This window comes from Parabacteroides sp. (genome assembly GCF_977054455.1).
Window position 1 is genome coordinate 1 of record NZ_CDRTCT010000024.1, and the last position, 57,671, is coordinate 57,671.

The following is a 57,671-nucleotide window of genomic DNA, read 5'->3' on the forward strand; positions in this document are numbered from 1 at the left end:
AAATACAGGATAAGTTTTATCCGCATCTGAGTACTTTGGCGATTTTCCCCTTGATAAAAAGGCACATAACTCTTTTAGTCTACATAAGCACCAATTTTGAGGTAACTTCTTATCATGTCCGTTATCAGTTGTTATTTCCGCCTCCGGGTTAATGCGTTTGAGCAGTTCAGACACCGGTTCATCATTCGGGTCTTGTGGTACGAGTTTACCGTGAATGGCAAGGTCAAGGATTTTGCTCTTGGTTTGCTTGATGATAGTTTGCAGGTCAGCTTTGCTTTGTTCGATTTGGTCAATTAAGGTAAACCAATACTTAACTTCTTTGATGATACGATGTTGTTCGGAAAATGGAGGAAGTGGAAACATAATATTTCCCAAGACTCCTTGATTTAAATTATCCATAGTTGCACCGATACACTCCGTTTTTAGAATATTCTGAAGATAATTCGAAGAATACACTATCTTAAAATATTCTGCATTAACCCTAATCAGATGCAGAAAAAAAGAACCGGTACCACATAGAGCGTTTGATGCTTTATCATCAACAATGGCGCACTTTGTCAAATCTCCTCTTCGAGCAAGAATGATATCGTTTTTTGCCAAACTATATCTGAATAGTTCTTTTGATTTTTCGATGGAAACAAACATTAAATTGTTTTCTGTGATTTTACCATCTACAATACATGCAGGATTTACTAGAGGAATACCATTTTTATCTACATAATCAGCCTTATGCACCATAGAACCGAAAGGTCCTGTAGAGAACTTAGAACATAATATTTCAATAGTCGTCCACACCCATGAGCTCGGTATTTCAAACGGCACGTTCTCATAATGGGACGTATCGGAAGTCTTTGCAGACTTCTTACTCCGCTTGATTTTGCCTTCTTTTATCAGTCGTTCTTTTTCAGCCTTGATTCGTTCAAGCAGAACTGATGCAGGTTCATCGTTTGGGTCTTGCGGTACAAGTTTTCCATGTATCGCAAGGTCGAGTATCTTTTGACGTAAAGCTTTTGTATCCATCGCTGTATTTCTATTTGTAATTATGCAGTTAAAAACTGCACAACTACTATTCATTTTCTTTCAGTTTCTCTAATTCCTCATTTTCTTCAAACTCTTCAATCCATTCCTTCACCTTGGCTTGCAATAAAGCCTTGTTGGGGAGATAGAGCTGATAAGCAGAAGCATAGATATTAGCATCCTTAGGCAGTGTAAGTTCCACAAGTGCATCGTTCTTCTCCTTACACAGTAGAATGCCAATTGTCGACTTTTCAAAGTCCTGTTTGACATAGCGGTCATAATAATTGACATACATCTGCATCTGTCCAAGGTCTTGGTGAGTAAGTTTGTCTATCTTCAAATCTATAAGCACATAGCATTGCAGTAAACGATTGTAAAACACCAAGTCTACAAAGAAATGCTGCTCATCAAATGTGAACCGTTTCTGCCTTGCTTCAAAGAGGAATCCTTTACCAAGTTCTAACAAGAATTGCTGCATCTTGTTGATAATGGCATTCTCTAATTTAGACTCCGAGTAGGCTGCATCGGGTTTTAGACCAAGAAACTCTAATGTGATGGGATTCTTGATGATGTCCAATGGTTTCCCAATAGTTTGCCCTTCCTTAGCCAACCGCATTACTTCATCTTTGTTACGGCTCAATGCCAATCTCTCATAAAGACAGCTTCCTACTTGACGGCTGAGTTGTCTTTTAGACCATTGCTGTTGGGTACATTCTATTTCATAGAAACTGCGAGCGTCCGGATTTTCCACCCTCATCAGTATAAGATAATGAGACCATGAGAGAGCGAATGTCGGCTCAAAGATACGTTCTTCTGCCTCCGGATAATTGGCTAACCATTGGTTAGCCTTTTGGCTCGACTTTGGACAACCACTGGTTAGCCCTTTAGAAAAAACAATATAAAACTGCCGTATATTCTTAAGCGTTGAATATGACCATCCATCACCCAACCTATCAGTCAGACGTTTGGAGAGTTCTTTCAGCACCGCCTTTCCGTATTCGGCTCTTGTCTCTCCCTTTTGCTCATATTCTACTATATATTGTCCGATATGGAACTTAGTATAGACCTCAGCAATATTGACGGCTGTTGCCACACGTTCCCTTGCCTGCGTGACAAGGTCAACAACCTTTAGGAACAGGTCGTTTATATCTTTATCATTTGTGATAATGTCTTTTCCCATAATTCAATTTTCTTCAATATTCGCAAGTAGCTTTTCAAGTTCAACCACAGCAGCACTTATCGTTTGGCTTTTGTCCTTTATATCAACCATCAGTTCTGCCAATGAACGGTCGTCCACCTCACCACCTTGTTTTATCCAAGTAATGTCAAGACTTGTTTTGTCTCGGGCAATAATTTCATCTACAGGGTATTTACGCCAACGACCTTGCGGATTATTTTCTGCATCGTAGGTCTCTACCCGATTATTGTAGCAGGAAACAAAATCATCTAAATGATGGCGTTCCAGTTTATTGGTGGCAAGCGTGTGCTTTACGTCAGTACGGTAATCGTAAAACCATATTTCTTTGGTAGATTGTCCTTTGGTAAAGAACAGTACGTTGGCTTTTACACCTTGGGCATAGAAGATACCTGTGGGCAAACGTAATATCGTATGCAAATTGAAATCTTGCAATAAGCGTTTACGGATGGTTTCACCTGCTCCAGCTTCAAAGAGCACATTGTCGGGTAACACCACAGCGGCACGACCACCCGTTTTAAGCATCAGCATCATGTGCTGGAGAAAGTTCAGCTGATTATTTTTTGTCTCCACATAAAAATCCTGACGGTTGATGTCCACAGAACCTGCCGGACGTGTCCCGAAAGGAGGATTTGCAAGTATCACATCCACAAGCGTTGATGGCTCTTTCTCCAACGAATCTTCACAAACAATCGGACTTCGATCTGTACCTACGCCATGCAAATAGAGATTCATAGAGGCAAGTGTTACCACCAATGGAGTATTATCCACGCCATGCAAAGCACTGTTACGCAAGAAGTCACGCTTTTCTTTACTTGCCGACTGGCCTTTCATGTAGTCGTAAGCTGTAAGTAAGAATCCACCCGTTCCACAAGCCGGGTCACAAACGGTTTCACCCATTTGCGGATTAATACAATCTACCATTGCTTGAATTAATGGACGAGGTGTAAAATATTGTCCAGCACCGCTTTTCTTGTCTTGTCCATTCTTTTCAAGAATACTTTCATAAATAGCACCTTTCACATCGCCGTCCATGATGAGCCATTGTTCTTCATCTATCATAGTAATGACCTTCCGTAGATGAACGGGAGCTTCTATTTTGTTTGATGCTTTAGTAAATATCGTGCCTATCAAGTTGGGCTGTTCCCTCAATACTCCAAGCGTTTCTTCATACTGTTTGATTAGTTCATGTCCATCAACAGCATTTAAATCTTTCCATTGATATCCCTTAGGGATGGCAGATTCACCAAATAACTCTTCGTTTTCTGCATCCATTTTCAAAAATAGAAGATAAGTTAACTGAGTGATGTAATCAGTGAAACCTACACCTGCTGCCGCAAGGACACCTGCCATGTTCCATACTTTTTTAGTGAGCGATTGCTCTGTTGTATTATTTGTTGCCATATATTTATGCTGCTTTTCTTAGAACTACAAATGTGTAAAGTGAATGAAGTGCTTCGTCTGCTTTTTGCATATTACCAAACGCCCGGATCATTTGGGCTGCATGGGTTGCATCATCTTCACGAATATCTCTGACAGTACAAGCTCCGTTAGAAGCAATGTAATCCACTATGCGACCGATAACTTCACGCTGTTTGTCGGTTATTCCACGCTGGGTTTGTCCTAACCACAAGTTAAAATACTGTTTGGATGTAGTGACCACACTGTCCAATCTCTCGATTTGGCGGAAAGCAAAGCGTACCAGTTGTATGATGTTTGTTAAAGCATTGCTTTCCTCTTTAGTTGTAGAACGTTTTACTTTGCTTGGAGAAAGAATGGCATACGAGTTCCAGATTTGTTTGGGGGTAAAATGGTTGTTTGCCATTTTAAGTTTATGTTCTAAATCTTTCAACATTGAATAAGTTATCGGTTCACCAGCGTTACTGTAAATAATGCGCAGTGCCTCTATCTCATCGTAGTATTCTTTACAAAAATCCTCGAATGCTTCTGTTGTATTTTTAGCGTCCTCAATGGAGAATCCTTTTGAGATAAGCGTATCTTCTCCGGGCATCAACGTATTGACAAATCCGGCTGCAAGAATAAGCAAATATCTTCGTGCACCAGCATGATTAGCAAGAGGAGATACCAATCCTTTGCGCTCCAGATTAGGTTCTTTTGTGCTGACAAACGGTGGAAGAATACCTTTTTCAAGCACATCGTATATTCTGGCGGAAAGTTCCTTCATGTCATCATGGCACAAACGAGCAAACTCTTTCCGTTGCGAATTATCCGCCTTGTTGTGTATTCGAGCAAGTGTAGCTGCAAGCCGTTTGAGATATTCATCAGGAATATAACCATGACTGATACGTTCTAACAACTCCTTTAGAGTAATCGTCTCTGTTGTAGGACCGTCATCTATAGGTTTCACCGTTTGCGCATGTTCCGTCACACCTACCGCATCAACCAAATAGAAACAATCTTTACTGAATGCATTCGGAGTGACATTACGCAATTGCTCATCGCCAATAGTACGCACTCCACGCCCTTTCATTTGGATATAAAGGGGCAAAGACTCTACATCACGCATAAACATAACTACTTCCAGCGGCTTAACGTCTGTACCTGTTGCAACCAACGTACAAGTTACAGCTATGCGGAAATCTTTGTCATTTCGGAATTGTCGTATCAATTCGTTACTATCGCCTGCCGAATAGGTGATTTTCTGAACGAATCGGTGATCCGTTCTTCCAAACACCTCTTTGGCTATTTGTACAATATTTGTGGCGTGAGCCTCATTGAGAGCAAAAATCAATGTCTTAGGTAAATAATCCATATTCGGCTCACGCTGCGGATCATTGAACAATTCAGTGTAAACCACATCCCGATAAGTTGAAAGGATTAGCTTTATCTGTGCAGGATTGATAACACTCCGATTAAGCTCCTTGTTTGTGTAAGTTTTGGTTTCCTTGCTGCTCACAGTCTTAACCTCACCTGTATATTTCGTTTCTTCTTTGAATTTCTCGCCTTCCAATATAGCTCCGCCTGTTTCTGTAACCTGCGTTTTTATTCTATACACCCTGCAATCCACATTTACACCATCAACAATACTCTTTTCCAAAGTATAGTTGACAATGATATTGTAGTTGAAGAATTTCTTTGTCTCTTCAATCGGGGTTGCCGTCAAACCAACCAATCTTGCCGTGTCGAAGTATTCCAACACTTTACGCCAGTTTCCATAAATAGAACGGTGGCACTCGTCTATGATAATCATATCAAAGTAGTCACGTGGCAAATAAGGATTAGGTGGCAATGTTATTTCTTCTGCAGGTTCGTTCTCGTCATCATCCTCACTATCCTCAATATCTTCTCCTTTCAAAAATGAGAACAGACGTTGTATTGTCGAAATAACCACGTTACTATCAGAAGGAATATGAGAAGAGCGAAGTCGATTGACCGTAAAAATAGTATTGAAAGCATCTCCGTTTTCGGTCAGGCGAAAAGTACCGAACTCCCCCTCAGCTTGCTTGCCCAGATTATTTCGGTCAACAAGGAATAACACTCTGCGCATTGAAGTATAAGAAAGCATTCGGTAGGCAGTAAGACAAGCTGTATATGTCTTACCGGCTCCGGTGGCAAGAACCATCAATGCCCGATTTTGCCCATTACGGAAACTCTTTTCAAGTTCTGTTACCGCCTCATATTGACAATCACGCAATCCTTTCTTTTTCAGTGCCGGTAGTCCTGCAAATGTATCTTCAATTCCCAACTTCTTAACCAACTCATGTGGCGTCGGGATAGACATTATCTGCTTGAAATATGAATCTTGTTCACGGAAATCACAAAAATATAAATCCTTGCCATTTGAAGTAAAAATGAAAGGCAATGGTTTCTGATATGTCTGATAGATATTAGGAACACTCCTTGCATATAAAGCAGCCTGTTCACATACTTTATTGGAAAAGGCGTCTATATCTTCCCTTTTAGCTTCAAGTACACCTACAGCCTTTCCGTTAATGAAAAGAAAATAATCTGCTTCAAGATTACCCTTTAACAGCCCTTCTCTTATAGCAACAGCCGTACAAGCAGGTTCGTAGTCTTCTCTATCAACCACCTTCCAGCCTGCATCGGTAAGCCACTGATCTATTTTTCGCCTCGCTTTTTCTTCTGGTGTCATATATTTCTATATTATCGGAAGTTGCACTCTAAAAAATGGATATTCACAAACGCTATTGACGTTCGATCTTGTCGGTTATCAACTCTTTCAAGTCCACTTGAAAAATCTCTGCAATCTGCTATAGTGCCTCCAGATTAGGCTGAATTCTGTTACAAGCATAAGCATTAACCATGTTGAAACTCTTATCAAGTTGTTTGGTCAACCACGTTTGAGAGATACCTTTGTCTGACAAGACTATCTTTATGCCATTTATCGTTGAGTGAGCAACCTCAATCCATTGCAAAAATAACTAAAAGTAACGATAATCGTTTATTTCACAACGTTTTTTATTCCTGAAAATCATAATAGTCCAACTACGGATGGCGATTGTTCCCTGCAATATGTTGCGAGTAACCCGCAGCCTTTTGAGTAACAGATAAACACAAAAAGCGTAGGAATTAGACTTCTCTATTGGCAGGCTTACAATGGCCTCAAACTAACAAAATCATTCCTACGCCCTTTTACTATACAAATATATCTTATATTATTTAAGACATAACCGTAAATCCACTCCGCACAAAATACAATTTAAAATATTGGTTTTAATCCTTCCCATTTAACATTCCACTTTCCATTTTTAGGGAATCCGGGATTCTTAATATTACACCCATCCCATCCGGCACACATTAAAGCAACAGCAGATAACAAGCCGCCATTACCTGGCAGATATAAGGGAAGATCTGGTGTCTGATAATTATGCCCATTAGGCAAATATGTATTTTTGGGAACATCCATAAGCAACGCATCGATAGCCAATTCTGGTTCATTTAAGCGTACTGCTGTCATCGCCATCAAAGGATAATCCCATCCCCACGTATCTTTCCAATTCCAATTCTTCATTACATAAATTAATGTTTTACGCATTGCTTCTTTATCCAAAAACGGACTCTCAGGCAAAAAACCATAGGCTGCCAATTGTGTTGGATGCCCTCCATCTTTCTCTAATACGGACTCTGCTTCTACATAAACATTATCTACAATAGGCCAAGGAGCCATTTGTTCAGCCATCCGATCCCAATCAGAGTTCCGTTTCCGTCCCATCCGCTCCCTCCAATCATTCGCTTTCCTCAATCCCCAACTCCAATATGCCAACTCAAAAGTCGGATTAATATTATTCCGAAACGTTCCACTGTTTCCTTCACGAGCAGAAATAATAGGAGGGCCTAACACATAACATTTCTTCACACTATCCCAATTGGCATAATCAAACATGAAATCGGCAGTTGCTTCAATCAACTTACTATATTTATTCACAAAATCCAAACTCTGATTCTCCCGATAAAGCAATTCACAATAAAAAATCAGATGAGGTTGTTGCCAAACTAACAAAGGACCAACTTTTGACGGAGACTCTATTCCATCCGGTCCTATCATTTTAGGCCAACGAACCCCATTATAACCTTGCTGAACCGTATATAACTTCGCCACATTATATATATCCTCATACCAATCCAACGTTTTTTCCAAATAAGTCGCTCTATTCCACAATGCAAAATGGACAGAGTGCCACCAATGCATCTCCAAATGAAATTTTCCATGCCAACTATTACATGTCAATCCTGTCTCCTGAGGCGGATATTTTTGACGAGATTGAATGGCTGTCAAATATTGAGATAAGACAATTCTCCGTTCCAATTCTTTCCACCGAAGATCTTTACTTTCAGACAAATCAACAACTCCACCACTCATCCAAAAATTAAGCCAAGCTGTTCTATTAACATTCAATGTGGCATAAAAATCATCCAGAAAATCAGATTCCGGATCTTCTTGCAAAAAATCAATCAATAAGGTAAATTCATCTTCATTCAAACTTTTCAACAAAAAATCATGATTATCTACTTCTTGCAATGTAACCTTCGCTGATGTCTGTATACGGCAATAATACACAAAATCATTCACTTGATGTTTAATTACCCAAGATTGCTCACTGCTTCTTACAATCTCAGATAGATGAAGTTCATCATTTTCTAAAGAGGCTGGATCTTTACTAAATGCCGCACTCGGGAAAGGAAATCGAATCCGTACTCCCAATTTATTTTTTTCAAATAAATTGGACTTTAACTTATAAGCCAAGCGATCCATATATGGATGACAAAGCGTTGTCACCTCAACAATTTCGCCAGATATCTTGAATCGGCTATCCAGTAAACCTTCCCACAAATTCAATGTTTGAACAGTTTCTTCCAAGTCATCAAGAGACAATTTACCTCCGACTTTTTCCAGCCCAATCAAAGCTAACCCCGTTTGATGGGGGTTAGCACGAAGGAACTCATATCCAGAAGTATTTTTCATCGGATAAGGAACACGCTTATCCGATGTCTGTAAAAAATCAAATGTATCAAATAACTTATAATTATTCACATTAGGGAAACTATGCCATCCCCATTCTGACATAATCGACAGCGGAATACCTTGTTGATAAAACTCCGGAAAAGTCTGCATTCCTGTAACATCGACGGTACTACAAAAATGACCATTCCCCACAGACAACGGAGATAAAGCCTCTGCCTTTGTCAATACTATATTATGTCGTAAAACAAGAGCCTTTCTATCTATTTTATTATTCCCAAACAGATTGAAAATACAAGAAATAATAAAAGTAAATATTACTACTGCTTTTTCCATATATCAATCTTTTTAATTAGTATAACCTGGATTTTGTTCTAATACCGCATAAACGTTCGACTCTATCTCTGAAAATGGAATCGGCCATAAATTATGGTAATCTTTTATTGTTTTACCAGACAATGGATTATATTTCCTATTGCGATCTGCTAATTTCCCCATCCTACATAATGTACACATACGCAATTCTTCAAATGATAATTCTCTTAATCGCTCATCCAATAAATAATCAATATCGATTTCAGAAGATTTTGCTAATTCTGCATGCGCACGAGCACGTACTACATTTATATCTGAGGTAGCCTTCTCTATATCAGATTTTGCAAGATAAGCTTCAGCTCTCAACAAATAAGTTTCAGCCAAACGGAACACATAGGTTTCTCGATAAGAAGAAGTTGTATTATTTATAACCATATGCTCACCAAATTTGGTAAGTTTAGGATTCCCATTACTATCCTTTTCCCACAGTTCTTCCGGCACATCTCCTGTCACTTTCATGAAGAAAGGATACCACATTCGGATCGTATCCGTTTGAGAAACAAAACCATCCGCAACAAACCACTTTCCAAATGCAGGAGATTTTTCATTATCAATCCTCATGTCTCGAACAATATTATACGAAGAATTCCTCAAATCTGTACCATCCGTCCACACACCATGAGCCATATGATAAGTAGGCTGAGCCCAACCAATTCCTCGACCTCCTTTTTCTGCTGTTAAATGAAAAGCAGGTGTTGTCACCTTCTTACCTGTTTCATCCTCCACTGTGATATTTATAGCATTGTAGTATGGTAAAATCATTCGAGGTCTTTCGTCACCAGCTGTAGATGCAAAATTTAAATAATCCCATTGAAGAGCCCATAAAGTTTCCTTATTTTCGGAAGTACTTCTATTTTGATTACCGGTCTTGTGCAAATCAGAGTAAACATCTCCAGGTTCATTAATTTTAGTTCCAAAACGTTTCGTCATCAATGCCATAGCCGGATGATTAATTACTAAAGAAAGAACAGATACAGCATCATCATACTCTTCCAAAGAAATAAGAATTTCTCCCAATAAATGTTGAGCTACTTGTTTGGAAATTTTACCATCCTTCACATTATCAATATCTGCTAACAAAGAGATAGATTCTATTAAATCTTTTTTTGCTTGTTGATATATTTCCGTTCGTGTAGCTCTAACAAAATCTCTTCGAGGGCTCGTTATCTCTTCTAAGATAAGAGGGACTCCTCCAAACAAATTTGCCAGAATTCGATATCCAAAAGCTCTAAAAAATAAAGCTTCCCCTCTTATTGCCGTTGTTTCACTGTTCGATAATCCTGAACTTTCTAAACGAGACAAAATCAAATTTGATTGATTAACTATTGCATAAGTATACCTCCAAAAATTTAAAACTCCCGGTTCTGTTGGAATCATTGTTGCTTCATAATTATTCAATCTGGAGTTTGCATAATAATCGGCTGCTCCAAAACACAAATCTGTTCCATACCAAAACATATATCTTTCATGAGCTGTTTGCTCATGAAATAAAAAACGAGTTTTATTATACAGAGTATTAACTGCACCTTGAAAATCTTGCAATGTCACCAATGAATTTTCAGGTGTATAAATAGAAAGAGGTTTCTCTTTAAGAAAATCACTTTCATTACATGATGAAGCAATCACCATAAACAGTATAAAACCAAATAAATATTTCATATCAAAACCATTTAAAAATCAAAATTAACACCAATTGAGTAAGTTCTTAACAGAGGATATCCACCTTGAATACCCGTCCCGGTCTCCGGATCCATTCCATCCCATTTAGTAATGGTAAACAGATTCTTTCCACTAAGATAAATCTTAAAGTTATTTATCCCCACCTTATTCAATGCTTTCTTTGGTATTCTATAAGAGAAAGTCAAATCTTGTAATCTGACAAAACTTCTCTGTGTATAAGGATGAAAAGCATAGCCTACCGAAGGTGAAAAATATCCTAATTGCCTATATTTTGCATTTGGATTTTCAGGAGTCCAATAATCAAATTTAAATATATTATTCTGATATGCAGCATCAGGTTCAGGAATAGCGGAACCTGAATTTGCCCAATAATAGTTTTTACCTCCTTGAATAGAATTAAGTAAGAATTTCAATTCAAAATCTTTATATCTAAACGTATTCTGAATACTGAAACGAAAAGAAGGATCTGAATAGCCTAATATTTTACGGTCATTAGCAGCCGTAATATTACCATCTTTATCTACATCTTCTATTTTATATGTTCCATACATAAATCCGTTAGGTATAATACCAGCATTATAATCTTCAATTTGCCACATTCCAATAGCATTGAAGTCATAACAAACACCATAAGGCTTATCTATAAAGATTTTGCTTGAAATCAGATCATCTTCTTTTCCATCTCCATCTGCATCGATTCCTAAAATGCTTTTTACTTTGTTTCTATTTAATGAAAAATTAAACGTAACATCCCAACTAAAATCTTTATTACTAATCGGAACTCCTGTCACTTTCAATTCTGTACCCCAATTGGATAATTCTCCTATATTAGTTGCAATCGAATTAATATTATTATTCATATAAGGAATATTTACGTTATATAGCAAATCTTCCGTCTTCGACTTATAGAATTCCAAAAATCCGAATATTCTATTACCCCAAAATGAGAAATCGCTTCCTATGTTAAAAGTCTTCGTTGTTTCCCATTTTAAATCATCATTTGCCATTGTATTTATAAAAGAGCCTTTCTCCGCAGGAGCTCCGTCTCCATACAAATAAGAATCAACAAATTTCATTGTCGCCATAGTTTGGTAACGTGAAAGAGTCCGATTTCCATTCACTCCATAAGAAAAGCGCAATTTCAAATCATCAATCCAACCTTCTTTATCTTTGAGAAACTCTTCTTCACTAAGACGCCAAGCTACTGCAGCAGAGGGAAAAATCGCAAATTTATTAGATGAACTAAATCCAGAAAAACCATCCCTTCTGACTGTCCCGGTAAAAGTATAACGATCCTTATAAGTATATCCTAAACGGAACATCGTATATAAACTCGTTTCTTGCCATGCTGAAGAAGCTATTTTTTGTAATGCAGCATCTGCCGCTCCCAAGTTATTGAAGCCTAAAACATCATTACTAAAATTGCTCCCAGAAGCAGACGTTGATTCATACACACGTTTTTCAGCACCATATACAAATGTTGCGTTTACATCATGCTCATCAAAACTACGTTTATACGTAACAATATTATCGATTGTCCAACTATATTGGCTATCATTTGCCTTTGATCCGCTTCCTGTTAAATCGCTACCCCAGGGATTAAATTGAAAATCCTTATTGTTTATCAAATTTTGCGAAAAATTCAATCGATAATTCAATCCTTTTACAAACGGGATATCAACGTCTGCATAAAAATTTCCCCATAGATTATATCTCTTATCAACGTTATCTTGCTGAAGGTCTAATAAAGGATTTAGCTGAGTCTTATATACATAAACTATATTTTCTCCATCTTCATCCGTAACCGGGCTCAAAGGAGGCAACTGTCTTATTTTGTCGTAAGACAAATTCGTCCCAGAGTAATCACTAAATGTAAAGAATGTTTGAGCTCCGATCTTCAACCAACTCGTCACTTTCGTATCTAAATTCACACGAATATTATATCGCTGATATTCATCTCCTTTCATCAAATTTTCCTGATCTGTATATCCGATTGAAAAGAAATAGCTACTCAATTCGTTCTTTCCTCTTATACTCAAGTTCTGAGTATTGATATACGGAAGATTGTTTGTACCCAAGTCCCACCAATCCGTATTTCTTCCATTAAGAAAGCCTTCGGTTTCAAAGTTATCTTGAAAATATTTAGTCACATCCCAATCCGGATTCGGAGTAAGCAAATCTTTTCCCATTCTACTCTCTGATATTTTAACATCTGCAATTTGTTGCAAATAACCTTCTCGGTCATTCAAATTTATTTTATTTGCAGACTGTTGAATAGAAAATGAGCCGCTATACTCAATGACAGGTTTACTCATTGCTTTTACTGTTTTTGAAGTAATAAGCATTACTCCATTACTGGCTTGAGAACCATAAATAGCGGCAGAACTTGCATCTTTTAGAATATCTATAGATTCGATATCATTCATATTCAAATCCACCAAATTTCCTCTATAAATAATTCCATCTAAGACAATCAAAGGAGAGTTTGCCCCTGAAATAGAGGTACGACCACGAATTGTCATTTCAGGATCTGTACCAGCTTGTGTCACTGCTCCGACATTCATCCCAGGAACTGTCCCTTGCAAAGCAGATGCAAAACTTACATTCGGAGATTCTTTCAATACATCCAAATCTGCACGAACAACAGAACCTGAAATATCTTTTTTTAACGCTGTACCATATCCGACAACAACAACTTCATCCAAAGCCTCGACATCATCTTTAAGTACAACATTATATAAAAGACGATTATCAATTTTAATTTCTTGTGATTTATAACCTATATAAGAAAAGACCAATGTTGCGTTAGACGCAACATTGAGGGAGAAACTCCCTCCTAAATCAGATATAACTCCATTAGTCGTTCCCTTTTCAACAACGTTTACTCCTATAATAGGTTCACCATTTTGATCTACGACTTTTCCTGATATATTCTTATCTTGTTGTTGGACTACCAATATATTCCCATCCTTTCGAGTAAGAATAATATTCACTCCCTCTATAGTAAAAGTTAGCCCTGTATTTTTTAATATTTCATTTAGAACATCCTGAACTAACTTATCTGATGCTGATACTGATACTTTTTGTTTCAGATTAACATCCCGATTAGAAATAAACAAATAATCTGTCTGATTTTCAATCTCATTAAGAATATCTTCCAATTGTACTTGATTTTTATTCAAACTGACTTTCGCATTTTGAGAATTTGCCTGGCTGGCAAAAGCGAAACATGAACATAATAGCAAAGAACAAGTAGTTAATTTCATAACTCTGCGTATTTGATTCCTTCCTGAATCTTTTTTAGGAAAAGACCCAGGTAAAAAATAATTTTTCATACCTTTGTGATTGATTTTAAATTAATAAGTATATTATAAATGTACTGGAGAGCCGGTGGTTGTTGGCGCAACTGCCGGTTCTTTTTTACGTGTTTCTCATGTGTCCTTCCTCATAGGCAAATCGATTTTATCAGTTAATATAGATGATGTTTCTCTCTTCATCCCGCTTGTACTTGAATGGGAAGTCGTTTTGCAGGACACGCAAGGCATGGTCCACGCCATCGGATATCCGGAGCTTCCCGCGATAACCCAAATCTTGTACAGCTTTGTTGTTGACTACGATCCGCACATCGTAGAACTTTTCAAACAGTCCCATGATCGCGTTAAAAGACTTGTCTTCGATATAGATCAGGCCGTCTTTCCAGCGATAGCTGTTAGGCTCCGTCGTGGGGACGACTCGCAACGATTCACCCATCAACTCCGCTGTCTGTCCCGGAGAGAGGTAGATCGCTTTCGGGTCATTCGTATTATAGAGTTTGACTTTACCTTCATAGAGCATTGTCCGAAAACCCGACTTGTCTTTATAGGCCTCGACATTGAAAGTTGTCCCCAGCACCTCCACGTCATATTTGCTCGTTTTGACGATAAAAGGCTTTTTATCTTTCGCCACTTCAAAATAGCCTTCGCCGTCCAATTGTATTTCACGGTTCTTGTCAGAAAAGGCCATCGGGTAGCGGAGGGACGTGTTGGCATTCAGCCAGACATTCGTGCCGTCCGGAAGCCGGACGTTCGTGCGGTTGCCCGCTGGGACATATACGCACTGGAAAGTCTCCGCCAATCGGGCGATCCGGTAATGATCATACAGATAAAAACTTCCCAACAAAATCAAAATCGAAGCGGCCACTTTCAAAGACCAACCCAATGCTGGATGAAGGCGATAACGCTTGCCGGAAGCTATTTTAGCGGAAGGCTCAACCGCAGCTTCATCTACCAAAATGGAAACATCGAAGCGAATCCGTTCGCGGATAAAACGCCGGCGGTTGTCTTCGCTGTCTTCAATCCACTGCCGTATCACCTCCTTTTCTTCTTCCGAAGCCTGCTTCAGAAAGTATCGGATAAGTATATGTTGATCTATTTGCATCGTTGCTCTTTTTCCTGTTTCTATAAATAGAGCAACTCATCCGGGAAAAATCCCAACCGTAACCGGACTTTTTTTTACGTAACGCAAGCATTTTTTGCCGGCAGCCCTATACTACGAACTATTCGTTTGTTTTTCCCACCAATTCCCGACACCGTGAGAATAAATTCTCACCAGCATGAGAATTTATTCTCATCGTATTGGGAAAAGTTTCTCACAGGCATGGGAAAAAGTTCCCATAGCCATGAGAAAAACAAAACATATGCTTAATTCAGGAATAACAATACGAGGGGAATGTAATCTTTCAGTTTCATGAGAAGATGGTCGTTGGCTTTATTGATATGGTAGTCCACCTTTTGTTGGGAAACGCCTAAGATCGCTGCTATTTCTTTCCTTGATTTATAGTCCAGGCGGTTCAACACGAATATCCGGCGAGTCTGCTCCGGCAATTCGGACAAAGACTCCATGACGATTTTCATTATATCTTTGGAAAAGATCGTGCCGTAGCTTTCGTCTTCCAATGTCTGGATGCGGGTGGTGATTTCCCAATCATGCAGTTCCGTACGGTTCTTGCTGTATTCGATTTCTACCTGGACATGCTTCAGGTAATTCAGGCATTTGTTCTTGACGGACTGTAGTATATATCCTAAGACATCCGTATCGGCAGGCAACTTCTGCTTATTCTCCCAATAGTACAACAAAGCATCATGCGTCAGATCCTCGGCCGCCTGCAAATCATTTACATAATAGAAGGCATATCTTACAAAACGCTGGTAGTACGTATTGTAAAAGATGCCGAAATTCATTTCCGAATTAATTTCAAAAGGATTTATTATGTCTCTCCGATTCTCCAAGTGCATGTGTTGTTAGCATTGCAAAAATAGCTTCTACGAATGAGATTACCCAAATTCCAACGGATTAATTTCGCCTGTTAACAACAAATGCACTTTTTCCGGGACAAACCGGAAACCGGATACTCCTTTATTATAACTATCGTTTCAGCCAACGGTTTAAATGGTTATTGGGCGTGACCAATACGAATTTATAGAAATCCGATCGGGGAAGGGATGTCAAATCGACCCGATACTTCCGGGCTGCGGCTGGCACGACAGCCACCTTTATCCACTCGTCCGGCTGGCCGTTCTTGAACTTGTTGCCGCACGCGGCATAAACAGTCACCCCGGCCTTTTCCGAGAAGCAATCCCAGGAGAGCTCGACCGACTGATCGTATGGGGAAGTCTGCAACCCGCAAATATCGACATCCCCGATGAAAGGCATTCCATCCTGTTCCCACAAAACGTCCCGTGGAACTTCGAATCCCATAAAGCGGCAAATAGAAGGAGCGATATCCGTAATGGCAAGCCGGCCGCTGTTAAAATAGTCGTTCACGGGAAGATTCGTTGAAATCCAGGTGGTCCGCTCGCGCAAAGACTGTCCGCCGTGACCGTGTCCGTTTTCCGTCCGGCCGTGGTCTGTAGTCACCACCACCATCCATTCTTCGTCGAAATTGGCTTCCCGGTATTTCACGGCTTCCCAGATACGGGCGACTTGCGCATCCGCTTTCCTTACATATTCGTCGAAGTAAACGCCATTTCCGGCGATGTGTCCGGCATCGTCCGTGTACCACAGATACACCCAACTCAAATCAGGAGCATCCTCACGGATGCTTTTGGAGGCTTCGAGCGATACTTTCTCGTCATAGTCAAAGACATGCAAGTCTTTCTCCTTATGAGGGAAACGGATGGTATCCAGGTCATAACCGTCTTTTACGATGTCTATCTTCAGACGGTTCGTCTCCTCTTTTCCCTCTCCTAACAACACGGTACGGTTGTCCGTCCAGCTTGAATAGACCGCTGTTTTGCAGGGTTGCGGTTGTTCTTTGGCTATGCGGAACAGCGTCCAGTAATTGTAGTTCGGCTTCAGGTTCGAATTGCCTCCCACATTATGCTTGTTGAACCAAGTCGATGTGAGCAGATTGGTATATCCGATAGCGGAGATGGTCGGAGTCTGGGAATAACCGCCAATCTCACCACCCGTATACGCCCGGCCATAAGCTCCTTTCGAAGCGATATCGAAAACGGCCGGAGTATGCAAACGCTCGATCTGGTCCGCAGGCACTCCGTCCACTATGACAAATACCGCTTTCCGGCTCTTTGCCGCCAAATGGATGCAGCAAAAGCAAAATAAGAAAAAGTAACACAATGTTTTCATGATGGTCATATATAAAGACGATGCAAATTTAGAAAAAAAAACGATCCTGCCCAGATTTTCAAGAAAGGTCAAAACCCTATGCTTTACGGTTCAGAACCCATAGGGTTAGGAGGCGTAAAGCATAGGGTTACGGTGGAACCCATAAGGTTGGTAAAAACAAAGATCGTATCTTTGCAACCGGTGACCTGCAACAAACGCCAGGACGAATACGTTAAATAATCAAGAAACAAAAAACAGATATGACACGGAAACTATTTTTTACAATCTTATCACTGCTCTTCATTTCTGCCATCTCCGCTCAATACGTTCCGGACGTACTGGGCGACAATTACCTGCACCGGACGATTCAGATGCCGGACGATTACGAGGGCAAGGTGGTCTGCACGCTTGTCAAGAAACCGCAACTGCCGGAGACTAAACAGGCTATCCTGTATATACATGGCTACAACGATTATTTCTTTCAGAAACAACTGGGCGATAGCGCCAATGCCCACGGCTACAATTTTTATGCGATGGACCTCCGCAAGTACGGACGATCGATATTGCCGAACCAGAATCCTTTCTTCTGCAAAAGCCTGAAAGAGTATTTTGCAGACCTCGATACGGCCCTGGCTATTATCAGGGAAGAAGGGAATGACAAAATATTGCTGATGGCACATTCTACCGGTGGGTTGATCACGCCGTATTATCTGAACAGCAAAAAAGGTACACTTCCCGTCGACGGATTGATATTGAACAGCCCTTTCCTGGACTGGAATTTCGGATGGATGATGGAAAAGATCGTGATCCCCGTAGTTTCCTGCATCGGGAAACTATTTCCTAACCTGACCGTACAGGGATACGGGGATGCTTCGTACGCCCACAGCCTGCTCAAACAGTTCAAAGGGGAATGGGAATATAATACGGACTGGAAAATGATTAACGGCCATCCGAAAAAAGCCGGATGGATAAATGCCATACAGGAGGCGCAGAAAACGGTGCAGAAAGGGATCGACCTGGACTGCCCGGTACTGGTGATGTCGTCAAACAAGTCGTTCCCGGAGACAAAGGAATGGAATAACGAATATCTGTCTTCCGACATCGTGCTGGACGTGCACGATATTCAAAAATACGGACAGAAACTGGGCAATTATGTTACGCGCGACACGATACAAAACGGAATTCATGACCTGATACTTTCAGAAAAGGACTCGCGCGACCATGCATATCGCACGGTATTCGACTGGTTACAGGGGAAATAGACATTGATTATTCTGATATTTGTATTTTCAGAATGCTTATACTTCTTTTCGAAATGAGATATCGGTCGGTAAGTTTTAATCCTTACCTTTGTCCGGTTAAAACAAATATGGAATGAAAGCCTTACAGACAATCATTGCAGTTGCCGCTCTTCTCCATGCTGCAGATACTTTTGCACAGACGGAAGAAGTAGAAGAAGCAACCTCATATAAAGCCGAAGTTTTCGGATCGGTCAGCAGCGGATCGACCACTCCATTCTGGATGGTGAGCAACCGGTACGGGATGGTTCCCCTGGATGCCAACAACGGTTATCTCAACGCCGGAGTATTTCATCAGCAACATTTTGGAAAGGGATTCCGCTGGAGTGCAGGGCTGGATCTGGTCGCAGCCGTACCCCGTTACCGTAATGTGTTTATCCAGCAGATATATGCCGAGTTGGGATATAAAAGTATGCTTCTGAGTGTGGGAAGCAAAGAAAACCGGCATTCGCTTTGGGATCACTCCCTTAGTTCAGGCGACATGGTCCTCTCTCCCAACGCCCGCCCGATCCCGGAAATAAAACTGAGTATGCCGGAGTTCACCGTCGTACCGCTCACAAAGGGTTGGATGCAGGTGAAGGGAGATTTTGCGGTAGGCAAATCTTTCGATACCAAATATCTGGAAGATTTTTCCAATGGGGAACAAACCTATGTGAAGAATGTCCTTTGGCATCATAAATCTTTTTATGTCCGCATCAAGGACACGCAAAGCGATTTCCCGCTTTCCGGTATTATCGGCGTGCAACATTGGGCGCAATGGGGTGGAACATCCAGCAATCCGAAAGTAGGCGTACAACCTCATTCGCTGAAGGATTTTATCCGGGTAATTTGTGGTAGCGAAGGTGGAGATGACGCTACTCTGTCAGACCAGATCAATGTGCTTGGCAATCATTTCGGTTCGTACGATTTCAAACTGGAATATACGATGCCGAACTGGAAACTGGCAGCTTATCATCAGCATTATTTCGAAGACAAATCCGGAATGATATTCGGGAACGGGACAGACGGACTTTGGGGAGTACAGTTGGACCTACCCCGTTTCCCCTGGTTGCGGAAGGTCGTAACGGAATATCTGATTACCCGCAATCAGAGCGGACCGTTCCATTTTATTATTTTCGATCATGATAAATACCAAGGCCCCGGTGGTGGTGGGGATGATTACTATAATAACGGGGAATATAAAACCGGCTCTTCTTATTTCGGACATGGGATAGGCTCCCCTCTTCTGACTTCACCGCAATATAATACGAACGGGGATGTGGATTTCAAGAATACACGTGTCCGTGCCTGGCATCTGGCTTTTGAAGGAGACCTGTCGCCTATGGTTTCCTATCGTCTCAGATACACGCTCATGAATAGTTGGGGAACACCTTACGCCCCGTTCCTGAATAACAAAAGAAGCAACTCCGGACAGGTGGAAGTCAAATATCGCCATCCACGCCTGGAAGGTTGGGAATTCACGGGAGCCGTAGCCGCTGATGCAGGTTCACTCTATGGAGACAATGTAGGATTCAGCCTGAGCGTCTGCAAACGCGGCATTTTAAAATCCTGGAAATAGATTATTTATATTGCTCCCATAAGGCCGACGCAATGATGTCTTGTGTTTTATCTGCCATCTGTTGCAATCCTTTATGGGAAGCATCTATCCCTTCGGTCTGGATAGGCGGGTGAATGACCATTTCCATCTTGTGCCGGTGAATATTCAACGAACCGATCGGCAATACGTCAAAAGGTCCGTTCAAGGTGATCGGGACAATCGGCAAATGCTGGTCGGCTGCCATCTGGTAAGCTCCTTTTTTAAAACGGATCATCTTTCCGTCATAAGTACGTGAACCTTCCGGAAATACCACCACCGACGCTCCGTTCTTCAGGCTGCGTTCTGCCTCCAACACGCTGCGGGCAGCAGCTTTCGGTGTCGAATTATCGACGAAGATAAAACCGGCTGCCCGGCAAGCAGCGCCCACAAACGGGATCTTAGCGATGCCGGCTTTCATCACCCACTTGATCGGAACACCTAAAAAACCATATATAAGGAAGATATCAAAAGCCCCCTGATGGTTGGCTACAAAGACGTACGATTTCTTCCGGTCTATATTTTCCCGGCCTTTCACCTTCACCGGACAAAGGGCCAAATGGCAGGTCAGCCATGACCAGATCATTCCCGGATAATAAGCAAATATTCTTTCCCCGCCTAACAGGCAACCAACAATAACCGTAAGGGCTGTCAGTATGGTCAATACCACAAAAACAGGAACCACAAACAGCCATAAATAGAGCATATAAAGTATTCGTAGCATATATAACTGTATTATTTCACAAATATAAAAGCTAAATTCAATGGTTTCATCATTTTTGTCCCAAAATATTTTTGCAATCGGGTTATTATTGCTTTATTTGCGGTAGAAAAATAATAATATATAAACATATCTATCACCATGAACGAATTATTGAAAAATCTGGGGGTAATCGTACTCCTTATCGGTGTTATCATTTTGGCTGTACCGGCAATTAACGGAGGATTGTCAAATACTATTCTTCTTACCGGTTTAGGAGTCATTATTCTGGGTTATATCGGTCATATCGTTATAAACAAGAGACTCGGATAATCACACACTTACAAATAAAAAAGGCCGCTCCTCTGGGCGGTCTTTTTTATTTTCTGTCCGGGAATCAGGCTTCCCCTTTCACACCTCCGATAGGAGGAACAAAATCTTCAAACTTGGCAGTCTTACCATTCGCTTGTTCTTCAAACTTTGCCAGATTATCCTGCAAAGCGAACAAAAGTCGCTTTGCATTGTCCGGAGTCAGAATAACGCGGCTTTTCACCTTTGCTTTCGGTGCACCCGGCACAATACGGATAAAATCCAAGATGAACTCGGATGAAGAATGTGATATAATTGCCAGATTTGCATACGTTCCCTGAGCCATCTCTTCTGACAGCTCTACCTGAATCTCATTTGTCGGTTTGTTGTTTTCCATATTTCTATATTTGATAATAAATATTCTAAGACAAATATACGTATTAAAATCGGAATAGTCTCAAATAAAAAGGGCCACCTTCACAGGCAGCCCTTTTTCAGTTGTGTTTTTAATTCTCAATTCTTTAGACCAATGTAAAAAAAATACCTTATTGTGTTTAATATTTTATAATCTCGACGCTTAAACTAAGGCTATTCGTCTTAGTAATTTCATTGTTTATTCAACATTACAAAGATATGCCTCATGCAATTAACCACCAAATACTATTTTATCATTATATGATACTATTCCGTCACGGATAATTTATCACTTCTGTGAATTAGTTTAAAATCATGTTTCAAACCCTAAAACGAGTACGTGCATATTTTTCACGATATTCGGTAGGTGTATTACCTTTTCGTCGCTTAAAAGCCCGATTGAAATTCGATAAGTTATTAAAACCGGATTTATAACATATTTCTGCTATTGTATCACTTGTGTCGATCAGTCGGCAAACCGCTTCAGCTATACGAATGTCATTCAAATTGTCGATAAAAGTTTTTCCCGTCCACTTTTTCAAAAACCGGGTAAGCGACGCTTCGCTCATATTTATTAACGAAGCAAGTTCGGACAATAAAACCGGACGCTGATAATTTTCATGCAAAAACAACATGATCGTATCCAGGCGGTCGTTATCTATATTGCTAAAGTTTTCTACAGTATTGACAGCGTTTAACTTGCGTGCCTTTTCATCTAACGACAAAGTCTTGAGTATTTCTATCAAACGTAATAAATTGTGAAATGAATCTGGCTTATCACTCGATAGCTTTTTCAATTCAGGTTGAATACGCAAAATCATTTCATGGCTAAAAACAAGACCGCATGAAGCTTTCTCAAACATATCCTTTATGGTCTTGAAATGACGCTTGTTGATAAAACTATCGAAAAGAGAGGCATGGAACTGAATTGTAATTTCCAAAATATCCGTACTCAGACATTTGTGATTTGAATAAGCATGCTTGGCTCCTCCTGCAACCAATAACAGGTCAAGATCTTCCATCTCCTCCACCGAATCACCGACGATTCGGATCGCGCCACCGGCATTCTCCAAATAGTTCAGTTCAAATTCCGGATGCACATGAAGCGGATAGGAAAAACTACGTTTAGGCCGCTGCATCACAAGAAAACAGTCTTCCGGTGAAAGCGGCGTAATTTCTCTTAATACATCTACGGAACCCATAGCACTTACTGGACAAGCATTCTCGATATAACAGGACAATGGTCTGAAGGATACAAGTTACCCAGACTTTCAGTCAAAACACCATGTCGAAGCACTTCGATATTACCTTTTACAAAGATATAATCAATCCATACACGTTTGTCCAGAGGAATACGTCCATAATCGTGGAAAGTCCATTCAGGGCCGTAGCGCAAAGGAGCCAATGTACGGGAATGCGTCAAATGGCGCGGATCTTTTTCATCTGTTAAAACTTTGATTGGATCATCGGTCGGAACAGCATTAAAGTCGCCCGTAACAATCACCGGAAGATTTCCGGCAAGCTGCTTTACCTGCTCTAAGACTAAGGAAGCCCCTTCATGACGAGCCACCTGCCCCATGTGATCCAAATGGGTATTCAGAAAGAAAAACTTTTTTCCGGATTCCTTATCCTTGAATATCGCCCAAGTCGCAACACGCTCACAAGCGGCATCCCAACCTTTTTTGCCCACGGCATTCATATCTTCCGCCAACCAGAAATTGCCACTTTTGACAACAGAGAAACGGTCCTTTCTGTAAAAGATAGGAGAATATTCACCCTTCGTCTTGCCGTCTTCACGTCCCACCCCGACATAGCCATAGTCCGGCAAACGATCCAATAAATCCGTCAACTGGTTATACAAGACTTCTTGCGCACCGAACATATCGACATCATAAAACTTGATCACATTGGCTGCCAGGTCTTTTCTGTATTCCCACCAGTTAGCCCCGTCAGATTTTGTACTCATCCGGATATTAAAGGACATCACATTCATTTCATTATCAGAATGTTTGGCAAAAGCCACATTCGTAGAGATCAGAAAGGCTAATAAATAGAGTAGAACTTTTTTCATATATGATTTATTTTAATTATCAAGATAATACACAAATATAAGCACTCTGATTTTATTAAACAAATATCGGAAAATAAAAAAGGGCTACCGAATATCGGCAACCCTTCTCATTATTTATTTCGCATATTTACTCGTCGTCTCTGTCCATAGCATTGAAGTCTACGACATTCTTACGATTTGCAAAGATACGTTCGAACTCATCTTTAGCACCGACAACCAACTTGTCGAAATCACGCTGGCCTGTACCGGCAGGGATCAAATGACCGCAGATAACGTTTTCTTTCAAACCTTCCAGACGATCCACTTTACCGTTGATAGCTGCTTCGTTCAGCACTTTCGTCGTTTCCTGGAAAGATGCGGCAGACATAAAGCTGTTTGTCTGCAAAGCGGCACGAGTGATACCCTGAAGAATCTGGTTAGCCGTAGCAGGGACTGCATCGCGGACTTCAACCAATTTCAAGTCACGACGTTTCAGCATGCTGTTCTCGTCTCTCAACTTACGGACAGTCACGATCTGACCCGCCTGCAATGTCTGAGAATCTCCCGGATCCGTCACAACTTTCTTGCCCCAGATACGGTCGTTTTCATCCATTACTTCCAGTTTATCAACCACCTGCTGTTCCAGGAAGCGAGTGTCTCCCGGATCGATGATTTCAACCTTACGCATCATCTGACGGACGATTACCTCGAAATGCTTATCGTTAATTTTTACACCCTGCAGACGGTATACGTCCTGGATTTCATTTACGATATATTCCTGAACAGCCGTCGGTCCCATGATTGCCAAGATATCAGACGGAGTAGTCGCACCATCGGAGAGCGGCATACCGGCACGTATATAGTCGTTTTCCTGAACAAGCAACTGCTTAGACAGAGGCACCATATATTTCTTTACTTCACCCAATTTGGATGTAACAGTAATTTCACGGTTACCACGCTTGATCTTGCCGAAACCAACTTCACCATCGATTTCAGAAACGACAGCCGGGTTAGACGGGTTACGAGCCTCGAACAATTCTGTTACACGAGGCAAACCACCGGTAATATCACCTGCTTTACTTACTGCACGCGGGATCTTGACCAAAACTTCACCCGCCTTAACCATATCGCCCTCGTCTTTTACAACGTGAGCGCCCAACGGCAATGAATAATTTTTCAGATAGTTTCCGTTTTCATCCACGATGTGTGCAGCCGGAGCTTTTGTCTTATCTTTAGATTCGATAATGATCTTTTCTTTCAAGCCGGTCGTTTCGTCACTTTCGACATTGTAAGTAACATTTTCAACCAAACTTTCGAATTCGATCTTACCGGAAACTTCCGATACGATAACGGCGTTGAACGGGTCCCATTCGATAATAACATCCCCCTTCTTGATTGTATCTCCATTCTTGAAGAACAATTTGGAACCATAAGGAATATTGTGAGCCAGCAATACGATCTTCGTTGTCGGATCGACAATACGGAGTTCAGCCAAACGGCTGACAACAACCTGGAACTTCTTACCGTTTTCTTCGCTATCCACAGCACGAAGTTCTTCGATTTCCAGAACACCGTCATATTTAGAAGTGATACTGTTTTCTGTTGCCACGTTAGATGCGATACCACCGACGTGGAATGTACGCAGTGTCAACTGAGTACCCGGTTCACCGATTGACTGTGCAGCGATAACCCCCACAACTTCACCTTTCTGAACCATGCGGTTCGTAGCCAAGTTACGACCATAACATTTCGCACAAACCCCCTTCTTGGATTCACAAGTCAATACAGAACGGATTTCAACGCTTTCGATCGGAGAATCTTCGATCATCTTGGCTGCATCCTCACGAATTTCTTCACCGGCACGAACGATTACTTCGCCTGTCAACGGATGGATGACATCATGAACGGAAACGCGTCCTAAGATACGTTCACCCAAACTGGCAATCACTTCATCATTGTTCTTCAATTCCGTACAAACCAAGCCACGCAACGTACCACAGTCTTCTTCGTTGATGATCACATCATGGGACACGTCAACCAGACGACGAGTCAGGTAACCAGCATCGGCAGTCTTCAAAGCGGTATCGGCCAAACCTTTACGAGCACCGTGAGTAGAGATAAAATACTCCAACACAGACAGACCTTCCTTAAAGTTAGAAAGGATCGGGTTTTCAATGATCTGACCACCTTCTGCACCACTCTTCTGCGGTTTTGCCATCAAACCACGCATACCGGACAACTGACGAATCTGTTCTTTAGAACCACGGGCTCCGGAATCCATCATCATGTAGATAGAGTTGAAACCGTCGTTATCAGCAGTCAACTGCTTCATCAATGTGTCGGACAATTTGCTGTTGACATGTGTCCAAGTATCGATAATCTGGTTATAACGTTCGTTGTTGGTAATGAAACCCATGTTATAGTTATTCATGATCTGTTCAACTTCGTCATAACCTTCTTTCACCAACGCCTCTTTTTCAGGCGGGATCAGAACGTCAGCCAAGTTGAAAGACAAACCGCCCTTGAAGGCCATATAATACCCAAGATTCTTGATATCATCCAAGAACTGAGCTGTACGGGCAACACCACAAGCCTTGATCACCTTACCGATGATATCACGGAGTGCTTTCTTACCCAATACTTCATTGATATAACCGACCTCTTCCGGAACAAATTCATTGACCATCAAACGTCCGACAGAAGTTTCGACCATTTTCTTGACCGGATTACCTTCTTTGTCAATATCGTTCACATATACTTTGATCGGAGCGTGAATATCCACTTTCTTTTCATTATATGCAATCGTTGCTTCTTCCGGACCGTAGAATACAAGACCTTCGCCCTGTGTTCCCTTACGCATCTTCGTGATGTAGTACAGACCTAACACCATGTCCTGAGAAGGGACGGTAATAGGTGCACCATTAGCCGGGTTCAGAATGTTATGAGAAGCAAGCATCAACATCTGCGCTTCCAATACAGCTTCGTTTCCTAAAGGCAAGTGAACAGCCATCTGGTCACCGTCGAAATCGGCGTTGAATGCCGTACATGCCAACGGGTGCAACTGGATAGCTTTACCTTCGATCAACTTTGGCTGGAATGCCTGGATACCCAGACGGTGCAGAGTCGGTGCACGGTTCAGCAATACCGGATGACCTTTCATTACATACTCCAAAATATCCCAAACCACCGGCTCCTTACGGTCAACGATCTTCTTAGCAGACTTAACCGTTTTTACGATACCGCGTTCGATCAATTTACGGATCACGAAAGGTTTATAAAGTTCGGCTGCCATATTTTTCGGCAGACCGCATTCATGCATTTTCAATTCAGGACCTACGACGATAACCGAACGAGCCGAATAGTCAACACGCTTACCCAACAAGTTCTGGCGGAAACGACCTTGTTTACCCTTCAAACTGTCGGAGAGTGACTTCAGCGGACGGTTAGCATCCGTCTTAACAGCACTCGATTTACGAGAGTTGTCGAACAAAGAGTCCACAGCTTCCTGAAGCATACGTTTTTCATTACGCAGAATTACTTCGGGAGCCTTAATATCAATTAATCGTTTCAGACGGTTATTACGGATAATAACACGGCGATACAAATCATTCAAATCGGAAGTCGCGAAACGTCCACCATCCAGCGGAACCAACGGACGCAGTTCAGGCGGGATCACCGGCACAACCTTCACTATCATCCATTCCGGCTTGTTACGCCCTCTGGATGCGCGGAAAGATTCAACAACCTGCAAACGTTTCAATGCTTCGTTCTTACGCTGTTGCGAACCGTCTGTGCTTGCGCGGTGGCGCAATTCGTAAGACAAAGAATCCAAGTCCAGACGAGCCAGCAAATCATAGATAGCTTCAGCGCCGATCTTTGCGATGAACTTATTCGGGTCCGTATCTTCCAACATCTGGTTTTCCTTTGGCAGGTTATCCAGAATCTGCAAATATTCCTCTTCCGAAAGCAAGTCCAATTCAGCAACAGTGTCTACACAACCCGGCTGAACCACGACATAACGTTCGTAATAGATAATAGAATCCAGCTTCTTGGTCGGCAAGCCTAACAAGTAACCGATTTTATTGGGCAGGGAACGGAAATACCAGATATGAGCGACAGGAACAACCAAATGAATGTGTCCCATACGTTCACGACGCACTTTTTTCTCTGTAACTTCTACCCCGCAACGATCGCAGACAATACCTTTATAACGAATACGCTTGTACTTACCGCAATGGCATTCGTAGTCCTTGATAGGACCGAAAATACGCTCGCAGAAAAGACCGTCACGTTCAGGTTTGTACGTACGATAGTTAATCGTTTCCGGTTTCAGAACTTCACCACTGGAGTTTTCAAGAATCTCTTCAGGGGAAGCCAGACCGATGGTTATTTTTGAAAAGTTACTCTTTATCTTGTTTTCTTTTCTAAAGGCCATATTTTTTATTTATAAAGAGTTATCAATGAGTAAGCAGATGGACCGAAGCCCATCTACTTATATTGTTTTTGAATTAATCCAGAGTAAAGCTTAAACCAAGACCTCTCAGCTCATGCAACAATACGTTCAAAGATTCGGGGATACCCGGTTGTGGCATCGGATCACCTTTCACGATTGCTTCGTAAGCCTTAGAACGTCCGACAACATCGTCAGATTTGATCGTAAGGATTTCCTGAAGAACATGTGCAGCACCGAAAGCTTCCAGTGCCCAAACTTCCATCTCTCCGAAACGCTGACCACCAAACTGTGCCTTACCACCCAGAGGTTGTTGAGTAATAAGAGAGTACGGACCGATTGAACGAGCGTGCATCTTATCATCAACCATGTGACCCAACTTCAGGAAGTAAGTAACACCTACTGTAGCCGGCTGGTCAAAACGTTCACCGGTTCCACCATCATACAGATAGCTCTTACCATAACGGGGCAATCCGGCTTTGTCCGTCCATTCGTTCATATCATCCAATGTTGCACCATCGAAGATCGGAGTCGCAAATTTTACTCCCATCGTACGGCCTGCCCAACCTAACACAGCTTCAAAAATCTGTCCCAGGTTCATACGAGAAGGCACACCCAGCGGGTTCAAACAGATATCAACCGGAGTACCATCTTCCAAGAACGGCATATCTTCCTGACGAACGATCTTGGAAACAATACCCTTGTTACCGTGACGACCGGCCATCTTATCACCTACTTGAATCTTACGTTTCTTGGCAATGTAAACCTTAGCCATCTGAACGATACCGGTAGGCAGTTCATCACCGATCGTAAGGTCGAATTTCTTACGTCTCAATTCGGCATCCAGTTCTTTATATTTCTTCAGATAGTTCAGGATCACCTGCTTGATAAGTTCGTTCTTATCAGCATCGGCAGTCCATTTACTTACTTGGATAGAATTATAATCCAATTCTTCCAGAGCCTTGCGAGAGAACTTAACTCCCTTCGCAATAATCTCTGTATTCATATAGTCTTTAACTCCCTGAGAAACCTTACCATTAGTCAAAACCAACAGTTTATCAACCAACAAGTTCTTCAGGTCAGCCATCTTCATTTCGTATTCCTCATCCAATTTAGGAAGAATAGCCTTGTCTGTCAGTCTGGACTTACGCTTCTTGATGGCTTTCGAGAATAAAGCAGTTTCAATAACTACACCACGAAGAGACGGGGTTGCTTTCAAAGAAGCATCTTTCACATCACCAGCCTTATCGCCGAAAATTGCACGAAGCAATTTTTCCTCTGGAGAAGGATCAGATTCACCCTTCGGAGTAATCTTACCAATTAAAATATCACCCGGTTCAATACGAGCACCCACACGGACAATACCTCTTTCATCCAAATCCTTAGTCGCTTCTTCGCTGACATTCGGGATATCGGAAGTCAACTCTTCCATACCACGTTTCGTTTCACGAACCTCCAAAATGTATTCGTCAACGTGAACTGAAGTAAAGAAGTCTTCACGGACCATACGTTCGTTCAAAACGATAGCATCCTCATAGTTGTAACCCTTCCACGGCATATATGCCACTTTCACGTTACGTCCCAAGGCCAACTCACCATTCTGAGTAGAATAACCTTCCGTCAGGATATCGCCAGCCTTCACACGCTGACCACGATGACAGATCGGACGCAGATCGACAGTCGTACTTTGGTTAGTCTTACGCCACTTCGGAATATTGTATGTCTTAACCGCATCTTCGAAACTTACGAATTCTTCATCTTCCGAGCGGTCATATTTGATCTTGATACAAGTTGCATCCACAAATACAACTTCTCCCTCACGTTCAGCCATGATCTGGGTACGTGAATCACGAGCAACCTGCGCTTCGATACCTGTACCAACGATTGGAGCATCCGTACGCAGCAAAGGAACAGCCTGGCGCATCATGTTAGATCCCATCAATGCACGGTTAGCATCGTCATGTTCCAAGAACGGAATCAAAGAAGCCGCAATAGAAGCAATCTGCTGTGGAGCAACGTCCATCAAATCGATCTCCGTAGGAGGCACGACCGGGAAATCAGCTTCAAAACGAGCTTTCACTCTATCACGAACAAACTTGCCGTTATCATCCAATGGAGCATTTCCTTGGGCAATCGTCAATTCTTCTTCTTCTTCTGCAGTATAATATTGTAAACCTTCCTCAGAAAAGTCCACCTTACCATCAACAACCTTACGGTACGGAGTAGAGATAAAACCAAGATCGTTAATCTTAGCATATACACACAAAGAAGAGATCAAACCGATGTTCGGTCCCTCAGGAGTTTCAATTGGACAAAGACGACCATAATGCGTATAGTGTACGTCACGAACCTCAAATCCAGCACGTTCACGAGACAGACCACCCGGTCCCAATGCAGACAAACGACGTTTATTCGTAATTTCAGCCAGTGGATTTGTCTGGTCCATAAACTGAGACAAAGCATTCGTTCCGAAGAATGAGTTAACGACAGAAGAAATAGTCTTCGCGTTAATCAAATCAATCGGAGTAAACACTTCATTATCGCGTACATTCATACGTTCACGAACCGTACGAGACATACGAGCCAAACCAATACCGAACTGGTTGTACAGCTGTTCGCCCACTGTACGCACACGACGGTTGCTCAAATGGTCGATATCATCAACGATCGCTTTCGAGTTGATCAACTCAATCAGATACTTGATGATCTCGATTATATCTTCTTTTGTCAAAACCTTAATATCATCGCTGGTAGTAAGGTTCAACTTCTTATTAATTCTGTAACGGCCAACTTCACCTAAATCATAACGCTTTTCAGAGAAGAACAGGTTCTGAATAACTTCACGGGCACTTGCTTCATCTGCAGGTTCTGCATTTCGCAACTGACGATAAATATACAGGACAGCTTCCTTTTCAGAGTTACTAGGGTCTTTCTGAAGCGTATTATAGATGATAGCATAATCTGAAAGATTCTGGTCCTCACGATGTAATAGAATGTTTTGCGTGCCAGATTCCAGAATAGCCTCAATATTGTCGCTATCGAGAACCGACTCACGGTCGATGATAACGTCATTACGTTCAATAGAAACAACCTCACCGGTATCTTCATCTACGAAATCTTCCACCCAAGTCTTCAAAACACGAGCAGCCAATTTACGACCGATCAGCTTCTTCAGGTTAGCTTTCGAAACTTTTACTTCTTCAGCCAGATTAAAGATCTCGAGAATGTCTTTATCGCTTTCAAAACCAATAGCTCTTAAAAGGGTTGTTACAGGTAATTTCTTTTTACGGTCGATGTAAGCATACATCACATTGTTGATGTCAGTTGCAAACTCGATCCAGGAACCTTTAAAAGGAATGATACGCGCTGAATACAACTTCGTACCATTGGCATGTGTACTTTGTCCAAAGAATACACCCGGTGAACGGTGCAATTGTGAAAGCACAACACGCTCCGCACCATTTATCACGAAAGTGCCCCTTTCCGTCATATACGGAATCGGGCCCAGATATACGTCCTGTATCACTGTATCGAAATCCTCGTGATCAGGGTCTGTACAATACAGTTTTAACTTCGCTTTTAAAGGCACACTATAGGTTAACCCGCGAGCAATACATTCGTCAATCGTATAGCGAGGCGGATCTATATAGTAATCTAAGAACTCCAACACAAAATTGTTACGCGTATCTGCTATCGGAAAATTCTCGGCAAATACCTTATACAATCCCTCCTTTTTTCTCTTTTCAGGAGGTGTGTCAAGTTGAAGAAAGTCTTGGAATGACTTCAATTGTACTTCGAGAAAGTCCGGATATGGGAACTGATTTTTGATCGAAGCAAAATTAACTCTTTGGTTTTCAGCTGTTGAAGACATCTAGTAAGGAATTTATTGAACTTATTGAAATTATAGACACAAAAAGGTTAAGAATCTCCTTTAAGGGAGACTCTTAACCAAATCACCTGATTACCAGGTTATAAATACTATTTAAGCTCAACTTCAGCTCCAGCTTCTTCCAACTGTTTCTTCAATGCTTCAGCATCAGCTTTAGCGATTCCTTCTTTGATAGCGCTAGGAGCACCGTCAACCATATCTTTAGCTTCTTTCAAACCAAGACCAGTTAATTCTTTTACTAACTTAACGATAGCCAACTTGTTTGCACCAGCTGCTTTCAATACTACGTCAAAAGAAGTTTTTTCTTCTGCAGCGGCAGCAGCGCCACCAGCAGCAGGACCAGCAACAGCAACAGCTGCAGCTGCAGGTTCGATACCATATTCTTCTTTCAGGATTGTAGCCAGTTCGCTAACTTCTTTTACGGTCAGGTTTACTAATTGTTCTGCAAAAGCTTTCAAATCTGCCATTTTTGTATGATTTAAATGTTTGTTTATCTGTGTAAATTAAAAAAATTATCTTTCTTCCAGAGTCTTCAACAGACCATGGATAGTTTGTCCTGATGACTGAAGAGCAGAGATAACGTTCTTCGCCGGAGATTGCAACAACATGATAACATCTCCGATAAGTTCGTTTTTGCTCTTGATATTTACCAGGGCTTCGAGGTTTTCCGCGCCTACATAGAAGCTTTCCTGTACATAGGCAGCTTTCAATTCCGGCTTAGCAGGAACACCTTTCTTGGCATCCTTAGTAAATTCTTTAATCAGACGAGCAGGGGCGTTAGCAGTCTGTGAGAACATCACAGCCGTATTGCCTTTCATTGCAACCTGCAGAGGAGAGAAATCGCCTTCTACATTTTCCAATGCCTTTTTAAGCAAGTTATTCTTTACAACAACCAACTTGATCTCATTCTTGAAACATTCCCGTCTCAATTTGCTGGTCTTCTCAGCATCCAATGCTTCGATATCAGTCAAATAGAAGTTAGGATATTCCTTTACGATCTCAGTCAGTTGACCTATAATTAAGCCTTTATCTTCCTTTTTCATTGTCCAATAATTTTAATTAGTTTTCTTCAACTGATTTGGGGTCAATTTTAATACCCGCACTCATTGTACTTGAAAGATAAATGCTCTTTATATATGTACCTTTAGCTGCAGACGGTTTCAACTTCAGAAGAGTTGAAATAAATTCCTTAGCATTGTCACGGATCTGATCGGGGCTAAAAGAAACCTTACCGATTGAAGTGTGAACGATACCGGATTTGTCTACCTTAAAGTCGATCTTACCTTGCTTAACTTCCTTCACTGCGTTTCCAATTTCATTGGTAACCGTACCACTCTTAGGGTTAGGCATCAAACCACGCGGGCCTAATACTCTACCCAGAGCACCGATCTTACCCATGATAGAAGGCATAGTGATAATTACGTCAATATCAGTCCAACCGCCTTTAATCTTTTCAATATACTCATCTAATCCAACATAGTCAGCTCCTGCAGCAGTAGCTTCAGCTTCCTTGTCTGGTGTACATAATGCGAGAACCCGAACCTGCTTACCCGTACCGTGAGGCAGTGAAACCACACCTCTCACCATTTGGTTAGCTTTACGAGGGTCAACACCTAAACGGACATCAACATCTACAGATGCATCAAACTTAGTAGTAGTAATTTCTTTTACCAAAGCTGAAGCTTCTCTCAATGTGTATGCTTTCCCAGCTTCAATCTTGCCCAAAGCCAACTTTTGATTTTTTGTAAGTTTACTCATCTCAATTGAAGTTTATTAATTATTACCCGGGAATGTCCCTTTAACAGTGATACCCATACTTCTTGCTGTTCCGGCAACCATTCTCATAGCTGACTCGACAGTGAAGCAGTTCAGATCGACCAACTTGTCCTCTGCAATAGTTTTTACCTGATCCCAAGAGATTTCTGCAATCTTCTTACGATTCGGCTCAGCAGAACCACTCTTCTGTTTGGAAGCTTCCAATAACTGGATAGCAACAGGAGGAGTTTTTACAACAAAGTCGAAAGACTTATCGGCATAGTAAGTAATTACAACAGGTAATATCTTACCGGCCTTGTCTTGGGTTCTGGCATTAAATTGCTTGCAAAACTCCATAATATTAATACCCTTAGAACCCAGAGCAGGTCCTACAGGGGGAGAAGGGTTTGCTGCTCCTCCTTTAATCTGCAATTTGATTTGTCCAGCAACTTCTTTAGCCATTGTTTCTAAAATTTTTTAGATATATAACATCGATAACTTTTAAAGAAAGACCGTACTTTTCGTAACAAGAGCACTTATTCTTTCTCCACTTGCATATAACCCAACTCAAGCGGTGTTTTACGTCCGAAGACTTTCACCATCACTTTAAGTTTCTTTTTCTCGGCATTGACCTCTTCGATTACACCTGTGAAACCGTTAAACGGCCCAAAAGTGATTTTCACATTCTCACCAACATAGAACTGGACATCCAAGTCTTCCTGCTGTTCCTGCAATTCATCAACCGTACCTAAGATACGACTCACTTCTGCCGGACGCAAAGGAACGGGATTATCCGATCCACCCAAAAATCCGATCACGTTAGGAATGTTTCTCAATCGATGAGCGACTTCTCCAACCAAAGCGGCTTCTACTAACACATAACCCGGCAGGTAAGCGCGTTCTTTCATCACCTTCTTGCCATTACGCACCGTAAAAGTCTTTTCAGTAGGAATCAGGACCTGTGACACATACTCACTTAAGTCAGTATTCTTCAGCTCAGCCTCAAGGTACTCTCTGACTTTATTCTCCTTGCCACTAATGGCACGCAGAACATAAAATTTCTTTTGAATATCAGACATACTTTAAACTGATTAAAAGATTTTCTCGTAGAAGAAACGCATCACGCCTTCAAAGCCTAAATCAATAACAAAGATTAATGCCGCGATTATAAGGGAAGCAAACATAACAACCACAGCACTATTGGAAAGCTCTGTTCTCGTAGGCCAAGAAACTTTATAAACAAGTTCGTTATAAGATTCCTTAATATAATTAATTATCTTTTTCATCGAATCTATAGATTTTTAGCACGGAAGGAGAGGCTCGAACTCCCGACACCTGGTTTTGGAGACCAGTGCTCTACCGACTGAGCTACTTCCGTAAAAGAGCCAGCCTCTTGACAAGGCTGGCTACATTTTATGTATTTGAATTAGTTTTCTAATTCTGTGATCTGACCAGCACCTACTGTACGTCCACCTTCGCGAATAGCGAAACGAAGACCTACGTTACAAGCTACCGGGTAGATCAGTTCAACGTCGATTGTAACGTTATCACCAGGCATTACCATTTCAGTTCCTTCCGGAAGCGTGATTTCACCTGTTACGTCCAATGTACGGATATAGAACTGAGGACGGTATTTGTTGTGGAACGGAGTGTGACGGCCACCTTCTTCTTTCTTCAGGATATAAACCTCAGCTTTGAAGCGAGAGTGTTCTTTAACCTGACCCGGGTGACAGATTACCATACCACGTTTGATTTCGTTCTTGTCGATACCACGGAGCAACAAACCGACGTTATCACCAGCTTCACCCTGATCCAACAGCTTACGGAACATTTCAACACCTGTAACAACAGATTTCTTTCCGTCAGCGCCCAGACCGATGATCTGAACTTCTTCACCTACTTTCACGATACCTGCTTCGATACGACCTGTTGCTACAGTACCACGACCTGTGATAGAGAACACGTCTTCAACCGGCATCAAGAAAGGTTTATCGATATCACGCGGAGGCAGCGGAATCCAAGTATCAACAGCTTCCATCAGTTCCATGACCTTGTCTTCCCATTTCTGATCGCCGTTCAGAGCGCCCAGAGCAGAACCACGGATGATCGGAGTGTTATCGCCGTCGAAATCATAGAATGAAAGAAGTTCTCTCATTTCCATTTCAACCAGTTCCAACATTTCTTCGTCGTCTACCATGTCACATTTGTTCATGAAAACAACCAATCTCGGAACGTTTACCTGACGAGCCAACAGGATGTGCTCGCGAGTCTGAGGCATAGGACCATCAGTAGCAGCAACTACGATGATAGCACCGTCCATCTGAGCAGCACCAGTTACCATGTTCTTTACGTAGTCGGCGTGACCCGGACAGTCTACGTGAGCATAGTGGCGGTTTGCAGTCGAATACTCTACGTGAGAAGTGTTGATAGTGATACCTCTTTCTTTTTCTTCAGGAGCGTTGTCGATAGAGTCGAATGAACGCAGTTCTGAAAGACCTTTCTTTGCCAATACTGTTGTGATAGCAGCTGTCAAAGTTGTTTTACCGTGGTCAACGTGACCAATCGTACCAATGTTCACATGTGGTTTCGATCTGTCAAATTTCTCTTTTGCCATAACTTAATTGTTCTTTATTTGATTAATGATCATGTTCTAAAATATCATTTGAGCCGGTGCCGAGACTTGAACTCGGGACCTCTTCCTTACCAAGGAAGTGCTCTACCGCTGAGCTACACAGGCAATAAATAAGAGCGGAAGACGGGGCTCAAACCCGCGACCCTCAGCTTGGAAGGCTAATGCTCTATCAACTGAGCTACTTCCGCTTGTTAATTGAAAGTTGAAATATGAGAATTGAAAATCACCTGTAACTCTAATTTTCAATTTTCCATTTCGAATTTTCAATTGCTATGTGGGCAGTGATGGATTCGAACCACCGAAGTCGAAAGACAGCTGAGTTACAGTCAGCCCCATTTGGCCACTCTGGTAACTGCCCCTTTGTAATTAAAAATTAAAAATTAAGAATTAAAAAATTACTTGCAACTTTAATTTTCAATATTCCATTTCTAATTTTCAATTCTTTGAGCCTCTTGTCGGATTCGAACCAACGACCCCGAGATTACAAATCACGTGCTCTGGCCAACTGAGCTAAAGAGGCAAGCCTGCTTCAAAAAGCAGCCGTTTCGTCACCAAGGCGAAACGGCTGCAAATTTAGGCATTATTTCTTATATACCAAATTTATCTACCGTTTTTTTTATTTGGCTCTGATTTTTTCCTTGAATTTAACCAACTGTTTCTCCAAGGCTTCTACACATTCGTCAATTGATTCTTCAAAAGTGTCATTTACCTTTTCGGCAAAACAATCTCCATTTTTAATAATCAACCGGATAGCTGCTTCTTTATTCTTTGCAGATTCTGGTTTTACAACCTTCAAACTGACTTCTGCCGATATAATGCCGTCGAAATACTGTTCCAACTTAGACACTTTCTTCTGAATAAACGCTTCCAGCTGTTCTGTTGCGTCAAAATGGATTGCTTGAATTCTAATGTTCATAATAAACCTCCTTCTTTTTGTGCTCTTGGATGAGCATGATACACTTTTTTTAATTCCTCAAAGGTTGTATGTGTGTAAATACTGGTGGAAGCCAGACTGCTGTGCCCGAGTAACTCTTTCACGGCATTCAACTCCGCTCCATTATTCAACATACTTGTTGCAAACGAATGTCTTAATACGTGGGGGCTGCATTTTGCCAATGTCGGGATGTCGGAGAGCTTCTTTTTTACTATTGTATAAAGAATACCCGTTGACAACTGTTCTCCGTTCTTCCGGACAAAGAACCATCCGCTCCCTGCGCCAACTTCACGATTTCGGACTTCAGTGTATGCAAGCATCAAGTTTTTTAATCTTTCTGCAAAAGGAATCAACCGCTGCTTGTTACGCTTACCTGTCACCTTGACCTGCATGGCATCGTAGTCTATATCGGCATCTTGCAAACCGACCAGCTCCGAGCGCCTCACCCCGGTATCATAAAGCATTTCAAGTATCAGACGATCCCTCACCCCTTCAAAATCCTCATCAAACCCGTCTCCATCCAACAACTCTTCCATGTCCTTCTCTTTTACAAAGGTAGGTAACGGCTTCTTTGTTTTCGGACCGGTCACAAACCGTAACGGGTTTACAGAAACAAATCCCTGCTTCATAAGGAATTTAAAAAAAGACTTCAAAGAACTCAATTTCCGGTTGACAGACACGGGCGAAATCTTGTTATCCAACAAGGATATAATCCAATTCCGTACAATATCCGTATCCACTTCCTCCGGCACGAATATGCCTTCCTTCTTCTCTTTCACAAAATCTTCGAATTGCTGCAAATCCCTGAAATAAGCATCAAGCGTATATTCGGAATAGTTCCGCTCATACCGAAGATATTCTAAAAATGAATCAATAAGCATATTCACGTTGCATCAACTTTTATGCAACGAAAATAGGAATAAGAATCCAATAAAACAAGCCTGGCAGATAGATTTTGTATTTTTATTCTTCTATCTGCTGTAATTGTTGAACGTAAACAGCACGCATAGTTTGTTTTCTCTTTGCTACAGAGGGTTTTTCGAAAGCCTGACGGTTTCTCAATTCTTTTACCACACCTGTTTTTTCAAACTTTCTTTTGAATTTCTTCAGCGCTTTTTCAATGTTTTCGCCTTCTTTTAATGGAACTACGATCATAATTTAATTTATTATATTGTTTAATTACTATATCCACAAATTGGGCAGCAAAATTACTGATTGTTTCGGGATTAGCAAAACTTTCCGTAAATATTTTTCAGAAATCCTCCATACGGAAAGGAGGATAAGCAATTCCTTTTTCGGTGATAATCGCAGTTATCAAGTCGTGAGGAGTAACATCAAAAGCCGGGTTATAGGCCCTCACTCCTTCGGGAGCCATCCGCGAAGCATACCACATGTCCGTAATTTCTTCCGGATCGCGTTCCTCGATCACGATCGAATCTCCATCCGGGCAATCCAAATCAATGGTGGATGTCGGGCCCAAGACATAAAAAGGGATACCGTAATGACGGGCCAGGATCGCCACCCCCGAAGTCCCGATCTTATTGGCCGTATCGCCATTTGCCGCCACCCGGTCGCAACCGACCACGACTGCCTGCACCCAACCTTTCCGCATGACGGCCGATGCCATATTGTCACAGATCAAGGTAACATCCACGCCTGCCTTCTGCAATTCGTAGGCCGTCAGGCGTGCGCCTTGCAACAACGGACGCGTCTCATCGGCAAACACCTTAAAACCATATCCGCGTTCTTCCCCTAAATAAACCGGCGCCAGAGCCGTCCCATATTCCGACACTGCCAGATGGCCGGCATTGCAATGTGTCAGGATTCCCATTCCCGGACGCAATAAGGAAAGGCAGTTCTCCCCTATCTTCCGGCAAGCAGCCGCATCTTCCGTCCGGATCGCCTCCGACTCGGCACGCAAAAGTCGCACGATTTCCGGAACGGGCTTCATCGGATGAACGGCCACGACTTTTTCCATCCGGTTCAAAGCGGCAACCAAATTGACCGCAGTCGGGCGGGAAGAGGCCAGGTAATTCTTGATTCGTAGGAACTCACGGTAAAACCCGTCGTAAGCGCCAGCCGCAATCTGCCGGCTACATACATAAATGCCATAGGCAGCAGCAATCCCGATAGCCGGCGCCCCGCGTACCTTCAATTTATATATGGCATTCCAGATCTCTTCTGCCGAAGAAAGGGCGACATAGACTTCGGCTCCCGGCAAGCGGGTCTGGTCCAGGATAATCACCGCACTCTCGTCTTGGCTCAGACGGACCGTCTTCAAATCGGTTATATGGGTATTCATCTTTAATATAATGTATAGGCACAACCGTGCATATTAAACAAAAACGCTTGCCGGAAAAGCCCGACCTATCGTAATCGTTTGCCGACAATTGACGGCAGGCAAGTCTTTCTGCGCGAAGATATAAAATAATGCTGTTCCCGCTATCGTTTATCGGCCATCTATTTTACAAAAATCTTTTATCGGCGGTTGAGGTCTATCACGGGAAATTTAATAACTTTGCCATATTAGTAACGTCTACATAAAACAAGATGCGATGAAAACAAACATTTCCGAACGCATTGCCGCCCTGAGGGAAGCAATGAAGTTGCATAAAATCGATGCTTATATCATTCCGACCTCCGACCCTCACATGAGTGAATATCCTGCCGACTGCTGGAAATACCGCGAATGGATTTCCGGATTCACCGGTTCGGCCGGAACAGTTGTAATCACGGCCGATAAAGCCGGACTTTGGACCGACTCCCGCTATTTCCTGCAAGCCTCCACCCAATTGGAAGGGACAGGCATCGAGCTTTTCAAAATGATGTTGCCCGAGACCCCGACCATCCCGGAGTTCTTAGCACACGAATTGGAAGAGGGACAGACCGTCGGCCTGAACGGCGAGACATACAGTCTGGCAGATGCCCGCACACTGGAAAAGTCGCTGGCGGAAAAAGAGATCAAACTGGACACAAACGCTTCGCTGATCGATCCGATCTGGAAAGAACGCCCCGCCATGCCGGAAGCTCCGATGTTTGAAATGCCGGTCGAACTCAGCGGGAAATCAGTCGAAGACAAACTTCTCGATATCAACAAAATGTTGCATAAGGCAGGAGCCGACTGCACCATCCTCTCCGCATTGGACGAAGTGGCCTGGACCTTCAACATCAGAGGAACGGACGTTGCCTATAATCCGGTCGTCATCAGTTACGCATTCGTTTCCGAGAAAGAAAGCGTTCTGTTCGTGAATCCGAAGAAGCTCCCCGCCGAAATCGCAGAGCATCTAAAGAAAGAAGGAGTGACACTGGCCGATTACGGCATGTTGGCGACCTTCCTCTCACGGCTACCGGAACGGACACGGGTGTTTATCGACAGCAAACGGACCAACGTGGCCATCTACAATGCCCTGCCCGAAAGCAGTATCCTGATAGAAGGGATCTCGCCCGCCAACCACCTGAAAAGCATCAAGAACGAGACCGAGATAAAAGGCTTCCGCAACGCAGTCCTGAAAGACGGCATCGCCATGACCAAATTCTATTTCTGGCTGGAAAAAAGGCTTAAAGCCGGAGAAAGGGTGACGGAACTGAGTGCCGCCGCCAAGTTGACGGAACTACGCGCCGAACAGCCCCAATACGTCATGGACAGCTTCGCCAGCATATCCAGCTACGGCCCGCACGGAGCGGTCGTACACTATTCTCCTACTCCCGAAACGGATACGGAGTTGAAAACGGACAGTCTGTACCTGCTCGACTCCGGCGCCCAGTATTTGGACGGGACGACCGACATCACCCGTACGATCGCCCTTTGCGACGAGCCGAGCGAGCAGATGAAGAAGGACTTCACCCGCGCCCTGAAAGGCACGATCGGAATTGCCAAATGCAAATTCCCCGCAGGCATACGGGGCTGCCTGATCGACGCTTTCGCCCGCAAATCCTTGTGGGATGCCGGCATCAACTACCTGCACGGGACCTGCCACGGCATCGGCCATTGCCTGAACGTGCACGAAGGGCCGCAAAGCATCCGCATGGAAGAAAACCCGGTAATCCTGGAACCGGGCATGGTGATGAGCGACGAACCGGCCATGTACCGTCCCGGCGAATATGGCATCCGTACCGAGAACATGATCCTGATCCGCGAAGACAGTGAAACGGAATTCGGAAAGTTCCTCGGCTTCGAGACGCTGACTTTATGTCATATCGATACGAAACTGGTCATCCCGTCCATGCTTTCCGTACGCGAGCATGCCTGGCTGAACAAATACCACCAGATGGTGTACGACTTGGTAAGCCCGCATCTGAACGAAGAAGAGAAGGCTTGGTTAAAAGAAAAAACGGCAGAAATCTAACTAATTAAAAATTGAAAGTTGAAAATTGAAAATTAAAGAGAGTAAACATAATTTTCAATTTTCAATTTCCAATTCTCAATTTCCAAATTATGGCTTTAATAAAATCAGTAAGAGGCTTTACCCCTCAAATAGGTAAAGACACGTTTTTAGCAGACAACGCCACCATTATCGGCGATGTCGAGATAGGCGAAGGTTGCAGCATCTGGTTCGGGACCGTGTTGCGAGGTGATGTCAACTCCATCCGGATCGGCAACGGGGTGAATATACAGGACGGCTCCGTCCTGCACACCCTATACGAGAAATCGACGATTGAGATCGGCGACGACGTGTCGGTCGGCCACAATGTCACGATCCACGGGGCAAAGATATGCAACGGCGCCCTGATCGGGATGGGCTCGGTCGTACTGGACCACGCCGTGATCGGCGAAGGGGCGATCGTCGCCGCCGGCTCGGTCGTGCTGAGCAAGACCATCGTCGAGCCGGGAAGCATCTACGCCGGCGTACCGGCCAAGTTCGTAAAGAAAGTGGACCCGGAACAGGCGAAGGAGATCAATCAGAAGATCGCCAAGAACTATCACATGTACTCGTCCTGGTATAAATAAGAAAAATAGATGAAAAGGATTGGATGGGCAATGCTTTCGGTTGCCTGCTGTATAGGAGGTTTTCTGGCATTGCCCTCCAACTATTACCTGCGTAGGGCACTCACCCATTTCCTGCCCAAGATCGACCAGTACCCGATCTTCGAGAACCGGATCGTCAAAGCAGGCGATCCTGCTCCATGGCTACAAGCGGAAGCTTATAACACTTGCTCGATACCGGAAAAATATCTTCCGGTATTCAATGACTTAGAGACAGTCGCCTATGTTGTCATACAAGACAGCATGCTGCTTTTCGAACAGTATTGGGAAGATTATTCGCCGAAATCGCACAGCAACTCGTTTTCAATGGCCAAAAGCATTGTTTCTCTGGCCGTCGGATGCGCCATAGACGACGGGGTGATCCGGGACGTCGACCAGCCGGTCAATGACTTTTTCCCCGAATTCGACGGATATAACGGAAAACCGCTCACCATCCGCCATCTGCTGACGATGAGTGCGGGAGTCGATTTCCAGGAGGCTTATTCCTCTCCTTTCTCTCCCACTACACAGCTTTACTACGGAAACGATCTGCATAAGATCGCTTTCGGCATGAGAGAAATCGCCGAGCCGGGTGTAAACTTTATCTATCAAAGCGGGGTGACGCAGCTTCTCGCGTTCCTGGTTGAAAAAGCGACGGGAGAAAACATCAGTTCCTATGTCTCCCGTAAGCTCTGGACGCCTTTGCAGGCCGAAGAAAACGCCTTATGGAGCCTGGACAAAAAGGAAGGCATGGAAAAGGGATATTGCTGCTTCAACAGCAACGCCCGCGATTTTGCCCGTTTCGGACAACTCATCCTGAATAACGGGAGTTGGGACGGCAGGCAACTGATCTCCGAAAGTTATCTGAAAGAAGCGACCACGCCCGACACGACTCTTCTCTTCAAGGAATATAATGAAACGAACCGCTGTTATGGCTTCCAGTTCTGGCATCTGAACTACAAAGGTATGGATATCCCGTACATGCGGGGAATACTCGGACAGTACGTCTTCATCATCCCCGACAAAAACGCCGTTGTTGTCCGCCTCGGCCACAAACGCAGCAAGACACGGACGGCACAACACTATCCGGACGATATCGATACCTGGTCGGCAGCAGCACTGGATATCATGGAACAGGGTAAACAACACAATTGCAAATGAAAGAATACAAATACATCCTGCTGGATCTGGACGGTACGATTACCGATCCGAAGATCGGCATCACCCGATGCGTCGAATATGCATTGAACCATTTCGGCATACAGGTAAACGACCTCCGTGAGTTATGTCCTTTTATCGGTCCCCCCTCCTGGACTCGTTCCGGGATTTCTATCATTTCACGGACGAACAGGCCAAAGAGGTAACCTGGTGTTCCATCAATAGCACAGCCATTTTATCAGATATCGGCAAAGCATGTCTCCGCCGAAGATCCCCACGCAGTAGAGGATTCCCAACCTGTAGCCTTTCAGGTTACAGGACACTTTCAATGCCTGGAACATCCAGACCAAAGTCCAGATCATAAACACGAAAGCAACGAGCGACAACCACATCCCGATGATAAATCCGGGCTGTTGCATGATCTCTGCCGGAGACATGTTCACGTCTATCTGTGCGAGCTTCTGCATAGGCGGCAAGAAGTTAAAAAGGTTCATGACGATCAACGGCAATTGTGCGAAAACGACCGTCCCCAACACATCGACCACCCGTATGCGTGAACGGGAAAGCAACAGTCCTCCCAGATAAAACATAACAGCCGGAATCAGCCAAACGGCAAGGTGCTCTACCGCATAGCACCACCAGGCCGGATTCGGAGCCGGACCAAAATGTAGCAACCCGTGATAATGCCAGCCGGAATAATAAGAAAGAGCTGTCGATACCCCCATTCCAGCCAGTCCCCAAAGCAATGCTTCCAAGCCGGCAATCCGTTCAAAAGGATTAATCAATCCATAAAGATGTTGTTTGTTCATAAGCTATTCGATTTTATTCAGTTTATCAATCAGATCGTCTAAGATATTCCGGACAGTCGGATAACTGACTCCCATACTCTTCGCCATATCCTTCAGGCTACCGCTGGACTTGATGAAGTCGATTACAAACTGCTGTTCCTTATCCGTCAGTTTTGCCAGTACAGGCAGTTCAAACGTACCGCACACCTCCGTATCGCATTGTCCACAAAACATCCGGCCCACTTTCAGAGGCGCGTCACAAGCCGGACACCGCAAGGGCAGTCTTCTTTTGATCTCGTTGTTCATAGGCTTCTTTCTTATTATTGTTTATACCGGACTAAAAGATTACTTTACAACAAAAGTATTCAATAATTCATAAATATGCAAGAAATAATAAATATTATTCATTATAAGATTAATATTATTCAATCAAAAAATATAATTATTCCAATCATCCTTGTTCCGGCATGATCCGGACAAAGGAGCTTAATTGACCGTCAGACACCTGCATGTAAAGAAATTAAACTACTTTTGTGGCAAGACACTTAAAAACGAAACAAATTATATCATGAGAAAGAACAATCTGTGGATAACAGCCCTCGCGTTCGGGCTATCGTTATCGGCCTACGGGCAGGGCAGGCAGGAAGGCGGCATCTCGTCCGGGATGTTGCAGGAAATCAAGCAAGCCTACAAAGGAACGCCGGCCGACAAAGCCATTCACAACGCGATCGCGGGCAACGACATCAACCGCCTGGCCGTCGACAACGATAGTAAAAACAATTTCGACACCTACTTTTCCGACAAGGTGAACAGCAAAGGGATCACGAACCAGAAATCCTCCGGCCGTTGCTGGTTGTTTACGGGGCTGAACGTGATACGTGCACAGGTCATCGCCAAGTATAACCTGCCGGAATTCGAACTCTCGCAGAACTACAACTTCTTCTGGGACCAGCTTGAGAAGGCCAACCTTTTCCTGCAAGGGATCATCGACACACGTGAAAAGCCGATCGACGACAAGATGGTGGAATGGCTGTTCAAGAATCCGATCGGAGACGGCGGACAGTTCACCGGTATCTCCGACAACCTGATGAAATACGGCATCGTCCCTTCCGGCGTCATGGTCGAGACCTATAGCAGCGACAATACCGGCCGCATGTCCAACCTGATCGGCCTGAAACTGAAAGAATACGGATTGGAATTGCGCGACGCCAAAGGCTCGAAACCGGAAACACTGGCAAAACGCAAGACCGAGATGCTGGGCGAAATCTACCGTATGCTGGTCCTCAACCTCGGAGAACCGCCTACGAAATTCACCTGGACACGCAAAGACGCAAGCGGCAAACCGGTCGAGACAAAAGAATACACCCCGCAATCGTTCTACCGGGAATTCGTGGGCGAAGATTTGAAGAACAACTATGTCATGCTGATGAACGATCCGAGCCGCGACTACTATAAATTATATGAGATCGACTTCGACCGCCATGCCTACGACGGCAAGAACTGGACCTATGTCAACCTTCCGATAGAAGATATCAAGGAAATGGCGATCGCCTCTATCAAAGACAGCACCATGATGTATTTCTCTTGTGATGTAGGCAAATTCTTCGACCGGGGGCGGGGTGTACTGGATGTAAACTATTATGATTACGGTTCGCTGATGGGCACGACTTTCGGCATGGACAAGAAGCAACGCATCCAGACCTTTGCCAGCGGTTCTTCCCACGCCATGACCTTGATGGCGGTAGACCTCGATGCCGGCGGCCGGCCGAAGAAATGGATGGTGGAAAACAGTTGGGGGCCGGGAGCCAACAACGGACACCTGATCATGACGGACGAATGGTTCGACGAATACATGTTCCGCTTGGTTGTCGACAAGAAATACATCACCAACAAGGTCAAGGACGTACTGAAGCAAACACCGACCCGCCTGCCGGCTTGGGATCCGATGTTTGCTGAAGAAGAGTAAAAGGGAATTTTCAATTGTCAACAGTCCCGAAGGGGAGCGTGTATCGTGATCCAGACGCCCTCCCCTTCGGGGCGTGCCTTCAAAGCCTTCATCAGGCGGTGAAGCCATAGGCGTGAATCGATAAGGGCGGGTTCATGCCCTTCCGCATCCCGCGCCTGCCCGACCAAGATACACCCCGCGGTGTCGTTGCGGTCGTTCCCCGCATGGATGCGGATTCCCTCGAATCGGGGGACATGAAGCAACAGGGGGAGCCAACGGGCGAATTTAGGCGAAAAGGTAACCACCACCGGATAACGTCCTTCGGGGATAGCGGTTTCCCCCGCGATCTTGCGTCCCGGATGCCCGGGAGCGATGTCGCGCCAGACCGGTTCCAATGTATCACAAAAATAATTACCGTCTATCGCCAGGCAGCCCGTCGTACAGGCCTTATGCTTGATTGTTCTTGTCAGTGTCAGTTCCATAAGATTTATATTTTAATTCCGATTTCACTTATATTTCAATTTTTGGTAATTGTCATTTGTCATTATTGTAATGTAATGGCGGCATCTCCATTGGTTGAGCATGTTCCGGGTCCCTCCGGCATCCATGCCCTGGCTTTGGCGGATACGGATGGCATCGGCAATGGTGAACGGGTCAGGTAGCATTTCCAACAGGTTGCGCCTTCCTCGCTTAAGGGTTTCACCCTCGCGCGTGTCGCGCATTGCCGTTTCGGTATCTGCCCCGAAAAACTCCATTTTGCACCACATGTCATACTCCATGCTCCAACGAATGAAATCCTCGATCGTTTTATCCCACCGGCATCCGTGTGCCACATAGAGCACGCACGCCTTCAGGTAAGCGATCACGCCCGCACGGAACGAAAGGTTCTCGAACACGCGCGACTGGGTCAACCGGGCTTCTTCGGCATTTTCCTCCTTCAACTTTTCCGCCAGGCGGAACGCTCCGGGACAATCGACAAGCCCGGTAGCACGCGTCAGGTTTTCGATATAGGGGCGGATCGATTCATCGAAAGCGGCATCATAAGACCCATAGACCGGCATGTCGGCGCCGATTTCGCGTTCGGGGATCGTACAAAAATTGATGCGCGAAACAGGCCCGTCTGTCAACACCCGCGAGAAGTAACGCTTCCCCTTTTGGACGGTCGTGGCGGCATTCCAATTGAAGCGGATAGTGACTTTCTCGGTGATCGATTGCGTGCCCACGCGGGTCTGCCCGTACCGGTTGCCGGGGTCGAACGCCAGGCACATGATCTGAAATTGCTGGCCTCCGCGCCCTGTCCCCCTGAGCGCGTCGAACTGGTCGATCTCGTTCATCTTCGTATAGAGGAAATGCCCGGCGGCCTCGGCCGTTCGCATCACGAAAGCGGGGTTCGTCATGTCGGCATCTATCTCCTGTATCACCAAGCCTTCAGGACGTTTGCGCTTGTCCTTGTTCGCCCCTTTCGAGTTGACTTCGTCCTTCCATTCACGCTCGCGGCGTAGGTTTTCTTCATCCCGGCGGCGGATGTCAGCCATGATGCGGTTGATCGGTTCGGAGATGCAATCCTTTCCGGCCCCGGTCCCGGCCATGAGGACGTTCATCAGGGTTGCTTCGTGCTCCACATTGTCGATATAGCGGAAGCGAACGCGCCAAAGGTGTGCCGCCAAGGGGGGAAAGATGGCGTGCGCCACCGCCGGCTTGTAAAGGTCGGGCGTACCCGAGAGAAGCAACTTCACTAAGGGAGGCAATTTCTCCGGCATCGGTGGAGGCAGGCGCCGCCCCTCCCCTTGCCCTTCTTCGAAGGGGTCCGCTTCCGCCTTTTCCCTCTTTTCGGCACACCGGATGGCATCTTTCAACACCTTCGGCATATCGGAACAAAACTTCGAGGCGCAGGCCGAATGAATCACCCCGCGCATTTCCTCTTCCGGCAAATCGAAGCGGGGCATGACCTTCAACAACAATCGTTCGTCGTTATCTGTAATGTAGCGCAAATGGCAAGCCAATTTGTGCAACTTGGTGTTACGTTCTCCTTGTACGGGTTCGCCCCCCATGATGGCGAACCATTCGGCGATGATGTCGGCATAAGAAATGCCTTTGAATTTCATTGGTTCCTCCTCCTTTTCCGTCTCCTGAAGGGGGCGGCAAGGGAGAGGGGGCTCCTGTTCTTTTGCCGCCCCCTTCAGAGGACGGTCGGCGAAGAGTTTCTCCCGGTCGAGGTAGAGGATATAGTCTTCGGGGACGACAAACGAGCATCGCGCCAAATCCTTGACCGCCCCGTCGTAGTTCTCATCCCCCAACCGTCCGCTCATCCATTTCTGCGCCCCGGGCAGGTCCATCCCTTCAGGGATGACGAAAAAGAAGCGCAATCCCTCGCTCGAGGGGGTCACATGTGCCAGGACGATGCCGAGCTCCGCCGCTCTCCCCTCCACCTTCCGGGCGAAATAGCCGCGAGGGTCGGCAATATGGTCGATGTCGTACATCGATAATCCGCTCGGCACGGCATCGGCATTCAAACGGCGTCCGTTCTTGAAGGTGGCATGGGGCGTGATGACGGGCAGCGTCTTCTTGCGTTCGGCCTTGAAAGTATCGAAGTCTTCTTTCGACATTTCTCCCCTGCGTGCCTTTTCCAATGCATCTTCTATCTCGGCACAGATCCTGCCTACCCACGGATAACGGATCGCCTGGTCGAACAATTCGGGGGTACAGACCTGCACCACCCTGCTTTTTACGTTATTTGATATCCCGAAACTCATAAAATTCTTTTATATTAAAATGTTTACGTATTTTTGTGTAAAATTTTCGTTCCCATTAAAATACGGGAGTATCCGTGTTTTTTAATGGATTTATAGATTAAGGCAGATTGCCCGGGATGGGTCATCTGCCTCTTTTTTTTCAATGATAACGTTCGATGGTGTCGAGCACGTCGTCTACGAAACCGCTTGCCTCGCGGCTTTCGTCTTCGATGGCCTCGGAAGGGATGACCCCCGACTCGTCGAGGCTGACGTGCAGGGTAAGGCGTACCCGCTTGTCATTCACACTCACGCGGCCGTGGCGCAGACGGACGTATTTCGAGCCGGCGGATTCGGCGTCGCGGCGGACATGCTCGTTGAAGTTCCCCTCCTCCGGCGTCACCAACCCGATAGAGCCTTGCACGCGGCATCTTCTATCCACCATCCGGCGATACGTGCTGTCCGGGATTTGAATTTTCAGTTCCATACGATTTTATGTTTTATGATTTATGATTTATGATTTTTGTCCGCCCGTTCAGATCAATTTCGTGATGACGATCTGGTTGTCAAAACGTTCCGCCCCGTTCTTGTCGGTATAGCGGCGGGCACGCAAGAAACATTGTACACGATGGGTAGCGTTCGGATCGAACTCGCCTGCTCCGACTGCCCCCTCGCCCTGTATTTCTGCGTAGAACTCGTCGATGCCGTCCGTCAGGTGGAAGCCCCGGCTGTTAAAGGTTCTCGACTGCCCGTCACGGTCGGTGTAGGTCCGGGCTTGAAGCGGATACTGATGCAAAATAGTTACATACTTTTCCATGTTGCTTTATTTGTTTACAGGTCGGGAGCATCCAAAATGAAAATGCCCCCGTGAACCGGTTTGATCCGGTCACGGGGGCAAAGATAATACCTCAAGAAGAGGCAAAACTGCTACGGGGTTGGCACGCCGTAGCAGGTACAGGTGAGAAAATTGCAGCTGAGGGGACTCAGCTCAATACACTTTTCAATTTATCTAAAAAACGTAATGTTTTCTTTTGTGATTGCGCCTTGGCGTTGGCGCCCCGGAGCGTTTCGGGCTTCATCTCCCACAGGTCTCCGAACACCTGCCAGAGGTTCTTGATGCCAAGCCGCGTGGCAAGCATGCCTGCCAGCACTCCCTTTTCAGCGTTGGAAAGAGCGAGGGGCTTGTTATGCTCGTCGAGGATGCCCGCCTCTGCCAGCTTTCGAAAAAGCTCGCAGGCTTGTACGGTCGAAAGAGGGGAGTCCGCCGCATCTTCACCCTTTTCCCTTTCACTTTTCACGTTTCCTCTTCCGGCATTCGCCTCTCCGCTTCCACCGGCATTGATGTAAACGTTCGTATTGTCGTGGATTTCGAACATCGGCGCGTTGAAGGTCACCGGCGCGTTGAACGACATTCCCGGTATCCTCCCCGAAGTTTTATCCTCTTGTTTCTTCTCTTCCATATTCATTCCGTTTTCCCGATATTGACCGTTCCGTTGCCATTCACATCACACAGGGGCTTGTTGAATTGCACCATCGGCGCCGGATCTTTCGTGCCGAGGTGGTTAAGCCGGTCGCGGTCGGGTGACGAGGCTGTCCGGAACATCTTGAGGAGGAAAAAAGCGAGTTTCCTGACCTCCTCGTTTTGCGAAGCAGGGTATTCCTCCAACATGGAAATGCATTCCGCAAGCGAATGGCGTTCCGTTTGCCTCCACAAATCGAAATCGGCCTTCAGAAGGTCCACCTCCTTCCGCAAATCTTCCACCTCCCCGTCTTTCAGAGCCGTTTCTTGGCGCAACCTCACGAGGGCTTCCGATAGCTTCTTTACCGCATCCTCGAGGATCGCTATCCGCTTGTCCTGCTTGTAAATCTGCTCGTTCTGACATTCGTTCTGCTCCAAAAGCTGTTTTACGCGCCTTCTCAGATAATCCGCACGTTCTTCTTCCGGGGCCTTCTCGAGCAAGGCCTGGAATTCCGGAAAAGAATCAGCCAGTTCTTTTGTGTCCAGATGCATAGCTTCCCCGATTTGTTCTAACAGGGTCTCTGTCGGTACATGGGTTTCCATACTCTCGAGTTTTTCAGAAAAGTTCCGCCCTCTCACTTGAGCGGGCTACCAAGAACCAATCTCTACGGCACAAAGTTAAGGAAAAAAATCATATACGTCATCTTTTTTAATCATTACATGACAATAATGACAATAATGACAATTACAATAATGCAAGAGAGAGAACAAAGAAGACTTTATATTATATATATATATAAATATATATATATATAATATAACCCCTATAAGGGGGGGGGGTGATCCCCCGATATGTTTATTGTAGTTGTCATTATTGTCATTATTGTCATTCCACTTCTTAGGGGGGAGCAAACGGCCGAAGAGGCAAAACATAGTTTTATCCCCCGCAAAACCCTATTTTCAGGGGGGGAAACCTGAATTCTGTCTTTGTTAACATATTTTTACGCCTTAACCCCCTTCCGGATTTGCAAAAGGGGTATGGCGACCCATATATTTGCATTATCAAATCAAAAAAAATTCACTAACCCTTAAACTTAAAAACATCATGGCAACAGGAACATTGAAATTCAAAAAAGTGCAGATGAAGACCCGCGCAAAGGATGCGGAGGGCAAATACGTCGAACAGGAGAAATGGTACGGACGCGCCGCACAGGACGGCACGGTCGAGTTCGAAGACTTTGTCACCCACATGAGCGAACACAACTCCCCCTATTCGCGTGGCGTGATCCACGGCGTGCTGACCGACATGCTGGATTGCCTCAAGGAGATGGTGCTGGAAGGCAAGAGCGTCCGCTTCGGCGACATCGGCCTCTTCTCCATCGGAATGAGCTCCGCCCCCGCCGACTCGCGCGACGACTGGACGGCAACGAAGGTGAAAGGCGTGCACCTCATCGTCCGCAACACGAAAAAATGGAGCAATGCCGAACTTCGCAAGAAGATCTCCTTCCGCGAACTGCCTTCCTACGACGGCGGCGAGCCGGCTCCGGGCGGCGGCGGCGAAGAGGAGCGTCCGGGAGAACTTTAGGAAATTAAAAATTAAAAATTAAAAATTAAAAAATAAGAGTGGGGATTGGGGGGGATTGATTTTTTGGGCAATGCCTCGGTTTCTTATTCTTTAATTCTTTAATTCTTTTTAATTCTTTAATTATTTTTTAACTCTTAATTATTAATTCTTAATTTAAAAACAACATGAGCGAAAAGAGCAAAAAAGACATCTGGAAGTTGATCATCCAGACCATCATCACGATCCTGACCGCTATCGGGACTTCACTGGGAGTAACCTCCTGCGTATAGTCTCATCCCCTTAAGGCAAAGAGAGAGATCCCCCGGGAGGCGCCCCCGGGGATCTTCATCCATCCGTTTTTTTTATAAATAACTATTTTTACAACCCGGCATATATAAATAAAACATATATTTGTATTGCCTTAAATACTGACAATCATGGCTAATATCAAATTGAACATCATCCCCAATGCAAGAACTGTTACAACAGCAGTAAAAGAAAGCGCAAGTTATTTCCTGTGCCCGGCAAATACCGTTATGACAGGACGTTACCATACCGGCGACGAAAACGGGCAAACCCAGTATGAGTATGCGACACTAAAAGCCGTAGATGAGAACGGAATACCGGTTTCGGGAACAATTACGGTCGAAGATGTAAAATGGGACTCCCCATTGAAAGAATCTTCCGGAAATGGTTATGACGCACCGGCAAACCGTGTCATAGTAGGCCGCCAGCATCATGGCGATGAAAACGGGCAAACGCAATATGCAACAGCCATCATCAAATTTAACGGAGAAGCCACATACGTGGAAAATTCCTTATCATCCAGTGCTATAAAAGAGTCCTCGGGTATTTGGTTCAAAACAAATTCCGAGCGAGTAATAATAGGGAGACACCATAGCGGCGATGAAAACGGGAATACATTTTATTATAGCGGGGTTATTACGACCCAATTCGACCCGGAAGAAAATATCCGGGTAATCGTCGCCTTGCATCCCGATGAAAAATATTATCCGATGGAACCGCTTGAGTTTATTAAAAGATCAAGATTCCGCAGACATGTTTCGGGAGGATCGGACGACGGATATAACAAAAACACACGTTCATTCGTGAATGGCGATAGCCATGCTCCAGAATATTACGACATTCCGGTATCAATCATCAACACATTCTATATCGCGGATTTCCAGAAAAATCTAAGACCGCGAGACGATAACAGCCTCGGAATCGGAGAAGTTTTCTTACAACCGGATGACCATCCGGTTGGTGACAAAACCCCCACCGGCAAAGTACCTGTTTTCACTCACTCGTCCACTTATGTAAAAGACGGGCAAACAAGAGAACGAAAGGAGTTTTGGATGTTTTACGGCTACAACAGTGTAGAAAGCGGTCTTTTTAGAGGAGAGCACCAGGGGGATTGGGAAAGAGTCACGTTGGACATCTATAATTACAAAATAGTTGGAGCCTGGCTGGATCATCATGGCGATTCTGTATATTATACAACTAACCAGCTTGAAATCACAGAATCCAATGGCGTTCAAACATTAAAAGTTTATAGCGCAATAGGATCGCATGCTACATACGAAGGTGTTGGAAGTTTTGACAAACCGTTGGTAGCTAATGATCACACCGGCAATGGTTATCAATGGGAAATTACCAAAAAGACAGCAAACCTGAATGATCAACCGTGGAAATATTATGCCGGCGCATGGGGAGAAGTCGGTATGGCAAAATATAGTACCGGTCCTTTAGGCCCTTGGTATAAAAGAATGGATTTTTAATCTTATCAAATGATATGAAACAGAAAACAAGCAGGGGCGGTTCGCGAACCGCCCTTGCCATCATCGGATTCTTACTATTTTCAATCTGCATATACGGGCAAAAGCCCGTATATGCCGGTATGGAGACTGGACTAAATGCAGAAAAACGTCCTTCTTACAAACTGACACCGGAATGGAAGAGACACAAAACATGTCAAGCGTGGGGATGGACCGCATTGGGAACCGGAACCGCCATGATGATGTATGGTTTTTGGGCAAGGAGCATGGAAAGGGACGATGTGGCTAAAAGTACCTCCAAATACGTAGCCTTAACCTATATCGGTGTCGCCGTAACCGCCGCAAGCGTCCCGCTTTTCGTCTTTTCAATCAAGAACAAGAAGAAAGCCCGTTCGCTCAGGCTGGGAAGCGGCTCCCTGGCTTACCCCTTGCCATACGGATCTGACCTTACATCAAGCCCTGCATTGTCCATCGGATTTGATTTTTAACCGGAATCATCCAAAACGAATATTCACGGCGGGCAGGTGTGATCGTATATTCCGGATGGGTTTGGGCGCCCCAGGTATTGTCGCCACCGACACCCATCTGCCGGTTGTCGATGTTCAGCCAGACCATGTCTTTCTTTTCGATGCTGCCGCCATGAATGTGCTTCGTCATGGAGGGGACATAGTAGAGATCCTCGATCGGGAAATTCCAGGCGCTGACCTGCAAAGGTTCCTGGGGCGAGCGGATCAACAGACCCTCGCCCGAAGCGTTTTGCAGGGCGACCCAGCGGACATCCGTCTTATTCGCCGTTTCTTGGGCACGGACATACGGGTGATATTGTTCCCAAACGGTCGATTCATACAGGTCGATATCGGCCGCTGATTTGCGGTCCCAATAGTTTTCGTGCGGGCCGCGGCCCAGCCAGGTCATCCGGTCGTATTCGCCATTCAGAATCATCCTCATGCCGAAACGGGGCATTTCCGGCAAGGCCTTATCGCCCGGCGTAAAGCTCAAAGTCGTTCGGACGGCTCCATCGGGATAGACGACGTAGGTAACCGTGCAAGCCGATTCCTGCGCCGGCATCGTATAGGAGGCACGGATCGTCACCGTCCCCTCGTGCGGTGTTTCATGTAGAGACATATCCGTCAATTGCAACTCGTTTCCCGCCTGCTTCCAGGTTCCACAACGCTCCAACATGCCGTTCGCCACATCGTTATCGGTCAGCGGACGCCAGAAATTCGGGCGAGGGCCGGCTTGCAGGTATTCTTTTCCTTTCACCTTCCAACTGGTCATCTCTCCCGTCTTCCGGGAAAAGGCAAGAACGGAGGAAGAGGCGGTCACCGTATAACCGTCCGGCGTCTCATCCACTTTTGCCAACTCCTTAAAGGGGCGGTTGGGGATCTCTTCTTCCGGCTCCTTAAGGGGTCGGCAAGGAAGTTGCCATTGCTCGGATGCAGCCAAATGCCCTTTGGGAACCAAGGGGGACGCCTCCTTCGTGCAAGCGGAAAGATGCAGGAAATACTCCGTTCCGGGTTTGCCTTCGATAGCCGGGAGGGGCAACGTGACGACAACCGAGGCATGAGGCGCGATCACCGGGACATCGAGTTTGCCTTCGTACAAGGTCTGTCCATCCGCCTTCACCTTCCAACCGTAATCATAGACATCGGAAGAGAGGAAATCGTGGCGGTTCGTGACCTTCACCTGGTTCGGCGAGAAGGGGACACCTTCGAAGTGCATATATTGATAGACCTTCTTCACTTCATGGATGTGCGGATGCAGGGTGCGGTCGGCCGCCACCAGGCCATTGGCACAGAAGTTGGAATCGTTGACAATGCCGACGAAACCCATATCGCCGCCGTATGCCCATATATCCTTGCCTTTCCGGTCTTTGACGGCAAACGTCTGGTCTACCCAGTCCCAGATAAAGCCGCCTTGCAGGTGGTCATATTTATAGATCAGCTCCCAGTAGTCGCCGAGGTTGCCGACACTGTTCCCCATCGCATGTGCATACTCGCAAAGGATCAGAGGACGCTCCCGGCGCTGGTTCACCCATTGGCGGAGCAGCCAGATACGCCCGTACATCGGGCAATAGATATCGGACAGGCCTTTCACGCCTCCCCCTTCGTATTGGACGGGGCGGCTGGCGTCGCGCCCTTTCGTCCAGTGGTAGATCGTCTCGAAATGTTTCCCGTAGCCGGACTCGTTTCCCAAGCTCCAGGTGATGATGGCCGTCACGTTCTTATCCCGCTCCACCATCCGCTCCATCCGTTCCATGAAAGGGATTTCCCAACCGTCCATATTGGCAAGCGTACCGTCCGGATGGGCTTCCATGCCGTGCGATTCGAGATTCGCCTCGTCGACCAGGTAGAGACCGTATTCGTTGCAAAGCTCGTACCACTCTTCGTTGTTCGGGTAGTGGCAGCAACGGACGGCGTTGATGTTGAACTGTTTCATCAGGCGGATATCCTCGACCATGCTCTCCACCGAGACGGTACGCCCGCGGTGCATATCGTGTTCATGCCGGTTCACCCCCTTGATGAGGATAGGCGTGCCGTTGACCAGGAGCATGCCGTTCTTTATCTCCACTTTCCGGAAGCCGAAACGCTGGGTGAACGATTCCGTCACCTTGCCTTTGCTATCCAGGGTATTGACGACTAAGGTATAAAGATGGGGCGTCTCCGCCGTCCAGCGTTTAACATCCGGAAAGATCTCTGAGAAAGACAACAAAGTGTCTGCCGCATGCCTGACGGTAAGGCGGCCGGAAGCCAACTCTTTAGTGCCATCCAGCACCTTTACCCCTACGGATGTGCCTTTCGCCAATGAGCGGCTATCCATCGTAAAGTCGATATCGAGCGTCCCATCCTTATATTGGTTCTCCAGATCGGCACGGATCTCGAAGTCTTTGATACGGGATTTCGGACGGGCGATCAGCATCACGTTCCGCTCGATCCCGCTATACTTCCAGTAGTCTTGTCCTTCCAGATAGGAACCGTCGCTATAACGGTAGACTTCCACCGCCAGCCGGTTCTCGCCGGGTTTCAGGTATTTATTGATCAGGTATTCGGACGGAAGGCGGCTATCCTCGCTATAGCCTACGAAACGGCCGTTCACCCAGCAATAATAAGCCGATTCGACTCCCCCGAAATGGAGCAGCACGTCCTTCCCCTTGAAATGTTCGGGAACGGTGAAGGTCGTCACGTACGAGCCAACCGGATTATACTCTTGCGGCACATAAGGGGGATTGGCGGGGAAAGGATAGCGCGTGTCCGTATAGATCGGCGCGTCGAACCCTTGAAGCTCCCAACTGCCCGGCACTTCGATCTCTTTCCAGCCGGAGACATCGAAACCTTCTTCGTAGAACGAAACGGGACGGGAAGCCGGGTTCACCGCGAAATGGAACTTCCACGTTCCGTTCAGCGACTCGCGGCGTTCAAGCGTCGCGTCTTTCTGCAAAGCGGCCCTTTCCGAGGCGTACGGCACGAAATGGGCATGGATCGGCTCCCGGTTGATCTGGTTTACGCGCTGGTTCTCCCACTCTCTATGTTGGGCTTGTCCGGTTAACGCGAACAACAAAAGCGCACTGATGACGGATAGTTTGTGTTTCATGATAGCAAAAAATCTAAGTATTCGGGACGAAGATACGGAATAATATTCAATCTTTTCCCCTATCCGAAGTTTTTCAGGAGCAAGCGCACTCAAATATTGCCTTATATAAATAAAGAACCAGGTTCGCGGATGACGCGGATGAAACGGATGAAAGCGGATTTAAATTATTTTATCCGTTAAAATCCGCCCGATCCGCGTCATCCGCGAACCTGGTTCTTTAATGTATCATCCGCGTCATCCGCGAACCCGGTTCTTAAATGTTTCATCCGCGAACCCGGTTCCTTAATGGAACATTTGGTTCAGTATTATAGCGGCAACTCCTTTAATATCCGATCCGTCACCCCTGCATTACCGCTCACAAACAGTCCGGCATTCCCGCC

At 44.7% G+C, this 57,671-nt stretch carries 48 protein-coding genes, 5 tRNA genes and 2 pseudogenes (1 of these 55 running past the window's edge); 12 read left to right on the forward strand and 43 right to left on the reverse strand.

Annotated elements, in window-relative coordinates:
• From ACW6QF_RS12840 to ACW6QF_RS12890, 11 genes and pseudogenes are all read right to left on the reverse strand, one after another.
• Window positions 1-1,020: restriction endonuclease subunit S (locus ACW6QF_RS12840; RefSeq protein WP_456088125.1), on the reverse strand; the 1,020-nt coding region annotated here is incomplete at its 3' end.
• A 46-nt stretch (window positions 1,021-1,066) separates the two neighbouring features.
• A complete protein-coding gene (locus tag ACW6QF_RS12845) occupies window positions 1,067-2,197 on the reverse strand; it encodes a PDDEXK nuclease domain-containing protein (protein WP_456088126.1) in 1,131 nt (376 codons plus the stop codon).
• 3 nt (window positions 2,198-2,200) lie between these two features.
• The gene (locus ACW6QF_RS12850; RefSeq protein ID WP_456088127.1) at window positions 2,201-3,616 is read right to left on the reverse strand and encodes an N-6 DNA methylase; all 1,416 of its coding nucleotides are present in this window, start codon (window positions 3,614-3,616) and stop codon (window positions 2,201-2,203) included.
• Window positions 3,617-3,620: 4 nt separating this feature from the next.
• On the reverse strand, window positions 3,621-6,326 hold the full coding sequence (locus ACW6QF_RS12855; RefSeq protein ID WP_456088128.1) for a type I restriction endonuclease subunit R: 2,706 nt from the start codon (window positions 6,324-6,326) through the stop codon (window positions 3,621-3,623).
• A 52-nt stretch (window positions 6,327-6,378) separates the two neighbouring features.
• A pseudogene (locus tag ACW6QF_RS12860) lies at window positions 6,379-6,579 on the reverse strand (helix-turn-helix domain-containing protein).
• 314 nt (window positions 6,580-6,893) lie between these two features.
• Window positions 6,894-8,990 (reverse strand): hypothetical protein, encoded by a 2,097-nt coding sequence (locus ACW6QF_RS12865; protein ID WP_456088129.1) that lies wholly within the window; start codon window positions 8,988-8,990, stop codon window positions 6,894-6,896.
• A 12-nt stretch (window positions 8,991-9,002) separates the two neighbouring features.
• The gene (locus ACW6QF_RS12870) at window positions 9,003-10,688 is read right to left on the reverse strand and encodes a RagB/SusD family nutrient uptake outer membrane protein (RefSeq protein ID WP_456088130.1); all 1,686 of its coding nucleotides are present in this window, start codon (window positions 10,686-10,688) and stop codon (window positions 9,003-9,005) included.
• Between the two features lie 11 nt (window positions 10,689-10,699).
• Window positions 10,700-14,044, reverse strand: coding sequence for a TonB-dependent receptor (locus ACW6QF_RS12875; protein WP_456088131.1), 3,345 nt, complete (start codon window positions 14,042-14,044; stop codon window positions 10,700-10,702).
• Window positions 14,045-14,174: 130 nt separating this feature from the next.
• Window positions 14,175-15,125 carry a FecR family protein gene (locus tag ACW6QF_RS12880; protein WP_298547524.1) on the reverse strand — a complete coding sequence of 317 codons (951 nt, stop codon included), beginning with the start codon at window positions 15,123-15,125 and terminating at the stop codon, window positions 14,175-14,177.
• Window positions 15,126-15,388: 263 nt separating this feature from the next.
• Window positions 15,389-15,928, reverse strand: coding sequence for an RNA polymerase sigma-70 factor (locus ACW6QF_RS12885; protein WP_456088132.1), 540 nt, complete (start codon window positions 15,926-15,928; stop codon window positions 15,389-15,391).
• Between the two features lie 184 nt (window positions 15,929-16,112).
• Window positions 16,113-17,333, reverse strand: a complete 1,221-nt coding sequence (locus ACW6QF_RS12890) for an alkaline phosphatase family protein (protein WP_456088133.1) — start codon at window positions 17,331-17,333, stop codon at window positions 16,113-16,115.
• 239 nt (window positions 17,334-17,572) lie between these two features.
• On the opposite strand from ACW6QF_RS12890, the gene ACW6QF_RS12895 reads away from it, so the two are divergent.
• Window positions 17,573-18,574, forward strand: a complete 1,002-nt coding sequence (locus ACW6QF_RS12895) for an alpha/beta hydrolase (protein ID WP_456088134.1) — start codon at window positions 17,573-17,575, stop codon at window positions 18,572-18,574.
• A gap of 112 nt (window positions 18,575-18,686) precedes the next feature.
• Window positions 18,687-20,168: a capsule assembly Wzi family protein gene (locus ACW6QF_RS12900; RefSeq protein WP_456088135.1), complete on the forward strand. Its 1,482-nt coding sequence runs from the start codon at window positions 18,687-18,689 to the stop codon at window positions 20,166-20,168.
• 1 nt (window position 20,169) lies between these two features.
• On the opposite strand, the gene ACW6QF_RS12905 is transcribed toward ACW6QF_RS12900, so the two are convergent.
• Window positions 20,170-20,907, reverse strand: a complete 738-nt coding sequence (locus tag ACW6QF_RS12905) for a lysophospholipid acyltransferase family protein (protein WP_195482433.1) — start codon at window positions 20,905-20,907, stop codon at window positions 20,170-20,172.
• A gap of 138 nt (window positions 20,908-21,045) precedes the next feature.
• Here ACW6QF_RS12905 and ACW6QF_RS12910 point away from each other — a divergent pair, with 138 nt between their 5' ends.
• Window positions 21,046-21,216 carry a hypothetical protein gene (locus ACW6QF_RS12910; protein WP_005637127.1) on the forward strand — a complete coding sequence of 57 codons (171 nt, stop codon included), beginning with the start codon at window positions 21,046-21,048 and terminating at the stop codon, window positions 21,214-21,216.
• A gap of 64 nt (window positions 21,217-21,280) precedes the next feature.
• Here the strand turns inward: ACW6QF_RS12910 and ACW6QF_RS12915 are convergent, their stop codons facing one another.
• The 21 genes from ACW6QF_RS12915 to mtnA all read right to left on the reverse strand — a co-directional run bounded on the left by ACW6QF_RS12915 (window position 21,281) and on the right by mtnA (window position 39,618).
• Entirely contained in the window at window positions 21,281-21,589 is a 309-nt protein-coding gene (locus ACW6QF_RS12915) for a DUF3467 domain-containing protein (protein WP_456088136.1), read from the reverse strand.
• A gap of 337 nt (window positions 21,590-21,926) precedes the next feature.
• Complete coding sequence (locus ACW6QF_RS12920; RefSeq protein WP_195482435.1) at window positions 21,927-22,808, reverse strand: AraC family transcriptional regulator; 882 nt, start codon at window positions 22,806-22,808, stop codon at window positions 21,927-21,929.
• 5 nt (window positions 22,809-22,813) lie between these two features.
• Window positions 22,814-23,677: an endonuclease/exonuclease/phosphatase family protein gene (locus ACW6QF_RS12925; RefSeq protein ID WP_298547544.1), complete on the reverse strand. Its 864-nt coding sequence runs from the start codon at window positions 23,675-23,677 to the stop codon at window positions 22,814-22,816.
• A gap of 127 nt (window positions 23,678-23,804) precedes the next feature.
• Entirely contained in the window at window positions 23,805-28,091 is a 4,287-nt protein-coding gene (gene rpoC, locus ACW6QF_RS12930; RefSeq protein WP_456088137.1) for a DNA-directed RNA polymerase subunit beta', read from the reverse strand.
• A 73-nt stretch (window positions 28,092-28,164) separates the two neighbouring features.
• Window positions 28,165-31,977 (reverse strand): DNA-directed RNA polymerase subunit beta, encoded by a 3,813-nt coding sequence (gene rpoB, locus ACW6QF_RS12935; protein WP_456088138.1) that lies wholly within the window; start codon window positions 31,975-31,977, stop codon window positions 28,165-28,167.
• A 107-nt stretch (window positions 31,978-32,084) separates the two neighbouring features.
• Window positions 32,085-32,462, reverse strand: coding sequence for a 50S ribosomal protein L7/L12 (gene rplL, locus ACW6QF_RS12940; protein ID WP_005637133.1), 378 nt, complete (start codon window positions 32,460-32,462; stop codon window positions 32,085-32,087).
• 45 nt (window positions 32,463-32,507) lie between these two features.
• Window positions 32,508-33,038 carry a 50S ribosomal protein L10 gene (gene rplJ, locus ACW6QF_RS12945; protein ID WP_298547557.1) on the reverse strand — a complete coding sequence of 177 codons (531 nt, stop codon included), beginning with the start codon at window positions 33,036-33,038 and terminating at the stop codon, window positions 32,508-32,510.
• Between the two features lie 16 nt (window positions 33,039-33,054).
• Window positions 33,055-33,753, reverse strand: coding sequence for a 50S ribosomal protein L1 (gene rplA, locus ACW6QF_RS12950; protein WP_456088139.1), 699 nt, complete (start codon window positions 33,751-33,753; stop codon window positions 33,055-33,057).
• A gap of 15 nt (window positions 33,754-33,768) precedes the next feature.
• The gene (gene rplK, locus ACW6QF_RS12955; RefSeq protein WP_005637136.1) at window positions 33,769-34,212 is read right to left on the reverse strand and encodes a 50S ribosomal protein L11; all 444 of its coding nucleotides are present in this window, start codon (window positions 34,210-34,212) and stop codon (window positions 33,769-33,771) included.
• 74 nt (window positions 34,213-34,286) lie between these two features.
• Window positions 34,287-34,829 carry a transcription termination/antitermination protein NusG gene (gene nusG, locus ACW6QF_RS12960; RefSeq protein WP_298547563.1) on the reverse strand — a complete coding sequence of 181 codons (543 nt, stop codon included), beginning with the start codon at window positions 34,827-34,829 and terminating at the stop codon, window positions 34,287-34,289.
• A 12-nt stretch (window positions 34,830-34,841) separates the two neighbouring features.
• Window positions 34,842-35,036 carry a preprotein translocase subunit SecE gene (gene secE / locus ACW6QF_RS12965; protein WP_005637138.1) on the reverse strand — a complete coding sequence of 65 codons (195 nt, stop codon included), beginning with the start codon at window positions 35,034-35,036 and terminating at the stop codon, window positions 34,842-34,844.
• A gap of 19 nt (window positions 35,037-35,055) precedes the next feature.
• Window positions 35,056-35,128 (reverse strand) — tRNA-Trp (locus tag ACW6QF_RS12970).
• Between the two features lie 48 nt (window positions 35,129-35,176).
• Window positions 35,177-36,364: an elongation factor Tu gene (tuf, locus tag ACW6QF_RS12975; protein ID WP_456088140.1), complete on the reverse strand. Its 1,188-nt coding sequence runs from the start codon at window positions 36,362-36,364 to the stop codon at window positions 35,177-35,179.
• A gap of 51 nt (window positions 36,365-36,415) precedes the next feature.
• Window positions 36,416-36,487, reverse strand: a tRNA-Thr gene (locus ACW6QF_RS12980).
• 10 nt (window positions 36,488-36,497) lie between these two features.
• Window positions 36,498-36,570, reverse strand: a tRNA-Gly gene (locus ACW6QF_RS12985).
• Between the two features lie 87 nt (window positions 36,571-36,657).
• Window positions 36,658-36,740, reverse strand: a tRNA-Tyr gene (locus ACW6QF_RS12990).
• Between the two features lie 88 nt (window positions 36,741-36,828).
• A tRNA-Thr gene (locus ACW6QF_RS12995) sits at window positions 36,829-36,902 on the reverse strand.
• Window positions 36,903-36,998: 96 nt separating this feature from the next.
• Window positions 36,999-37,298 (reverse strand): ribosome hibernation-promoting factor, HPF/YfiA family, encoded by a 300-nt coding sequence (hpf, locus tag ACW6QF_RS13000; protein WP_298554252.1) that lies wholly within the window; start codon window positions 37,296-37,298, stop codon window positions 36,999-37,001.
• Entirely contained in the window at window positions 37,295-38,197 is a 903-nt protein-coding gene (locus ACW6QF_RS13005) for a tyrosine recombinase XerC (protein ID WP_298554278.1), read from the reverse strand. The genes hpf and ACW6QF_RS13005 overlap by 4 nt, the downstream gene beginning before the upstream one ends.
• 82 nt (window positions 38,198-38,279) lie before the next feature.
• Window positions 38,280-38,471: a 30S ribosomal protein S21 gene (rpsU, locus tag ACW6QF_RS13010; RefSeq protein ID WP_298554255.1), complete on the reverse strand. Its 192-nt coding sequence runs from the start codon at window positions 38,469-38,471 to the stop codon at window positions 38,280-38,282.
• A gap of 97 nt (window positions 38,472-38,568) precedes the next feature.
• A complete protein-coding gene (gene mtnA, locus ACW6QF_RS13015; RefSeq protein ID WP_456088141.1) occupies window positions 38,569-39,618 on the reverse strand; it encodes an S-methyl-5-thioribose-1-phosphate isomerase in 1,050 nt (349 codons plus the stop codon).
• Between the two features lie 253 nt (window positions 39,619-39,871).
• Here mtnA and ACW6QF_RS13020 point away from each other — a divergent pair, with 253 nt between their 5' ends.
• The 4 genes and pseudogenes from ACW6QF_RS13020 to ACW6QF_RS13035 form a co-directional block, all read left to right on the forward strand.
• On the forward strand, window positions 39,872-41,662 hold the full coding sequence (locus ACW6QF_RS13020) for an aminopeptidase P family protein (protein ID WP_456088142.1): 1,791 nt from the start codon (window positions 39,872-39,874) through the stop codon (window positions 41,660-41,662).
• A gap of 89 nt (window positions 41,663-41,751) precedes the next feature.
• Complete coding sequence (locus ACW6QF_RS13025; RefSeq protein WP_298554264.1) at window positions 41,752-42,264, forward strand: gamma carbonic anhydrase family protein; 513 nt, start codon at window positions 41,752-41,754, stop codon at window positions 42,262-42,264.
• A gap of 9 nt (window positions 42,265-42,273) precedes the next feature.
• The gene (locus ACW6QF_RS13030; protein WP_456088143.1) at window positions 42,274-43,440 is read left to right on the forward strand and encodes a serine hydrolase domain-containing protein; all 1,167 of its coding nucleotides are present in this window, start codon (window positions 42,274-42,276) and stop codon (window positions 43,438-43,440) included.
• Window positions 43,437-43,645: pseudogene (locus tag ACW6QF_RS13035) on the forward strand (HAD hydrolase-like protein); the annotation flags it as partial. The gene ACW6QF_RS13030 and the pseudogene ACW6QF_RS13035, both read left to right, overlap by 4 nt.
• A gap of 10 nt (window positions 43,646-43,655) precedes the next feature.
• On the opposite strand, the gene ACW6QF_RS13040 reads toward ACW6QF_RS13035, so the two are convergent.
• Together ACW6QF_RS13040 and ACW6QF_RS13045 are read right to left on the reverse strand one after the other, a co-directional pair.
• Window positions 43,656-44,246, reverse strand: coding sequence for a YIP1 family protein (locus ACW6QF_RS13040; protein ID WP_456088144.1), 591 nt, complete (start codon window positions 44,244-44,246; stop codon window positions 43,656-43,658).
• Window positions 44,247-44,249: 3 nt separating this feature from the next.
• Entirely contained in the window at window positions 44,250-44,531 is a 282-nt protein-coding gene (locus tag ACW6QF_RS13045; protein ID WP_186929066.1) for a DUF2089 family protein, read from the reverse strand.
• Between the two features lie 262 nt (window positions 44,532-44,793).
• On the opposite strand from ACW6QF_RS13045, the gene ACW6QF_RS13050 reads away from it, so the two are divergent.
• Complete coding sequence (locus tag ACW6QF_RS13050) at window positions 44,794-46,191, forward strand: C1 family peptidase (RefSeq protein WP_456088145.1); 1,398 nt, start codon at window positions 44,794-44,796, stop codon at window positions 46,189-46,191.
• 17 nt (window positions 46,192-46,208) lie between these two features.
• On the opposite strand, the gene ACW6QF_RS13055 is transcribed toward ACW6QF_RS13050, so the two are convergent.
• The 6 genes from ACW6QF_RS13055 to ACW6QF_RS13080 all read right to left on the reverse strand — a co-directional run bounded on the left by ACW6QF_RS13055 (window position 46,209) and on the right by ACW6QF_RS13080 (window position 50,961).
• Complete coding sequence (locus ACW6QF_RS13055) at window positions 46,209-46,652, reverse strand: DUF5675 family protein (protein WP_456088146.1); 444 nt, start codon at window positions 46,650-46,652, stop codon at window positions 46,209-46,211.
• 24 nt (window positions 46,653-46,676) lie between these two features.
• On the reverse strand, window positions 46,677-48,923 hold the full coding sequence (locus ACW6QF_RS13060) for a BT4734/BF3469 family protein (protein ID WP_456088147.1): 2,247 nt from the start codon (window positions 48,921-48,923) through the stop codon (window positions 46,677-46,679).
• Between the two features lie 139 nt (window positions 48,924-49,062).
• Window positions 49,063-49,386 carry a hypothetical protein gene (locus ACW6QF_RS13065; RefSeq protein ID WP_456088148.1) on the reverse strand — a complete coding sequence of 108 codons (324 nt, stop codon included), beginning with the start codon at window positions 49,384-49,386 and terminating at the stop codon, window positions 49,063-49,065.
• Between the two features lie 48 nt (window positions 49,387-49,434).
• Window positions 49,435-49,716 carry a hypothetical protein gene (locus ACW6QF_RS13070; protein WP_456088149.1) on the reverse strand — a complete coding sequence of 94 codons (282 nt, stop codon included), beginning with the start codon at window positions 49,714-49,716 and terminating at the stop codon, window positions 49,435-49,437.
• Window positions 49,717-49,882: 166 nt separating this feature from the next.
• The gene (locus ACW6QF_RS13075) at window positions 49,883-50,365 is read right to left on the reverse strand and encodes a hypothetical protein (protein ID WP_456088150.1); all 483 of its coding nucleotides are present in this window, start codon (window positions 50,363-50,365) and stop codon (window positions 49,883-49,885) included.
• Window positions 50,362-50,961, reverse strand: a complete 600-nt coding sequence (locus ACW6QF_RS13080) for a hypothetical protein (protein WP_456088151.1) — start codon at window positions 50,959-50,961, stop codon at window positions 50,362-50,364. The genes ACW6QF_RS13075 and ACW6QF_RS13080 overlap by 4 nt, the downstream gene beginning before the upstream one ends.
• Before the next feature lie 502 nt (window positions 50,962-51,463).
• Here ACW6QF_RS13080 and ACW6QF_RS13085 point away from each other — a divergent pair.
• From ACW6QF_RS13085 to ACW6QF_RS13100, 4 genes are all read left to right on the forward strand, one after another.
• Complete coding sequence (locus ACW6QF_RS13085; protein ID WP_456088152.1) at window positions 51,464-51,943, forward strand: HU family DNA-binding protein; 480 nt, start codon at window positions 51,464-51,466, stop codon at window positions 51,941-51,943.
• A gap of 164 nt (window positions 51,944-52,107) precedes the next feature.
• Window positions 52,108-52,212 (forward strand): smalltalk protein, encoded by a 105-nt coding sequence (locus tag ACW6QF_RS13090; protein WP_456088153.1) that lies wholly within the window; start codon window positions 52,108-52,110, stop codon window positions 52,210-52,212.
• Window positions 52,213-52,359: 147 nt separating this feature from the next.
• Window positions 52,360-53,703 carry a Vps62-related protein gene (locus tag ACW6QF_RS13095; protein WP_456088154.1) on the forward strand — a complete coding sequence of 448 codons (1,344 nt, stop codon included), beginning with the start codon at window positions 52,360-52,362 and terminating at the stop codon, window positions 53,701-53,703.
• Window positions 53,704-53,717: 14 nt separating this feature from the next.
• Window positions 53,718-54,188, forward strand: coding sequence for a hypothetical protein (locus ACW6QF_RS13100; RefSeq protein WP_456088155.1), 471 nt, complete (start codon window positions 53,718-53,720; stop codon window positions 54,186-54,188).
• Here ACW6QF_RS13100 and ACW6QF_RS13105 read toward each other — a convergent pair.
• Window positions 54,148-57,291 carry a glycoside hydrolase family 2 TIM barrel-domain containing protein gene (locus ACW6QF_RS13105; protein WP_456088156.1) on the reverse strand — a complete coding sequence of 1,048 codons (3,144 nt, stop codon included), beginning with the start codon at window positions 57,289-57,291 and terminating at the stop codon, window positions 54,148-54,150. The two genes, ACW6QF_RS13100 and ACW6QF_RS13105, sit on opposite strands and share 41 nt — an antisense overlap.
• Window positions 57,292-57,596: 305 nt before the next feature.
• Window positions 57,597-57,671, reverse strand: partial view of a 3-deoxy-D-manno-octulosonic acid transferase gene (locus tag ACW6QF_RS13110; RefSeq protein ID WP_456088157.1) — the end only. Its footprint extends 1,152 nt past the window's final position; only the last 75 of its 1,227 coding nucleotides appear in the window; its start codon lies off the right edge, out of view — the gene reads right to left on this strand; the stop codon is at window positions 57,597-57,599.

Excerpts from the sequence above, each read along its gene's own strand:
- ACW6QF_RS12845 (WP_456088126.1), bottom strand. The coding sequence starts at position 2,197 with ATGGGAAAAGACATTATCACAAATGATAAAGATATAAACGACCTGTTC.
- ACW6QF_RS12850 (WP_456088127.1), bottom strand. The coding sequence starts at position 3,616 with ATGGCAACAAATAATACAACAGAGCAATCGCTCACTAAAAAAGTATGG.
- ACW6QF_RS12855 (WP_456088128.1), bottom strand. The coding sequence starts at position 6,326 with ATGACACCAGAAGAAAAAGCGAGGCGAAAAATAGATCAGTGGCTTACC.
- ACW6QF_RS12865 (WP_456088129.1), bottom strand. The coding sequence starts at position 8,990 with ATGGAAAAAGCAGTAGTAATATTTACTTTTATTATTTCTTGTATTTTC.
- ACW6QF_RS12870 (WP_456088130.1), bottom strand. The coding sequence starts at position 10,688 with ATGAAATATTTATTTGGTTTTATACTGTTTATGGTGATTGCTTCATCA.
- ACW6QF_RS12875 (WP_456088131.1), bottom strand. The coding sequence starts at position 14,044 with ATGAAAAATTATTTTTTACCTGGGTCTTTTCCTAAAAAAGATTCAGGA.
- ACW6QF_RS12880 (WP_298547524.1), bottom strand. The coding sequence starts at position 15,125 with ATGCAAATAGATCAACATATACTTATCCGATACTTTCTGAAGCAGGCT.
- ACW6QF_RS12885 (WP_456088132.1), bottom strand. The coding sequence starts at position 15,928 with ATGAATTTCGGCATCTTTTACAATACGTACTACCAGCGTTTTGTAAGA.
- ACW6QF_RS12890 (WP_456088133.1), bottom strand. The coding sequence starts at position 17,333 with ATGAAAACATTGTGTTACTTTTTCTTATTTTGCTTTTGCTGCATCCAT.
- ACW6QF_RS12895 (WP_456088134.1), top strand. The coding sequence starts at position 17,573 with ATGACACGGAAACTATTTTTTACAATCTTATCACTGCTCTTCATTTCT.
- ACW6QF_RS12900 (WP_456088135.1), top strand. The coding sequence starts at position 18,687 with ATGAAAGCCTTACAGACAATCATTGCAGTTGCCGCTCTTCTCCATGCT.
- ACW6QF_RS12905 (WP_195482433.1), bottom strand. The coding sequence starts at position 20,907 with ATGCTACGAATACTTTATATGCTCTATTTATGGCTGTTTGTGGTTCCT.
- ACW6QF_RS12910 (WP_005637127.1), top strand. The coding sequence starts at position 21,046 with ATGAACGAATTATTGAAAAATCTGGGGGTAATCGTACTCCTTATCGGT.
- ACW6QF_RS12915 (WP_456088136.1), bottom strand. The coding sequence starts at position 21,589 with ATGGAAAACAACAAACCGACAAATGAGATTCAGGTAGAGCTGTCAGAA.
- ACW6QF_RS12920 (WP_195482435.1), bottom strand. The coding sequence starts at position 22,808 with ATGGGTTCCGTAGATGTATTAAGAGAAATTACGCCGCTTTCACCGGAA.
- ACW6QF_RS12925 (WP_298547544.1), bottom strand. The coding sequence starts at position 23,677 with ATGAAAAAAGTTCTACTCTATTTATTAGCCTTTCTGATCTCTACGAAT.
- rpoC (WP_456088137.1), bottom strand. The coding sequence starts at position 28,091 with ATGGCCTTTAGAAAAGAAAACAAGATAAAGAGTAACTTTTCAAAAATA.
- rpoB (WP_456088138.1), bottom strand. The coding sequence starts at position 31,977 with ATGTCTTCAACAGCTGAAAACCAAAGAGTTAATTTTGCTTCGATCAAA.
- rplL (WP_005637133.1), bottom strand. The coding sequence starts at position 32,462 with ATGGCAGATTTGAAAGCTTTTGCAGAACAATTAGTAAACCTGACCGTA.
- rplJ (WP_298547557.1), bottom strand. The coding sequence starts at position 33,038 with ATGAAAAAGGAAGATAAAGGCTTAATTATAGGTCAACTGACTGAGATC.
- rplA (WP_456088139.1), bottom strand. The coding sequence starts at position 33,753 with ATGAGTAAACTTACAAAAAATCAAAAGTTGGCTTTGGGCAAGATTGAA.
- rplK (WP_005637136.1), bottom strand. The coding sequence starts at position 34,212 with ATGGCTAAAGAAGTTGCTGGACAAATCAAATTGCAGATTAAAGGAGGA.
- nusG (WP_298547563.1), bottom strand. The coding sequence starts at position 34,829 with ATGTCTGATATTCAAAAGAAATTTTATGTTCTGCGTGCCATTAGTGGC.
- secE (WP_005637138.1), bottom strand. The coding sequence starts at position 35,036 with ATGAAAAAGATAATTAATTATATTAAGGAATCTTATAACGAACTTGTT.
- tuf (WP_456088140.1), bottom strand. The coding sequence starts at position 36,364 with ATGGCAAAAGAGAAATTTGACAGATCGAAACCACATGTGAACATTGGT.
- hpf (WP_298554252.1), bottom strand. The coding sequence starts at position 37,298 with ATGAACATTAGAATTCAAGCAATCCATTTTGACGCAACAGAACAGCTG.
- ACW6QF_RS13005 (WP_298554278.1), bottom strand. The coding sequence starts at position 38,197 with ATGCTTATTGATTCATTTTTAGAATATCTTCGGTATGAGCGGAACTAT.
- rpsU (WP_298554255.1), bottom strand. The coding sequence starts at position 38,471 with ATGATCGTAGTTCCATTAAAAGAAGGCGAAAACATTGAAAAAGCGCTG.
- mtnA (WP_456088141.1), bottom strand. The coding sequence starts at position 39,618 with ATGAATACCCATATAACCGATTTGAAGACGGTCCGTCTGAGCCAAGAC.
- ACW6QF_RS13020 (WP_456088142.1), top strand. The coding sequence starts at position 39,872 with ATGAAAACAAACATTTCCGAACGCATTGCCGCCCTGAGGGAAGCAATG.
- ACW6QF_RS13025 (WP_298554264.1), top strand. The coding sequence starts at position 41,752 with ATGGCTTTAATAAAATCAGTAAGAGGCTTTACCCCTCAAATAGGTAAA.
- ACW6QF_RS13030 (WP_456088143.1), top strand. The coding sequence starts at position 42,274 with ATGAAAAGGATTGGATGGGCAATGCTTTCGGTTGCCTGCTGTATAGGA.
- ACW6QF_RS13040 (WP_456088144.1), bottom strand. The coding sequence starts at position 44,246 with ATGAACAAACAACATCTTTATGGATTGATTAATCCTTTTGAACGGATT.
- ACW6QF_RS13045 (WP_186929066.1), bottom strand. The coding sequence starts at position 44,531 with ATGAACAACGAGATCAAAAGAAGACTGCCCTTGCGGTGTCCGGCTTGT.
- ACW6QF_RS13050 (WP_456088145.1), top strand. The coding sequence starts at position 44,794 with ATGAGAAAGAACAATCTGTGGATAACAGCCCTCGCGTTCGGGCTATCG.
- ACW6QF_RS13055 (WP_456088146.1), bottom strand. The coding sequence starts at position 46,652 with ATGGAACTGACACTGACAAGAACAATCAAGCATAAGGCCTGTACGACG.
- ACW6QF_RS13060 (WP_456088147.1), bottom strand. The coding sequence starts at position 48,923 with ATGAGTTTCGGGATATCAAATAACGTAAAAAGCAGGGTGGTGCAGGTC.
- ACW6QF_RS13065 (WP_456088148.1), bottom strand. The coding sequence starts at position 49,386 with ATGGAACTGAAAATTCAAATCCCGGACAGCACGTATCGCCGGATGGTG.
- ACW6QF_RS13070 (WP_456088149.1), bottom strand. The coding sequence starts at position 49,716 with ATGGAAAAGTATGTAACTATTTTGCATCAGTATCCGCTTCAAGCCCGG.
- ACW6QF_RS13075 (WP_456088150.1), bottom strand. The coding sequence starts at position 50,365 with ATGAATATGGAAGAGAAGAAACAAGAGGATAAAACTTCGGGGAGGATA.
- ACW6QF_RS13080 (WP_456088151.1), bottom strand. The coding sequence starts at position 50,961 with ATGGAAACCCATGTACCGACAGAGACCCTGTTAGAACAAATCGGGGAA.
- ACW6QF_RS13085 (WP_456088152.1), top strand. The coding sequence starts at position 51,464 with ATGGCAACAGGAACATTGAAATTCAAAAAAGTGCAGATGAAGACCCGC.
- ACW6QF_RS13090 (WP_456088153.1), top strand. The coding sequence starts at position 52,108 with ATGAGCGAAAAGAGCAAAAAAGACATCTGGAAGTTGATCATCCAGACC.
- ACW6QF_RS13095 (WP_456088154.1), top strand. The coding sequence starts at position 52,360 with ATGGCTAATATCAAATTGAACATCATCCCCAATGCAAGAACTGTTACA.
- ACW6QF_RS13100 (WP_456088155.1), top strand. The coding sequence starts at position 53,718 with ATGAAACAGAAAACAAGCAGGGGCGGTTCGCGAACCGCCCTTGCCATC.
- ACW6QF_RS13105 (WP_456088156.1), bottom strand. The coding sequence starts at position 57,291 with ATGAAACACAAACTATCCGTCATCAGTGCGCTTTTGTTGTTCGCGTTA.